Origin of the sequence: Falsirhodobacter halotolerans (genome assembly GCF_022899245.1) — a bacterium.
GTDB lineage: Bacteria > Pseudomonadota > Alphaproteobacteria > Rhodobacterales > Rhodobacteraceae > Falsirhodobacter > Falsirhodobacter halotolerans.
In genome coordinates, this window is sequence record NZ_JALJAZ010000001.1 from 1391460 (window position 1) to 1449130 (window position 57671).

The 57671-nt window shown below is 65.0% G+C and carries 52 protein-coding genes (2 of these 52 cut by a window edge); 19 read left to right on the forward strand and 33 right to left on the reverse strand.

The features are described 5' to 3' along the window. On the reverse strand, positions 1–186 hold the 5' end (the start) of the coding sequence (locus tag MU449_RS07425) for a hypothetical protein (RefSeq protein WP_244737395.1). It extends 354 nt beyond the left edge of the window; only the first 186 of its 540 coding nucleotides appear in the window; its start codon is at positions 184–186; its stop codon lies beyond the left edge, outside the window. Positions 187–287: 101 nt separating this feature from the next. On the opposite strand from MU449_RS07425, the gene hemB reads away from it, so the two are divergent. From hemB to MU449_RS07440, 3 genes are all read left to right on the forward strand, one after another. Further along, positions 288–1298: a porphobilinogen synthase gene (gene hemB / locus MU449_RS07430; RefSeq protein WP_244737396.1), complete on the forward strand. Its 1011-nt coding sequence runs from the start codon at positions 288–290 to the stop codon at positions 1296–1298. A 49-nt stretch (positions 1299–1347) separates the two neighbouring features. Next, on the forward strand, positions 1348–1902 hold the full coding sequence (locus MU449_RS07435) for a lipid-binding SYLF domain-containing protein (RefSeq protein ID WP_244737397.1): 555 nt from the start codon (positions 1348–1350) through the stop codon (positions 1900–1902). Positions 1903–1994: 92 nt separating this feature from the next. Next, positions 1995–4454 (forward strand): penicillin acylase family protein, encoded by a 2460-nt coding sequence (locus MU449_RS07440; RefSeq protein ID WP_244737398.1) that lies wholly within the window; start codon positions 1995–1997, stop codon positions 4452–4454. Here the strand turns inward: MU449_RS07440 and MU449_RS07445 are convergent. Together MU449_RS07445 and MU449_RS07450 are read right to left on the reverse strand one after the other, a co-directional pair. Beyond that, the gene (locus MU449_RS07445) at positions 4451–4924 is read right to left on the reverse strand and encodes a dihydrofolate reductase (protein WP_244737399.1); all 474 of its coding nucleotides are present in this window, start codon (positions 4922–4924) and stop codon (positions 4451–4453) included. The two genes, MU449_RS07440 and MU449_RS07445, sit on opposite strands and share 4 nt — an antisense overlap. A 30-nt stretch (positions 4925–4954) precedes the next feature. Then, positions 4955–5851, reverse strand: coding sequence for a thymidylate synthase (locus tag MU449_RS07450; RefSeq protein WP_244737400.1), 897 nt, complete (start codon positions 5849–5851; stop codon positions 4955–4957). 115 nt (positions 5852–5966) lie between these two features. On the opposite strand from MU449_RS07450, the gene MU449_RS07455 reads away from it, so the two are divergent. Then, positions 5967–6395 carry a VOC family protein gene (locus MU449_RS07455; protein ID WP_244738984.1) on the forward strand — a complete coding sequence of 143 codons (429 nt, stop codon included), beginning with the start codon at positions 5967–5969 and terminating at the stop codon, positions 6393–6395. On the opposite strand, the gene ribD is transcribed toward MU449_RS07455, so the two are convergent. The 18 genes from ribD to dusB form a co-directional block, all read right to left on the reverse strand. Then, complete coding sequence (ribD, locus tag MU449_RS07460) at positions 6396–7445, reverse strand: bifunctional diaminohydroxyphosphoribosylaminopyrimidine deaminase/5-amino-6-(5-phosphoribosylamino)uracil reductase RibD (RefSeq protein WP_244738986.1); 1050 nt, start codon at positions 7443–7445, stop codon at positions 6396–6398. Positions 7446–7459: 14 nt separating this feature from the next. Then, positions 7460–7927, reverse strand: a complete 468-nt coding sequence (gene nrdR / locus MU449_RS07465) for a transcriptional regulator NrdR (protein WP_244737401.1) — start codon at positions 7925–7927, stop codon at positions 7460–7462. A 94-nt stretch (positions 7928–8021) separates the two neighbouring features. Further along, positions 8022–8417 carry a secondary thiamine-phosphate synthase enzyme YjbQ gene (locus MU449_RS07470; RefSeq protein ID WP_244737402.1) on the reverse strand — a complete coding sequence of 132 codons (396 nt, stop codon included), beginning with the start codon at positions 8415–8417 and terminating at the stop codon, positions 8022–8024. Continuing rightward, the gene (locus MU449_RS07475; RefSeq protein ID WP_244737403.1) at positions 8414–8785 is read right to left on the reverse strand and encodes a hypothetical protein; all 372 of its coding nucleotides are present in this window, start codon (positions 8783–8785) and stop codon (positions 8414–8416) included. The genes MU449_RS07470 and MU449_RS07475 overlap by 4 nt, the downstream gene beginning before the upstream one ends. After that, entirely contained in the window at positions 8782–10761 is a 1980-nt protein-coding gene (gene rpoD, locus MU449_RS07480) for an RNA polymerase sigma factor RpoD (RefSeq protein ID WP_244737404.1), read from the reverse strand. Before rpoD ends, MU449_RS07475 begins: the two co-directional genes overlap by 4 nt. A gap of 92 nt (positions 10762–10853) precedes the next feature. Beyond that, complete coding sequence (gene dnaG / locus MU449_RS07485) at positions 10854–12764, reverse strand: DNA primase (protein WP_244737405.1); 1911 nt, start codon at positions 12762–12764, stop codon at positions 10854–10856. Between the two features lie 43 nt (positions 12765–12807). Continuing rightward, on the reverse strand, positions 12808–14241 hold the full coding sequence (locus MU449_RS07490; RefSeq protein ID WP_244737406.1) for a Glu/Leu/Phe/Val family dehydrogenase: 1434 nt from the start codon (positions 14239–14241) through the stop codon (positions 12808–12810). 67 nt (positions 14242–14308) lie between these two features. Beyond that, a complete protein-coding gene (locus tag MU449_RS07495; protein ID WP_244737407.1) occupies positions 14309–15160 on the reverse strand; it encodes a glycosyltransferase in 852 nt (283 codons plus the stop codon). A gap of 120 nt (positions 15161–15280) precedes the next feature. Beyond that, positions 15281–16387 carry an NADH:flavin oxidoreductase/NADH oxidase gene (locus MU449_RS07500; RefSeq protein ID WP_244737408.1) on the reverse strand — a complete coding sequence of 369 codons (1107 nt, stop codon included), beginning with the start codon at positions 16385–16387 and terminating at the stop codon, positions 15281–15283. A gap of 99 nt (positions 16388–16486) precedes the next feature. Beyond that, positions 16487–17791, reverse strand: coding sequence for a GTPase HflX (gene hflX, locus MU449_RS07505; protein ID WP_244738988.1), 1305 nt, complete (start codon positions 17789–17791; stop codon positions 16487–16489). Continuing rightward, positions 17788–18021 carry an RNA chaperone Hfq gene (gene hfq, locus MU449_RS07510; protein ID WP_054303569.1) on the reverse strand — a complete coding sequence of 78 codons (234 nt, stop codon included), beginning with the start codon at positions 18019–18021 and terminating at the stop codon, positions 17788–17790. Before hfq ends, hflX begins: the two co-directional genes overlap by 4 nt. Before the next feature lie 99 nt (positions 18022–18120). Then, positions 18121–19623, reverse strand: a complete 1503-nt coding sequence (locus MU449_RS07515) for a potassium transporter TrkG (protein WP_244737409.1) — start codon at positions 19621–19623, stop codon at positions 18121–18123. Next, positions 19623–20999, reverse strand: a complete 1377-nt coding sequence (gene trkA / locus MU449_RS07520) for a Trk system potassium transporter TrkA (protein ID WP_244737410.1) — start codon at positions 20997–20999, stop codon at positions 19623–19625. The genes MU449_RS07515 and trkA overlap by 1 nt, the downstream gene beginning before the upstream one ends. Continuing rightward, positions 20996–22375, reverse strand: coding sequence for a nitrogen assimilation response regulator NtrX (ntrX, locus tag MU449_RS07525; protein WP_244737411.1), 1380 nt, complete (start codon positions 22373–22375; stop codon positions 20996–20998). The genes trkA and ntrX overlap by 4 nt, the downstream gene beginning before the upstream one ends. Further along, positions 22372–24594 (reverse strand): sensor histidine kinase NtrY-like, encoded by a 2223-nt coding sequence (locus tag MU449_RS07530; protein ID WP_244737412.1) that lies wholly within the window; start codon positions 24592–24594, stop codon positions 22372–22374. The genes ntrX and MU449_RS07530 overlap by 4 nt, the downstream gene beginning before the upstream one ends. 64 nt (positions 24595–24658) lie before the next feature. Beyond that, positions 24659–26023, reverse strand: a complete 1365-nt coding sequence (locus tag MU449_RS07535) for a response regulator (RefSeq protein ID WP_244737413.1) — start codon at positions 26021–26023, stop codon at positions 24659–24661. Position 26024: 1 nt separating this feature from the next. Beyond that, entirely contained in the window at positions 26025–27122 is a 1098-nt protein-coding gene (locus MU449_RS07540) for a two-component system sensor histidine kinase NtrB (protein WP_244737414.1), read from the reverse strand. After that, on the reverse strand, positions 27119–28045 hold the full coding sequence (gene dusB, locus MU449_RS07545) for a tRNA dihydrouridine synthase DusB (RefSeq protein WP_425310590.1): 927 nt from the start codon (positions 28043–28045) through the stop codon (positions 27119–27121). The genes MU449_RS07540 and dusB overlap by 4 nt, the downstream gene beginning before the upstream one ends. A 229-nt stretch (positions 28046–28274) precedes the next feature. Between dusB and MU449_RS07550 the strand changes: the two genes are divergently transcribed. The 3 genes from MU449_RS07550 to MU449_RS07560 are packed head-to-tail and all read left to right on the forward strand — an operon-like array spanning position 28275 to position 30380. Further along, positions 28275–29390: a bifunctional 2-C-methyl-D-erythritol 4-phosphate cytidylyltransferase/2-C-methyl-D-erythritol 2,4-cyclodiphosphate synthase gene (locus tag MU449_RS07550; RefSeq protein WP_244737416.1), complete on the forward strand. Its 1116-nt coding sequence runs from the start codon at positions 28275–28277 to the stop codon at positions 29388–29390. Positions 29391–29412: 22 nt separating this feature from the next. Continuing rightward, a complete protein-coding gene (locus tag MU449_RS07555) occupies positions 29413–29904 on the forward strand; it encodes a phosphatidylglycerophosphatase A family protein (protein WP_244738990.1) in 492 nt (163 codons plus the stop codon). Beyond that, the gene (locus MU449_RS07560; RefSeq protein ID WP_244737417.1) at positions 29901–30380 is read left to right on the forward strand and encodes a CinA family protein; all 480 of its coding nucleotides are present in this window, start codon (positions 29901–29903) and stop codon (positions 30378–30380) included. The genes MU449_RS07555 and MU449_RS07560 overlap by 4 nt, the downstream gene beginning before the upstream one ends. Here the strand turns inward: MU449_RS07560 and MU449_RS07565 are convergent. After that, entirely contained in the window at positions 30362–30820 is a 459-nt protein-coding gene (locus MU449_RS07565; RefSeq protein ID WP_244737418.1) for a type II toxin-antitoxin system RatA family toxin, read from the reverse strand. The two genes, MU449_RS07560 and MU449_RS07565, sit on opposite strands and share 19 nt — an antisense overlap. A gap of 110 nt (positions 30821–30930) precedes the next feature. Here MU449_RS07565 and MU449_RS07570 point away from each other — a divergent pair, with 110 nt between their 5' ends. After that, entirely contained in the window at positions 30931–31110 is a 180-nt protein-coding gene (locus MU449_RS07570; protein ID WP_244737419.1) for a hypothetical protein, read from the forward strand. Here MU449_RS07570 and MU449_RS07575 read toward each other — a convergent pair. Further along, a complete protein-coding gene (locus MU449_RS07575) occupies positions 31107–32738 on the reverse strand; it encodes an alpha-amylase family glycosyl hydrolase (RefSeq protein ID WP_244737420.1) in 1632 nt (543 codons plus the stop codon). The genes MU449_RS07570 and MU449_RS07575 overlap by 4 nt on opposite strands. A 99-nt stretch (positions 32739–32837) precedes the next feature. On the opposite strand from MU449_RS07575, the gene MU449_RS07580 reads away from it, so the two are divergent. Beyond that, positions 32838–33761 (forward strand): glucokinase, encoded by a 924-nt coding sequence (locus MU449_RS07580; protein ID WP_244737421.1) that lies wholly within the window; start codon positions 32838–32840, stop codon positions 33759–33761. On the opposite strand, the gene MU449_RS07585 is transcribed toward MU449_RS07580, so the two are convergent. The 6 genes from MU449_RS07585 to MU449_RS07610 form a co-directional block, all read right to left on the reverse strand. Next, positions 33754–35373, reverse strand: coding sequence for an alpha-D-glucose phosphate-specific phosphoglucomutase (locus MU449_RS07585; RefSeq protein ID WP_280517643.1), 1620 nt, complete (start codon positions 35371–35373; stop codon positions 33754–33756). The two genes, MU449_RS07580 and MU449_RS07585, sit on opposite strands and share 8 nt — an antisense overlap. A 9-nt stretch (positions 35374–35382) precedes the next feature. Beyond that, complete coding sequence (gene glgX / locus MU449_RS07590) at positions 35383–37281, reverse strand: glycogen debranching protein GlgX (RefSeq protein ID WP_244737422.1); 1899 nt, start codon at positions 37279–37281, stop codon at positions 35383–35385. Then, positions 37278–38711, reverse strand: a complete 1434-nt coding sequence (glgA, locus tag MU449_RS07595) for a glycogen synthase GlgA (protein WP_244737423.1) — start codon at positions 38709–38711, stop codon at positions 37278–37280. Before glgA ends, glgX begins: the two co-directional genes overlap by 4 nt. 25 nt (positions 38712–38736) lie before the next feature. Further along, entirely contained in the window at positions 38737–40914 is a 2178-nt protein-coding gene (gene glgB / locus MU449_RS07600) for a 1,4-alpha-glucan branching protein GlgB (RefSeq protein ID WP_244737424.1), read from the reverse strand. Further along, positions 40911–43301, reverse strand: coding sequence for a glycogen/starch/alpha-glucan phosphorylase (locus MU449_RS07605; protein WP_244737425.1), 2391 nt, complete (start codon positions 43299–43301; stop codon positions 40911–40913). Before MU449_RS07605 ends, glgB begins: the two co-directional genes overlap by 4 nt. Positions 43302–43363: 62 nt before the next feature. Next, positions 43364–44428: a dipeptidase gene (locus MU449_RS07610; protein ID WP_244738999.1), complete on the reverse strand. Its 1065-nt coding sequence runs from the start codon at positions 44426–44428 to the stop codon at positions 43364–43366. A gap of 111 nt (positions 44429–44539) precedes the next feature. Here MU449_RS07610 and MU449_RS07615 point away from each other — a divergent pair, with 111 nt between their 5' ends. The 8 genes from MU449_RS07615 (at position 44540) to MU449_RS07650 (ending at position 52163) form a co-directional block, all read left to right on the forward strand. Continuing rightward, positions 44540–44737 (forward strand): heavy-metal-associated domain-containing protein, encoded by a 198-nt coding sequence (locus tag MU449_RS07615; protein ID WP_244737426.1) that lies wholly within the window; start codon positions 44540–44542, stop codon positions 44735–44737. A gap of 68 nt (positions 44738–44805) precedes the next feature. Continuing rightward, positions 44806–45456, forward strand: a complete 651-nt coding sequence (locus MU449_RS07620) for an HAD family hydrolase (RefSeq protein ID WP_244737427.1) — start codon at positions 44806–44808, stop codon at positions 45454–45456. After that, a complete protein-coding gene (locus MU449_RS07625; protein ID WP_244737428.1) occupies positions 45453–46385 on the forward strand; it encodes a sugar-binding transcriptional regulator in 933 nt (310 codons plus the stop codon). Before MU449_RS07620 ends, MU449_RS07625 begins: the two co-directional genes overlap by 4 nt. Positions 46386–46534: 149 nt before the next feature. Beyond that, entirely contained in the window at positions 46535–47851 is a 1317-nt protein-coding gene (locus MU449_RS07630) for an ABC transporter substrate-binding protein (protein WP_244737429.1), read from the forward strand. Positions 47852–47916: 65 nt separating this feature from the next. Continuing rightward, positions 47917–48789, forward strand: a complete 873-nt coding sequence (locus MU449_RS07635; RefSeq protein ID WP_244737430.1) for a carbohydrate ABC transporter permease — start codon at positions 47917–47919, stop codon at positions 48787–48789. A gap of 3 nt (positions 48790–48792) precedes the next feature. Then, positions 48793–49623 carry a carbohydrate ABC transporter permease gene (locus MU449_RS07640; RefSeq protein WP_244737431.1) on the forward strand — a complete coding sequence of 277 codons (831 nt, stop codon included), beginning with the start codon at positions 48793–48795 and terminating at the stop codon, positions 49621–49623. Positions 49624–49634: 11 nt separating this feature from the next. Beyond that, on the forward strand, positions 49635–50627 hold the full coding sequence (locus tag MU449_RS07645; protein WP_244737432.1) for an ABC transporter ATP-binding protein: 993 nt from the start codon (positions 49635–49637) through the stop codon (positions 50625–50627). 63 nt (positions 50628–50690) lie between these two features. Continuing rightward, complete coding sequence (locus tag MU449_RS07650; RefSeq protein WP_244737433.1) at positions 50691–52163, forward strand: mannitol dehydrogenase family protein; 1473 nt, start codon at positions 50691–50693, stop codon at positions 52161–52163. Here MU449_RS07650 and MU449_RS07655 read toward each other — a convergent pair. The 4 genes from MU449_RS07655 to MU449_RS07670 all read right to left on the reverse strand — a co-directional run bounded on the left by MU449_RS07655 (position 52142) and on the right by MU449_RS07670 (position 56244). Continuing rightward, on the reverse strand, positions 52142–52954 hold the full coding sequence (locus tag MU449_RS07655) for an NAD-dependent epimerase/dehydratase family protein (protein ID WP_244737434.1): 813 nt from the start codon (positions 52952–52954) through the stop codon (positions 52142–52144). The genes MU449_RS07650 and MU449_RS07655 overlap by 22 nt on opposite strands. Continuing rightward, entirely contained in the window at positions 52951–53763 is an 813-nt protein-coding gene (locus MU449_RS07660) for a glycosyltransferase (protein WP_244737435.1), read from the reverse strand. Before MU449_RS07660 ends, MU449_RS07655 begins: the two co-directional genes overlap by 4 nt. Continuing rightward, on the reverse strand, positions 53764–54981 hold the full coding sequence (locus tag MU449_RS07665) for an NAD-dependent epimerase/dehydratase family protein (protein WP_244737436.1): 1218 nt from the start codon (positions 54979–54981) through the stop codon (positions 53764–53766). 96 nt (positions 54982–55077) lie between these two features. Then, the gene (locus MU449_RS07670; protein ID WP_244737437.1) at positions 55078–56244 is read right to left on the reverse strand and encodes a M20 aminoacylase family protein; all 1167 of its coding nucleotides are present in this window, start codon (positions 56242–56244) and stop codon (positions 55078–55080) included. A 61-nt stretch (positions 56245–56305) separates the two neighbouring features. Between MU449_RS07670 and mazG the strand changes: the two genes are divergently transcribed. Both mazG and MU449_RS07680 read left to right on the forward strand, forming a co-directional pair. Continuing rightward, a complete protein-coding gene (gene mazG, locus MU449_RS07675) occupies positions 56306–57091 on the forward strand; it encodes a nucleoside triphosphate pyrophosphohydrolase (RefSeq protein WP_244737438.1) in 786 nt (261 codons plus the stop codon). A 126-nt stretch (positions 57092–57217) separates the two neighbouring features. Further along, positions 57218–57671, forward strand: partial view of a nucleoside hydrolase gene (locus tag MU449_RS07680; RefSeq protein ID WP_244737439.1) — the 5' portion only. Its footprint extends 485 nt past the window's final position; 454 of the gene's 939 nt are visible here — the first part of the coding sequence; its start codon is at positions 57218–57220; the stop codon falls past the right edge of the window.

The following is a 57671-nucleotide window of genomic DNA, read 5'->3' on the forward strand; positions in this document are numbered from 1 at the left end:
CTCGGCCGCACGCTCCCCCCCTTCGGCCAGGACCGTCGCGGGCACGCCCAGCACCTGTCGCTGCTGCATTGCCCAAAAGCCGACAAGGGCGATCCAATACCAGATCGAGGCGAAAGACCGCGCGCTGATGGGCGAGAGAAGTAGGTCATACCAGTGCACGTCGGCGTGTTCCCTGTCCGTTTGCACCCTACCTACCCTTGAGGCGCGGGCATTTCCATGTCAGGACGCAAAAAAAGATTGTTGTCCGTCCGGCGTGCCGTCGGACCATCTCGACCGCTGAGGACCCCATGCACCTGACACCGGCCTCCTACCCCGCGACCCGCTTTCGCCGCAACCGCCGGACCGACGCCCTACGCCGTCTGACGCAGGAAACCGCGTTCGGCGTGAATGACCTGATCTGGCCCGTGTTCATTCAGGACGACGCCGGCAGCAGCGACATCGCATCCATGCCCGGCGTGCAGCGCCATTCAACCGAGGCGCTGTTGCCGCGGGTGGAGGAGGCGGCACGGCTGGGCGTTCCGGCGGTGTGTCTTTTTCCCTACACCGCCCCCTCGGCCCGGACCGAAACCTGCGAGATGGCATGGCACCCCGACAATCTGGTGAACCGGACGATCCGCGCGATCAAGGACGCCGTGCCGGAGATGGCGGTGATGACGGACATCGCGCTTGATCCGTTCAACATCCATGGGCAGGACGGGCTGATGCGCGACGGGATCGTGCTGAACGACGAAACCGTGGACGCGCTGGTCAAGATGGCCCTGTCGCAGGCCGAGGCGGGGGCGGACATTCTTGGCCCGTCCGACATGATGGACGGGCGGATCGGACGGATGCGCATGGCGCTGGAGGCGGAGGGGCATCACGGCACCTCCATCATGTCCTATTCGGCAAAATACGCCTCGGTCTTTTACGGCCCGTTCCGGGATGCGGTGGGGGCCAGCGCGGTTCTGAAGGGCGACAAGAAGACCTATCAGATGAACCCCGGCAACACGGATGAGGCGCTTCGCCTTGTCGCCCGCGACCTGACCGAGGGGGCCGACAGCGTGATGGTCAAGCCGGGGATGCCCTATCTTGACGTGTGCCGCCGCGTGAAGGACGAATTCGGCGTGCCCACCTTCGCCTATCAGGTGTCGGGGGAATACGCGATGCTGAAGGGGGCGATGGCGCAGGGCTGGCTGGATCCGACGAAGGGCATGGCCGAAAGCCTTCTGGCTTTCAAGCGGGCGGGTTGCGATGGCGTCCTGACCTATTTTGCGCCGGAAATGGCCCGTCACCTGCGGGATGTGAACGGCACCGCGTGACAGGCCCGCGCGCATGGCGTATCGTTGCGGGAACAAAAACATAAGGGGCATGGGCATGATGGACCGGCGCGCACTTCTAGCTGGATTCGGGGCAACGCTTGGCGTGGCGGCCTGCGCGAACGGCGTGGGCAGCAATGGCGGGTCGATGATCGACGCGCGGGTGGACGTGGCACGGGACTACCTGTTCCAGCAGTTTCCAGGCACGCGCGATCTGGCGGCACGTTCGGCTGGCGTCCTCTACATGCCGCTGATCACCGAGGCGGGGCTTGGTATCGGCGGCGCCTATGGCCGTGGGGCGCTGCGGATCAACGACGCGACGGTGGATTACTATTCCGCGGCCAAGGCCTCGGTCGGGTTCCAGATCGGCGCGCAGCAATACGCCCATGCCCTGTTCTTCATGACGCCGATGGCGCTGGCAGATTTCCGGTCCTCGGCCGGTTGGGTGGCGGGGGCGGACCTGCGCTATGCCACACCGGACCAGGGCGGCAGCATCGGCAAGGACACGACCGAGATCGACCCCGTGGTGGCGCTGGTCTATGGCCAGTCGGGCCTGATCGCGGGGGCGACGGTGGCGGGCACGAAATACACGCGGATCATTCCCTGACCCTGACCCGAACGTGATGGGCGGGGCCGATTGTCTTGGCCCCTGTCATCCGCTACCACCCGGGCCATTCCCGCCCGAGTTCAGGACACGATATGATCCGCATCTTCCGCTGGCTGTTCCGTATCCTGACGGGGCTTGTGCTGCTTGGCCTGATCGGGCTGGGAATCGGATACTGGTTCCTGTCACGCTCCTTGCCCAATTATTCCGAGGATTTCGCGCTGGTGGGCCTTGGCGGCCCGGTGGAAATCGTGCGCAACAGCAACGACGTGCCGCACATCTTCGGACAAACGGATGCCGACGTGTTCCGCGCCTTGGGCTTTGTCCACGCGCAGGACCGTTTGTGGCAGATGACCCTGCTGCGACGCACGGCCCAAGGGCGGCTGTCTGAGATTTTTGGCGATCGGACGTTGCGCACCGATGCAATGATGCGGCGGCTGGACCTGTATGGTCTGGCCCAAAGCTCGGTCGCGGCGCAGGACGAACGGACGCGCGTCGCGCTGGAGGCTTATGCCGCCGGGGTGAACGATTGGATCGACCAGATCAACGTGGGCGCGCGGGGTCGGGGGGCGCCGCAGTTCTTCCTGTTCTCGAACGCCATTTCGCCTTGGCAACCGGCGGACAGCCTGGCCATCCTCAAGCTTCTGGCATTGCAGATGTCGTCCAAGACCGGCGATGAGGTGCTGCGCGCCCGCATGTCGCTGATCCTGCCACCGGAACGTCTGCGCGACATTCTGCCCGACGATCCGGGGGCGGCCGTCATGGCCCTGCCCCGATATTCCGAAATCGTGCCGGACGTGTCGCCGGATTACACGCCGATCAAAATGGCCGACGCGCTGTCGCCCTTCGCCATGGCCCCGTTCGGCGGTGCGTCGAACGCGTGGGCCGCGGCACCCACCCGGTCCACCGCCGATGGATCCCTGCTGGCCAATGACCCGCATCTGCCCTTTTCCGCACCCACCATCTGGTATCTGGCGCGGATGGAGCTTTCGACCGGGGGCGTGATCGGCGGAACCATTCCGGGCATGCCGTTGATCCTGTCGGGGCGGTCGGACAGCTTCGGCTGGGGGCTGACCACCGCCTATGTCGACGATCAGGACCTGTTCGTCGAGGAGGTGAACCCCGATCGGCCCGACCAATATCGGACGCCCGAGGGCTGGGAACCCTTCCGCACCGAACGTTCCATCATCCGCATCAAGGATGCCGCGCCGGCCACCGTCACCCTGCGCTGGACCGAGAATGGCCCCGTCCTGCCCGCCAGCCATTACGATGTGGGCAGCATCACCCCCGCCGGGCATGTCATGTCCCTGCGCTGGACCGGGCTGGACCCGCAGGACACCTCGATGACCGCCGCCATGGGCCTGATGTATGCCGAAGGGATCGACGCCGCGATGGCCGCAGGGCGCGACTTCGTGGCCCCGGCGCAGAACCTGATGCTGGCCGATGCGGACGGCATCGCCCTGCAGACCGTGGGCGCCATTCCCGCCCGCAACCCGGCGATGCAAGGTCAGGGGCGCATCCCCTCGCCCGGATGGATCGCCCAGAACCGCTGGCTGGGGATCGCCCCCTATGACACCAACCCGCGCGAGCGTGATCCCGCCTCGGGCATCCTTGGCAACACCAACAACAAGACGGTGGACCGCCCCTTTCCGGACCATGTCAGCTTCGATTGGGGCGACACGCAACGCATCCAGCGCTGGCTGACCCTGATGCGGGCGCGCAACGTCCACACGCGCGACAGCTTCATCGAGGCGCAGCTGGACACCGTCAGCACCACCATGCGCGAGGTGTTGCCGCTGGTCGGGGCCGATCTGTGGTATGTCGGCGCCGACGCGCCCGACGGCACGCCCGAACGCCTGCGCCAGCGGGCGCTTGCCATGCTCGCCCAGTGGAATGGCGAGATGAACGAGCATATGCCGGAACCGCTGATCGCGCAGGCCTGGCTGTCGGCCTTGCAGGATCGGTTGATCCGCGACGATATCGGCCCGATGGCGGATCAGTTCAGTCATGTGGACGCGACGTTCCTTGGCCGCGTGTATCGCAACGAAGGCGGTGCCGGGGTGTGGTGCGACCTGAAGCAGACAAGCGTAGAGGAAACCTGCGCCGATGCCGCCCGGATCGCGCTGGACGACGCACTTTTGTGGCTGTCCGAGCGCTATGGTGCCAATCTGGAAAGCTGGCGGTGGGGCGACGCGCATCAGGCCACGCATGACGATCCCGTCCTTGGGAACTTGCCGGGGCTGCGGTATCTGGTGAACATCCGGCAATCGACCTCGGGTGGGGACGATACGCTGAACCGGGGGGTGACGAAGGGCTTCGGGCGCGACCCGTTCCAGAACGTGCATGGCGCGGGGTATCGCGGCGTCTATGACTTCGCCGACCCCGACAGTTCGGTCTTCATCACGTCAACCGGGCAATCGGGCCATCCGCTGTCGCAATTCTATGACGATCTGGGCGGGTTGTGGCGGCGGGGGGAGTATGTGCCGATGTCACTGGACCCGGATCTTGCCCGGGCCGCGGCGGTGGGGATCACCCACCTGACACCTGCCCCCTAGCGCCGCAGGTATTCGGTCAGGGTGCAGGCGGGCCCCTCGGGTCGCAGGGTCATCGTCTGCACCGCGCGCCAGTCGTTGAAATTCACCGCGGGGAAAAACGTGTCGGCGTCGGGCACGTCCACGTCCACGAATGTCAGCAGAAGCCGATCGGCCACGGGCAGCAGCGCCTCGTAAATGCCGCGCCCGCCCATCCCATAGACCCGCGCATGGCCTGCCTTTGCCGCAAGCGCCAGTGCCCCCTGGACCGAGGCCGCCGCCTCGCACTCCACCGTGTGCGAGGTGACGACGATGTTCATCCGGCGGGGCAGCGGGCGTTTCGGCAGGCTGTCCCAGGTGTGCCGCCCCATGATGACCGCGCCGCCCGCCGTTTCGCGGGCGAAAAAGGCCATGTCCTCGGGCGCGTCCCACGGGATCGTGTTGCCCCGCCCGATGGCGTTGTTGCGCGCGAGCCCCGCGATCAGAGTCAGCATTGTCTGGTCATCCCTGTTGCAAACGTCCGCTCACACGGCCACATCGGCCTTGATCGCGGCATGGGGGTCATAACCCTCCACGGTGAAATCCTCGATCCGGTAATCGTCGATGCTGCGCGCGCGCGACGCAAGGCGCATCTTCGGGACGGCGCGCGGCGTGCGCCCCATCTGTTCGCGCGCCACATCCAGATGGTTCAGATAGAGATGCACATCCCCCGCGAACCATACGATTTCGCCGGGCGTCAGCCCCGCCTGCTGGGCGATCATCAGATGCAGGGCCGACGCGCCCACCCAGTTGAACGGCACCCCAAGCAACAGGTCCGCCGAACGCTGGAAACACAGCGAATTCAGCCGCCCATCGGTCGTGACGTGATACTGATAGACCATGTGACAAGGCGGCAGCGCCATCCCCGACAGCTCGGCCACGTTCCAGGCGTGAAACAGCATCCGGCGGCTGGCAGGGTTGGTCTTCAACGTGGCGATCAGATCGGCGATCTGGTCATGCTCGCGCCCATCCGCGCCGACCCATCGCCGCCATTGCTTGCCATAGACCGGACCCAACTCCCCCCAACGACGGGCGAACGCGTCGTCTGAAATGATGCGAGCCTCGAACGCCTCTTGCGCGATATCCTCGCCCGTTTCACGGCGATAGGTGGCAAGCGGCCAATCGGTCCAGATGCGGACGTTCTCTTTCAACAGCGGCTGGATATTCGTGCCCCCGCTCAGGAACCACAGCATCTCCTTCACCGCCGTTTTCCAATAGACGCGTTTGGTGGTCAGAAGCGGAACCGACCCATCCGACAGATCGAACCGCGCCATTGCGCCGAACACCGACCGCGTCCCGACGCCGGTGCGATCCACACGCTCATCCCCCGTGGACAGGACACGGTCAAGGAGGTCAAGATACTGATGCTCGGGGTGGCGCATGGGTTGCCTCATATGGCTCGGGGGCTGTCGCCTGTCGATACCGCATGTCGTGCCGAACGGAAATCCCACGGCTGGCAACTTCCTGCAATCAGACTAACTTCGCCCTCAGAAGGAGATTTACATGAAATATCTGCACACGATGGTCCGCGTCAAAGACTTGGACGCGACAATGGCGTTCTTCCGTTTGCTGGGCTTGGAAGAGGTGCGTCGGATGGACAGCGAGAAGGGCCGTTTCTCGTTGATCTTCATGGCGCCCCCCGGCCAGCCGGAATGCCCGGTGGAACTGACCTACAACTGGGATGGCGACGAAGGCCTGCCCTCGGACAGCCGTCACTTCGGCCATCTGGCCTATGAATGCGACGACATCTATGCCCTGTGCCAGCATCTGCAGGACAATGGCGTGACGATCAACCGGCCGCCGCGCGACGGGCACATGGCCTTTGTGCGCAGCCCCGACAACGTATCGATAGAACTGCTGCAAAAGGGCGACGCAAAACCCGCGCAAGAGCCGTGGGCCTCGATGGAAAACACCGGTCACTGGTGATCAGAACGACCAGCGGGTCAGCGTGTCGCCGCCGATGACACGCTGATCCATCAGCGTCGGGCGCGGGGCATCGGCCAGATGCGCCCAGCCCAGGGGGGCGATGGCGGGAACGGCGTCCCCGCCCAGAACCGCACCGGCGGTGAACATCGCAAGGTCGTCCACCAACCCCTCGCGCAACAGGGCGGCGGCCACGGTCGCGCCCCCCTCGCTGAACACCCGCGTGATCCCGCGATCGGCCAGCGCGCGCAAGGCGGCGCGCAGGCCCGAGGCCTGGATCAGATGCGCCCCCGCCGCAATCCACGCATCCCGCGCCGGTTGCGGGGCGGCATCGCCGTGCACCATCCAGACGGGCCCCTTGCGGACCGATCGCCCCAGCCGGCCGCCCGGATCAAGGCGCAGGGTGCTGTCGAGCACCACCCGGACGGGCTGATGCCGGGCACCGATGTCCCGCACACTCAGCTCCGGGTCGTCGGCCAATGCGGTGCCCGATCCGATCATGACCGCGTCATGGGACAGGCGTATCGCGTGAACGGCCCGCCGTGCCTCCGCCCCCGTGATCCAGCGGCTTTCGCCCGCTGCCGTGGCGATGCGGCCATCCAGGCTGGTGGCCAGTTTCAGCGTGACCATCGGCAGACCCTGCCCGATCCGCTTGAGAAAGCCCTTGTTCAGCGCCCGCGCCTGATCGGCCATGACATGTTCGGTGACGGTGATCCCCGCCGCGCGCAACATGGCGTGCCCGCGACCGGCCACACGCGGATCGGGGTCGATGGCCGCACTTACGACATGGGACACACCGGCCCGCACGATGGCGGCGGAACAGGGCGGCGTCTTGCCGAAATGCGCACACGGTTCCAACGAGACATAGGCCGTTGCGCCTTCGGCCAAGGGGCCCGCCTGCTCCAGCGCCCGCACCTCGGCATGGGGCCGGCCGCCGGGTTGGGTCCAGCCACGGCCGACGATCCGGCCCTCCCGGACGATCACGCAACCGACCGCCGGATTGGGCCACACATTGCCCAAACCACGCCGCGCCAATCCGATCGCATGCGCCATATGGCGTGGGTCGATCACTCGTCCTTCAGGGCGGTGGGGCGCAATTCGGCCACGAACTTGTCGAAATCGCCAGCCTCCTGGAAATTCTTGTAAACGCTGGCGAAGCGGACATACCCGACGGTGTCGATCCGCGCGAGGCTTTCCATCACGATCTCACCGATGACCTTGGAGCTGATATCCGTGTCGCCCAGACTTTCCAGCCGACGCACGATGCCCGAAATCATCTGGTCGATCCGGTCGGGGGCCACGGGCCGCTTCTGCATGGCGATGCGGATCGACCGCTCAAGCTTGGAGCGGTCGAAATCCTCGCGCTTGCCCGAGGTCTTGATGACCACCAGATCGCGCAACTGAACCCGTTCATAGGTCGTGAACCGCCCCCCGCAGGCCGGGCAGAAACGGCGGCGACGGATGGCGACATGATCTTCGGCGGGGCGGCTGTCCTTCACCTGCGTGTCGATATTTCCGCAAAACGGGCAGCGCATCCGGTATCCCTTGTCCCATGACGACCTGCGCGGACCTTAGCGCGTCTTCACAGGGATGGGCCAGAGGGAAATGCGACCCACCGCATGTTGCGTATCACGACAGATGCAGGGCCACTTCGCGTTGATGGGGCAATGTCCGGTGTTCGACAACGAAAATCCCCTGCCACCGGCCCAACATCATGCGTCCGTTCCGCACCGGAATGGAAAGGCTGGTCGGAAGAAGTGCCGCCTTGATATGCGCGGGCATGTCGTCCGCGCCCTCATACCGGTGGGTGATCCACGCCATGTCGGGGTGATCGGCGGGCGGCACGAGGCGGCCAAAAAACGCTGCCAGATCGGCCTTCACCTCGGGATCGGCATTTTCCTGTATCAAAAGCGAGGCAGAGGTATGACGTATCATCAATGTCAGCAAACCGTCCCCGCGCAGCTGACGGGCCACCAGATCGGTGATCTCATACAGGCCCGGTCCGGTTGTGCGGACGGTGATCACCGTTTCATACGCCGCGTTTCACACAAGGAATCGGCAAACCCGGCCGAGAGATAGCCGCGGTTGGGAATGACGAAAATGCCGGTGTCGTCCGTCGCCCCTTCGGGAGAGAGGGAGAACATCATCCCCGTCATGCGCGGCAGCGGCTTGGGAGAGATACGGTAGATCGGCGTCGTCGGATTGACGTTAAGCCGACGCAGCGCGAAATCGCCCGCCGCGCACCAGTAGTTGCGGGCCGCCGCACCCGGTTCATACTGAACCATGAACCGCGACGCATCGCCATCGACGCGGTAGCTGTCGAAGGCGATGAAGGCGGAGGCGGGGGATGCGGCGATCCCCAAGGCAACGGCAATGGCGGCGATCGTTTTCATTGGTCCAGGAAACTCCGCAATTTGCGCGACCGGCTGGGATGCTTCAACTTGCGCAGTGCCTTCGCCTCGATCTGGCGGATCCGTTCGCGCGTCACGCTGAATTGCTGTCCCACCTCTTCCAACGTGTGGTCGGTGTTCATGCCGATGCCAAAGCGCATCCGCAGAACCCGCTCCTCGCGCGGGGTGAGAGAGGCCAGAACACGGGTCGTCGTCTCCTTCAGGTTTTCCTGAATGGCCGAATCCAGCGGCAGGATCGCGTTCTTGTCTTCGATGAAATCGCCAAGCTGGCTGTCTTCCTCATCCCCGATCGGGGTCTCAAGGCTGATCGGCTCTTTCGCGATCTTCATGACCTTGCGAACCTTGTCGAGAGGCATCTGCAGCTTCTCGGCCAGTTCCTCGGGCGTGGGTTCGCGGCCGATTTCGTGCAGCATCTGACGACCGGTGCGGACCAGCTTGTTGATCGTCTCGATCATGTGGACCGGGATGCGGATGGTCCGCGCCTGATCCGCGATGGACCGGGTGATCGCCTGACGGATCCACCACGTCGCATAGGTGGAGAACTTATAGCCGCGGCGATACTCGAACTTGTCCACGGCCTTCATCAGGCCGATGTTGCCTTCCTGGATCAGGTCCAGGAACTGCAGACCCCGGTTCGTATATTTCTTGGCGATGGAGATGACGAGGCGAAGGTTCGCCTCCACCATTTCCTTCTTGGCCTGACGCGCTTCCTTTTCGCCCTTCTGCACCTGCTGCACGATGCGGCGGAATTCGGAAATGTCGACGCCGACATACTGGCCGACCTGCGCCATCTCGGCACGCAGTTCCTCGACCTTGGCGCGGCTTTTCTCCATCAGGGTCTGCCAGCCACGCCCGGATTTCCCGGCCATGCGGTCCATCCAGCTGGGGTCCAGCTCGTATCCCTGATATTCGTCCACGAATTCGCGGCGGTTGATCCGCGCGGCATCCGCCAGCTTCACCATGCCCGAATTGATCGACATCACGCGGCGGTTGATGCCGTAAAGCTGGTCGATCAGCGCCTCGATCCGGTTGTTGTGAAGGTGAAGGCTGTTGACCAGCACCACCATCTCGGTCCGGGTCTGCTGATAGGCCGCTTCGCCCGCAAAGCCCTCGCCGCCCATCGTCGCCTGCATCCGTTCGTCCTGCATCGCGGACAAGCGGTCGTAATTCCCGGCGATGACGTCCAGCGTTTCCAGAACGCGCGGCTTCAGCGCGGCTTCCATCGCCGCCAGCGACATGGCGGTCGCGTCCTCGTCATCCTCGTCGTCGTCGCTGCGGATCGGGTTGCCGTCGGCGTCCAGCTCCTGCTCGCCCGGTTGGCGCCGGGGTTGCTGTTGCTGGCCCTCGGGCACCTCGACGCCCTCGACACCGGCCTCCTCCATGTCGTCCTCGCCATCCAGCGACCGCCCGAAGGTGGCCTCCAGGTCGATGACGTCGCGCAGAAGAATATCCTCGGACAGAAGCTCGTCCCGCCAGATCGTGATCGCCTGGAAGGTCAGCGGGCTTTCGCACAGCCCCGCGATCATCGTGTTGCGACCGGCCTCGATCCGCTTGGCGATGGCGATCTCGCCCTCACGAGACAGAAGTTCGACCGATCCCATTTCGCGCAGATACATCCGCACCGGATCGTCGGTGCGGTCCAGCGTCTCGGACGTGGAGCCCGCCACCGCAACCTCGCGCGAGGTGGAGGAGGTCTGAACCACCGGGCTCGTCTCCTCCTCGCCCTCGCCTTCCTCGCGCACTTCAATGCCCATTTCGGACAGCATCGCCATCATGTCCTCGATCTGGTCGGAGGAGACCTGATCCTGCGGAATGACGGTGTTCAGCTGTTCATAGGTAATGTAGCCCCGCTCACGCGCGTCGGCGATCATCCGTTTGACGGCAGCCTGACTTATGTCCAGCGAGGATTCGGTTTCCTGATCCTCGGGTTTGCCGTCATCGGTGTCTTTGGCTGCCATGGTAGCTCCTAGCGGGGGTGTGCCGGACAAGGTGCGAATCGTCCGGCCTTCCTATCGAATCAATAGCGCGAATCACAGCGGGTGAAAGCGCCTCAGCTCTTTTTCTTTATCCAAACCTGATCCTCGATCATACGTCGAAGGTGATCGGACAGGGCGGACCGGTCTTCTCCCAGGTCGCCCGAATCGTCAAGGCGGCTGCGTCCGACGCGATTGCGCGCCTCGGCCGCCTGGGCCAGACGCCATGTCAGGCCCTCATCCGCAAGGCCCTCCATATCCTCCATCGCCTCGCGAATCTCGATCTCGGTTCCACGCGCGGCATCCAGTTTCGCGAACTCTTCCGCCAGACATTGCCGCGCCAGCGCGACATCGTCCGGGTGTCGGATCGGCGGCGAGATGCGAACATGGGGCAGCGACAGCAGCGTTTCAAGGTCTTGCGCCACAGCCTCCATCGCGTGATCCGCGCCATGGGCCTGTTGCAAAAGCGCATCGCGAACATGCCGCTGTTCGGGCGTCAGCGGGCCAAGCCGCTCCAACGCCGATTCGAACGGTCCGATCAGCGAGGGATGCCCGGCAAACCCCGCAAGAATGACCGAGACTCGCAGCGTTTGCGTCATGCCCTCCCCTTCGGCCATGGCCAGAAGCGATTGGCGGGCGGAGGTGCTGGGGGCGATCCGCACCGGCTCTTTCCGGCCCGGCACAAAGGGGCGGCTCGTCTTGCGGATGCCGAACAGCTCCCACCGGCGCTGCTTGATCTCCTCGCCATAGTGGTGACGGATCGACGGATCGGCGATGCGGGCAATGGCCGCGCGCAAGGTCTTGTCCAGGGCCGCGCGGCGTTCGGGACTGTCGAAGACCTTCCCTTCCGTCTCACGCTGCCACAAAAGGCCGACCATCGGCTCCGCCGCCTCCAGCACCTTGCGAAAAGCCTGCGCGCCTTGCGATTTGATCAGGTCGTCCGGGTCCATGCCCACGGGCAGAACGGCAAAGCGCAGGCTCTTGCCCGCCTCCAGCAGCGGCAGGGCCAGATCAACCACGCGCAGCGCGGCCCGAATGCCCGCCGCGTCCCCGTCCAGCGCGATGACGGGTTCGTCGGCAATGCGCCACATCAGGCGCAACTGATCCTCGGTGATCGCGGTGCCCAGAGGGGCCACGGTTGCGCGGAATCCCGCTTCGGACAGCGCGATCGTATCCATATAGCCTTCGGCCACGACCAGCGGGTCGCCCTTGCCCGCCGCCTCCCGCGCGGGGCCGTGGTTGAACAGGTTGCGCCCCTTGTCGAACAGATCCGTTTCCGGCCCATTCAGATATTTCGCCCGGGCGTTCGGGTCCATGGCCCGCCCGCCAAGGCTGATCGCGCGCCCCCGCGCATCGCGGATGGGAAAGATGATCCGCCCGCGAAACCGGTCATAGGGCGCGCCCCCGTCGTCGGGACGCGCGCACAGCCCCGAGGCCACGACCAGATCGGGCGCGAACCCCTTGCCGGTCAACACCTGAAACACGCCCTGCCGGGCATCGGGGGCGAAGCCGATCTCCCATCGGTCGCGCGCGGCCTGCGACAGGCCCCGTCCGTCCAGATACCGTCGCGCGTCCTCCCCCTGGCGGGAGCCGAGCATCAGGCGATAATGGCGGACGGCCTCCTCCATGATCTCGGCCAATTGGCTGCGGCGATCCTGTTTCGCGGCGGCCTGCGGGTCGCGGGCCGGCATGGGCATCCCGGCCTCGCGCGCAAGGATCTCCACCGCCTCCATGAAGCCGACATTCTCGGTCTCCTTCACGAAGCCGATGGCATCGCCCTTGGCGTGGCAGCCGAAGCAGTAATAAAAGCCCTTCCGGTCATCCACATGAAAAGACGCGGATTTTTCCTGATGGAACGGGCACGGGGCCCAGAAGTCGCCCTTCCCCTGATTGGACTTTCGCATGTCCCACGTGACCTTGCGCCCCACAACCTGCGAGAGCGAGATGCGGGTGCGCAATTCGTCAAGGAAACCGGGCGGGAGCGACATGATCCCTTATCGTCCCGCCCGCAGCCGGAGTAAAGCCCCTGCCTTACAGCCCCTTCGACTGATAGGTGGCGGCGACCCGGCTGATGGACACGATATAGGCCGCGACGCGCAGATCCTCGACATCGTCGCGCCCATGCCACACATCGCGCATCGCCTGATAGGCCGTGCGCATCGTGTCATCCAGACCCGACCGGACCAACTCCAACTCCCCCGCGCCGTGAAGATACCGCTTCTTGAAATCGGGCGAGAGGGTCCAGCCGAGACCCTTGTCCGCCGACAGGCGCTCCAGCTCGTTCACCAGCAATTCGTGCCGCGTCTCCTCCGCCCGTCGCTGCATGCGCCCGAAACGGATGTGGGACAGATTCTTGACCCATTCGAAATACGACACCGTCACACCGCCCGCATTGGCATACATGTCGGGGATGATCACCGCCCCCTTCTTGCGCAGAATTTCATCCGCGCCGAAGGTGATGGGGCCGTTCGCCGCCTCGATGATCAGACGTGCCTGGATGCGTTCGGCGTTGGACAGGTTGATCACGCCTTCCATCGCCGCCGGGATCAGGATGTCGCACTCGGTCTCCAGCACCTTGGCGCCGGCATCGGTGAAGGCCGCGCCGGGATAATCGCGGATGGATCCGGTCTTGACGATCCACTGGCGCACATCCTCCACATCCAGACCCGCGTCGGAGGTCAACGCCCCGTCCCGTTCCAGAATCGCGATGATCTTGGCGCCATCCTCCTCGGACAGGAACTTGGCTGCGTGATAGCCCACATTGCCCAGGCCCTGCACGACGACCCGCTTGCCATCCAGCTTGCCCGACAGGCCCGCCTTGGCAATATCCTCGGGGTGGCGGAAGAATTCGCGCAGCGCGTATTGCACACCGCGGCCCGTCGCCTCCACCCGCCCCATGATGCCGCCCGCATTCAACGGTTTGCCCGTGACGCAGGCCTTGGCGTTGATGTCGGTCGTGTTCATGCGGGCATACTGGTCGGCGATCCACGCCATCTCCCGCTCGGACGTGCCCATGTCGGGGGCGGGCACGTTCTGGGCGGGATTGATCAGGTCGCGCTTGATCAGCTCATAGGCGAAGCGGCGGGTGATCAGTTCCAGTTCCCGCTCGTCATACTGGCGGGGATCGATGCACAGCCCGCCTTTGGACCCGCCGAACGGGGTTTCCACCAGCGCGCATTTATAGGTCATCAGCGCGGCCAGCGCCTCCACCTCGTCCTGATTGACGTTGGAGGCGAAGCGGATTCCGCCCTTCACCGGCTCCATATGTTCGGAATGGACCGAACGGTATCCGGTGAACGTCTCGATCTTGCCGCGCAGGCGCACCCCGAACCGGACGGTATAGGTCGAATTGCAGACACGGATCTTCTGTTCCAGTCCGGGGCTGAGGTCCATGTGCCGCACGGCGCGGTTGAACATCAGATCGACAGATTCACGAAAACTCGGCTCACCCGCCACGACAACCATCTTGCAACCTTCCATTTCGTTTCGGCCCCTGCGGGAATCGCACGGGCCGTTTGTCCGTCAGTCTATACTAGGGCACGGCCAGCGACAGGCCCGCACCTTCTTCGAAATCCACGCCGCCCAGAAACGGAAACGCACGCGCGATCGCCTGCACGCCCGCCTCGGCGTCCAGTTCGGTCACCCGCGCGCCGGGGGGATGACCGCCCCCGAAGGGCCGGGAATCGTGCCCTTCGAACTTCAACTGCACCGATCCGATGATGCGGGGATCCTGAACATGCAGAAACCGCCGTCCCAGGGCCAGATGGCCGAAGGAAAACACCGTCCTGTCCCGGTGATGCGGACGCACCGCGCATCCCGCGCTGTGAAACGGCAGGGACATGTCGAAAAACCGCAGCGGTGCATCGGCATAGCGTGTCACGATCAGCTGCCTTGGCAGGGTGAAGGCATAAGCCCCCGCCCCCGCCATCGCCCGCGCCGCCGCGTTCAGACGTGCGACATAGTCGGGGGTGAGCGCATCGTCGTCGTCGATGCGGAACTGCACCAGCCGCCGGTTGTGGGTGCGTTCGATGTTCATCAGCACCGGGCGAAGCGCCGCGTCCACGGAGCGTTCGTCCGAGGTCACGACCCGAACCTGCGGAACACTGGCGGCCAGCCCAACCAATTCGGCCCGCGCCGCCTCCGGCAATTCGGGCGAGGTCAGGAAGATGAACACGAAGTCAGGATCGGTTTGCGCGGCAAGCGACGGCATCAGCACATGGCGAAGGCACCAGCGGCGGAACGCCAGACGCGCCGGGCCGTAAAGGGCACCGGCGATGTCGTCCAGCAACGTCGCCTCCTGCCCCGTGTCCACCCCCCGAAACACGGCCCAATCCCCGCGCCCCAGAAAGGAAAACCGGCAAATTCCCACTGCAAGATCGTGCATCACGTCCCCCGTCCCGTCACAGGTGAACCGAAGACGGCACGACCCGTCAACCCGAAACACCCGCGATCGACCACCTTGCCCCGCTTGCCAAGCGGCTGACCCGGCGGACGGGGCCGCAACCTATCCCTGCCGGAACAGATCCTTGAACCTGGACGGTTGGCTGCGCAAATATTGCGGCGGGACGGTCACGACTGCCTGCAAGGCCGCCGCCGCATGCCAGGGCCAGCGTGGATCATAGGTGATGGTTCGCGCCAAGGCGACCATGTCCGCATCGCCCGTTGCGACGATCGCCTCGGCATGTTCGGGTTCGGTGATCAGCCCCACCGCCACGACCGGAATGGACACCGCCTGCTTCACCGCCCGCGCCAACGGCACCTGATAGCCGGGCGCGACGGGGATCGCCTGCCGGGCATCCAGTCCCCCGCTCGACACATGGATCGCGGCACATCCCCGCCGCTCCAACTCTCGGGCGAAGGCGATGGTTTGATCGATGTCCCAGCCCCCTTCGACCCAATCCGTCCCGGACACGCGAACCGTCACGGGCCGATCCGCAGGAAAGGCCGCGCGCACCGCATCGAACACCTCCAACGGGAACCGCATACGATGTTCCAAGCTGCCGCCATACGCGTCCGTGCGCCGGTTCGACAGGGGTGAGAGGAAGTTGTGCAGCAGATAGCCGTGGGCCGCATGGATCTGCACCGCATCGATGCCCAGACGGGCCGCCCGCGTTGCGGCCATGGCAAAGGCGTCGCGGATGCGGTCCATGCCCGCCCGGTCCAGTTCGGCCGGGGGCACGTCCCTTGCATCGAACGGCAGGGGCGAGGGCGCGACCGTCTGCCAGCCCTGGGAATCGTCCGGCGTCATCTGCGCGCCACCCTGCCACGGCAGATCGGTCGAGGCCTTGCGCCCCGCATGGGCCAACTGAATCGCGATCGGCATCCTGGACCAGCGGCGCACCCCTTCCACCACGCGGGCCATCGCCGCCTCGGTCCGGTCATCCCACAGCCCCACATCGGCATAGGTGATGCGCCCCTCCGGCGTCACGGCGGTGGCCTCGATGGTCAGAATGCCCGCCCCGGAATGCGACAGATGCCCCAGATGCATGAGGTGCCAATCCGTCATGCAGCCATCTTGGGCCGAATACTGGCACATGGGGGCGATGACGATCCGGTTTTCAAGCGTCAGGCCACCCACGGTGATGGGCGCGAAGAGTTTCGATTTCGGCATGGCAGATCCTTTGGCATTTGGAACAAGAGGGGCGACGCGCGACCGAAACGGCATCCTGACTGGCTGAACGCCCCCCCCGCGAGGGCGAACCCACCGGGATCAGATCCGTTCCCACTGCGCCTTCTGCCGCGCCGTCCAGCGAACCGTCATGGTCAGGGCATCGTCGTCGGCCGCTTCATGCTCCACCACCCCATGCTCGTGCAGCCAGGCCCGCTTGCGCCCCGCGCCCAGGTCAAGGGTCAGGGTTTCGGTCTGGCGTTCCTCGTCCAAGGCTTGGGTAATGGCCGCGATCAGCGCATCCGTCCCCTCACCCGTCACGGCGGAAAGGGGAAACACCGCGCCCGACTGCTCCCCCCGCGCCACGACCGTTTCGCGCGCCGAACCGGACAGGAGGTCGAGCTTGTTCCACACCTCGAACATCGGCACCGAGGGATCGACGCCAAGGCTTTGCAGGATGTCGTTCACATCCGCCGCCTGCTCGGCGCTCTCGGGATGGGCGATGTCGCGGACGTGCAGGATCAGGTCCGCTTCCAGAACCTCCTCCAGCGTGGCGCGGAAGGCGGCGACCAACTGGGTCGGCAGGTCGGAGATGAAGCCCACCGTATCGGACAGGATCACGCTGAGGCCGGTCGGCAGTTCCACCGCCCGCAATGTCGGATCAAGGGTCGCGAACAGCATGTCCTTGGCCATCACCTCGGCCCCCGTCAGACGGTTGAACAGGCTGGACTTGCCCGCGTTGGTGTATCCGACCAGCGCGACGATGGGGAACGGAACCTTGCGCCGCGCCGCCCGGTGCAATTCGCGCGTGCGCACCACCTTTTCCAACTGCCGACGGATGCGGATCATCTGTTCGTCGATGGCGCGGCGGTCGGCCTCGATCTGCGTCTCACCGGGGCCGCCGACGAACCCAAGGCCGCCGCGCTGCCGTTCCAGGTGGGTCCAGGCGCGCACCAGACGCGTGCGCTGATAGGACAGCGCCGCGAGTTCGACCTGCAGCACCCCCTCGCGCGTCTGCGCGCGGTCGGCGAAAATCTCCAGGATCAGACCGGTCCGATCCAGAAGCTTGACCCCCCAGGCCTTTTCCAGATTGCGCTGCTGCACCGGGGTTACAGGACCGTCCACAAGGACCAGTTCCACCTCATCCGCCTTCAGGCGCTGGCCCAGCTCTTCGATCTTGCCCGATCCGAACAGGGCGCCCGGGGCGACCTTGGGTACGGGAACCACCTCCGCCCCCATGATGGTCAGGCCGGGCAGTGCGACGGCAAGGGCCTCCGCCTCGGCCAAGGCGTGTTCGGGAAGGCGCCGGGTGCGCTGGTTGCGAAAGTCGGGATGCAGGACAAAGGCGCGCGTCGGGCGCGCCTCCGTCGCGTGGCCGGTCGGGATGTCGGACGTGTCGGAAATCAGTCTTCGCCTTCATAAAGGTTGATGGGCGCGCCCGGCATGATGGTCGAGATCGCGTGTTTGTAGACAAGCTGCGACTGGCCGTCGCGGCGCAGAAGCACGCAGAAATTGTCGAACCAGGTGATGACGCCCTGAAGCTTCACACCGTTGATCAGGAAGATCGTGACGGGAACTTTCGCCTTGCGGACATGATTCAGGAACGCGTCCTGAAGATTTTGCTTATCAGCGGCCATTTTGATGCCTTATCGTTATATGCTTTCTTCCCTGCCCGCAGTGACGGACAGCCATAATATGAAGCGGGATCGCCGCGGTTTCCAGTGCAAATCCGGGGCTTATCGCCGCCAGCCCGACGGGGCCAGCAAGGCCAGGATCGCAAGCGTCTCCACCCGGCCCAGGATCATGGTCAGGCCCAGGATGATCTTCGCGGGGCCGGATTGCTCGGACCACAGGATCGGCACCTCGCCCGCCACGGTGGCCAGTGGCCCGGTCGTCGTCAGGGCCGACACGGCAAGGATCAGCGCCGGTTCGAAGGGCACGTTGAACAGACCCAGCGTCAACATGGCGACCGTGGCCGACAGGCCGAACAGCATCAGGAAAATCCAAGCGAGATAGGCCCCGTCCCGCCGGATCTGGCGCGCGAACGGCCCCCCGCCGCCGACCGAGGACGGGTGTACGATCCGCTCCATCTCGCGCTGCGCATGGCGCAGAACGGCATAGACACGCAGCAGCGTCACGCCGCCGGCCGCCGTCCCGACCCCCCCGCCGACCACCGCCAGCCCCAGAAGGATAAGCCCCGACGAATCAAGCCCCGACCACCCGCGCGCCACTTCCCACCCCGAGGAGACGTATCCCGTCGTCGTAAGGAAGCTGAGCGTCGTGAACAGGCTGCCCCACAGGGCGTTGATGAATTGCCCCACCCCGCCCGCGTAATCCACCTGCCCGAACCAGTGGCGCAGCACCAGCGCGGTCGGCGCGGTCAGCAGCAGAAGGGCCGCGAACCGGATCTCCGGGTTGTGCCACCAGTTTCGCCCGTGCATCGTCGGATGATAACCGGGCATCAGACGCCGCGTGATGGCCAGGGCGAAGAACACGAAGATCAGCATCTCCGCCCCGATGCGCGGGGTCTGGGACAGATCGACCCCGGGAAAGATGCCCGAGGTCGAGAGGGTTCCCATGGCAAAGGAAAAGGCGTGGAGCCCCGGCTGCCCCGCGACCAGCAAGGCCGCCCACAGCACCGCGGTCAAACCGGCATAGGCCGGAAACAGGCGGCGGAAATGATGGACCAACCGCTCGCGCGGCTCGGCCGCCTCGATCCAGGCGCCAAGGTTCGCGCGGCCCGGGGCGCGGCCCGAGATCACCTCGATCCCGCCAAGGTTCAGCGGCGCCATGATCGCCACCGCGTTCAGGATGACGAAAAAGCCGCCGAGCCACCCCACGATCCCACGCCACAGATGCAGGCTGGGCGACAGGCGATCGGGCGCGTCATAAAGCGTCGCCCCCGTGGTCGTGAAGGAGGACAGCATCTCGAACCACGCGTTCTGGAAGCTGGTGTTCCCGACGGCCCAATGAAAGGGCACCGCGCACAACACCGGCACCAGAAGATAGGCCCCGACGATCGACGCAAGATAGGCCCGCGCCGGATCGCGCGCATGGGTGCCGTGGCTGGCCAACGCGATCATCGCCGTCAGGATCAGCAGCAGCACCCCGCAATAGAAGAACGCGCGGGATGTCTCCATCTCGCCCCGCACCAGGGCGTGGGACGCGGGTGCGAACATGGCCAGGGCGGCGATGCCCATGACCCAGATCATCATCGGAAGCGCCGACAGGCGGGCCATCAGAAGAAATCGATTGTCACTTGCAGCAGGCGCTCCACCTCGGGAACGTCCGCGCTCATCGCGAAGATCGCGATGATGTTGCCTTCCTCGATGCGCAGATCGCCGGCGGGCTTCATGACGACATCGCCCTTCAGCACGCCCCCCACCAGCACACCGTCGGGAAAGTCGATGTCCCGAATCATCCGCCCGGCCAGGGGCGAGGTGGAGAGGACCTGCGCCTCGATCAATTCCGCCTCGGCATCGCCGATGGAGTAGATCTGCCGCACCCGCCCATGCCGGATATAGCGCAGGATGGACGAGACGGTGGTGGCGCGCGGGTTGATATGCGCGTCGATCTCCAGCGGGGCCATAAGGGCGATCAGCGTGGGATCGTTGACAAGGGCGATGGTCAGCGGACACCCCAACTGCTTGGCGCGGACGGCCGTCAGCAGGTTTGTCTTGTCGTCATCGGTCAGCGCCAGCACCGCATCCGCGCGCCCGATATCGGCCTCGGCCAGAAGCTCGCTGTCCATCCCGTCGCCGTTCAGCACGATCGTGTCCGACAGGGCATCGGACGCCACCTCGGCCCGGTCGCGGTTGCGTTCGATCAGTTTGGCCCGCACGCGATGCGACTGCCGTTCCAACGCCTCGGCCACGGCCAGACCCACCGCACCGCCACCGACGATCACCACCTTTTCCTGCCGTTGCAGCGCCTTGCCGAATATCTCCAGCACACGGGCCACGTCATGCGAATGGGTGAAGGCATAGATCGAATCGCCGGCGAACAACTGATCTTCAGGGTCCGGCGCGAACAGTTTGCCGTCGCGGCGGATGCCCACCACGATCGCCCGCAGGGTGGAGAACAGGTCGTTCAACTGGCGCAGCGGCGTGTTCAGGACCGGACAGTCCTCTTCCAACGCGATGCCCAGAAGTTGCGCGCGCCCATCCATGAAACTTTCGGTATCGAACGCGGACGGGGCCGCCAGACGCTGCAAGGCGGCCTCCGCCACCTCCTTCTCGGGCGAAATCACGACGTCGATCGGCATGTGCCCGGACTGGTAAAGATCGGCATAGATGGCGTCGAGATAGCTTTGCGCCCGCAGACGCGCCACCTTGCGGGGCACGCTGAAGATCGAATGCGCCACCTGACAGATGACCATGTTCACCTCGTCCGACCGGGTGGCCGCGATGATCATGTCGGCGTCCTTGGCCCCCGCCCGGTTCAGCACGTCGGGATAGCTGGCGAATCCGATGACCCCCTGAACGTCCAGCGTCTCGGTCGCGCGCCGGACCAGGTCGGCGGACATGTCCACCACGGTCACGTCGTTGCGTTCCCCCGACAGTTGTTTGGCGATCTGCCAGCCGACCTGACCGATGCCGCAGATGATGACCTTCATAGATCGTCCTCGACATCGCGACCCTTGACCACACCCAGCGATTTCAGCTTGCGGTGCAGGGCCGACCGTTCCATCCCGACAAAGCTGGCGGTGCGGCTGATATTGCCGCCGAAACGATTGATCTGCGTCAGCAGATATTCCCGCTCGAACAGCTCGCGCGCCTCGCGCAGGGCCATGGTGGCCAAGGCGCCGCCGATCACCATCCGGCTGTCATTGCCGTTGCCGGCCGTCCCGCCGGGCAATTCGGAGGCCTGGATCGGCCCGCTGCTCTCACCCAAAATCAGCACCCGTTCGATCACATTGCGCAATTGGCGGATGTTGCCCGGCCAATGCATCGTCTGCAACGCCGCTTCGGCATCCGGCGACAGGGCGCGAAGGGGCAAGCCTTGCGTGCTGTGCAACACCTCGATGAAGCTGCGCGTCAGTTCGGAAATATCCTCGCGCCGATCCTCCAGCGAGGGAACGACGATCGGGACCACGTTCAGCCGGTCGTAAAGCTCCTGCCGGAACCGCCCTGCCGAAATTTCGGCCCGCAGATCGCGCGAGGTGGAGGAGATGACCCGAAGATCGACGCGCACCTTCTCCACCCCGCCCACGCGGGTGAATTGCTGCTCCACCAGAACGCGCAGCATCTTCGACTGCGTGCCGGAGGGCATGTCGGCCACTTCGTCCAGATACACGACGCCGCCATGTGCCTGTTCCAGCAGACCCTTTTCCAGACCCCTCTCGGACGTTTCGCGCCCGAACAGGATTTCCTCCATCCGGTCCGGCTCGATCCCCGCCGAGGACACGGTGACGAATTGCGCCTCGGCGCGATTGGAGTTGGAGTGAATGTAGCGGGCCGCCATTTCCTTGCCCGATCCCGCCGGTCCGCTGAGCATCACACGGCCGTTCGACTTCACGACCTTGTCCAACTGCGCGCGCAGCACCTTGAACGCGGGCGACGCGCCAAGCATCTTGGTCGAGCTGACATCCTTGCGCCGGAGTTCGTTGTTCTCGCGCCTCAACCGCGAGGCTTCCATCGCGCGCGTCACCACGACCATCAGCTGGTCGATGTTGAACGGCTTTTCGATGAAGTCGTAAGCGCCCTGCTTGATCGCCGCGACCGCGATTTCGATATTGCCGTGGCCTGAGATGATGACCACCGGCACGTCGGGGTTGTTGCGCTTGACCGTCTTTAGAATGTCGATCCCGTCCATCCGGCTGTCCTTCAGCCAGATGTCGAGGATCACGAGCGAAGGGGCCTCCTTCTCGATCTCGGCCATGCAGTCGTCCGAGTTTCCGGCAAGCCGGATGCTGAACCCTTCGTCCTTCAGGATGTCGCCGACCAGTTCGCGGATATCGCGCTCGTCATCCACGATCAGGATGCTGCTCATTGACCTTCTCCATTCTTGGTGCCCCGACGGGGGGAGCGCGGAAGCCGAATTTCGGCCAGCGCCCCCGCATGGGTATATCCGTCGAACACCGGCGCATCCGTCAGCGACAGGGTGCCCCCATGTTCCTCGACAATCTTCTTCACGATGGCCAGCCCCAGACCTGTCCCTTTTTCTCTGTGGGTGACATAGGGCTCGAAAAGGCGCGATCTATCGGCGGGAAGGCCACTTCCGTTATCCGATATGCGGATCACCGCCGCCTCGTTCTCGGTCACGACGGAAAGACGGATCTGACCCTGATCGGAAAGATTTCCTTTTTTCTGTGCATCTTCAATGGCTTCCCCCGCGTTTTTCAGAAGATTCGTCAGCACTTGCGAGATCATGGTCGGATCCAGATCGACACGAATGGCGCCCTCTGGCGCGGTGACGGAAATGTTCAGCCCCGCCTGAAGGGTCGCCGCCTCGCGCACAAGGCGCGCAAGATCCTCCTCCACCCGCTGGGGTTCGGGCATACGGGCAAAACGCGAAAATTCGTCGATGATGCGCCGCAGGTCGTTGGTCTGACGGACGATCACGTCGGTATATTGCTCCAGATCGCCCGCCATGTCACCCACCACGGGGCGGAACTTGCGTTTGATGCGTTCGGCCGAAAGCTGGATCGGGGTCAGCGGATTCTTGATCTCATGCGCGATGCGGCGGGCCACATCGCCCCAGGCGGCCATCCGTTGCGCGCTGACAAGATCGGTCACATCGTCGAAGGCCACGACATAACCTTCCAGCCCCTCGGCGCTTTCGCGCACGGACATTCGGACCAGCAGGCTTTCCAGACGCCCCTTACGGGTCAGGCGAATTTCCTCCTGCACCGTTCCACCAACCTCTCGCAGCTTTTTGAAAAGATGCGAAAACTCGGGCACCGCCACGTCCAGCGGCACGTCCGAGACCTGCATGTCCAGCATCCGCTGCCCCGCGCGGTTGATGAAGTCGATCCGCCCCCCGGCGGTCAGGCCCATCACGCCCGCCGTCACCGACGACAGAACGGAGTTGAACAGCCGCCCACGCAGTTCGACCTGCATATGGCTGGCCTCGATATCCTCGCGCTGATGCTTAAGTTGTCGGGTCATCTGATTGAAAAGGCGCCCCAAAATTGCGATCTCGTCGTCACCGTTTTCTTCCTTGACCTGCACGTCAAGATCGCCGGACCCGACCCGCTGCGCCGCACCGGCCAGACGCCCCACCGGACCCGCCAAACGTTCGGCGAACCACAGGCCCAACCAAACCGCCGCAAGGATCAGGATCAGCGCAAAACCAAGATAGAGAAGCGCGAATTCGAACAACATCCGCCCCCGATCCGCCTCGAGCTGATGATAAAGACGCACCGTTTCCCGCGTGTCGTCCAGAAGGCTCAGGATCTGGCCATCCACTTCGCGCGTGACGTAAAGGAAGCGGTCCGGGAAGGCGTCCAGCCGCACGATCGCACGGAATTCGTTGTTGGCCCAATCCTGAATCAGGGCCACGCCATCCTGTTGCGCCTCGGCCAGCGCCTGGGGCGTCGGCGGATCGAAATCGAACAGATAGCTGCGCTCCCCCCGGGTTTGCAGCTCCCCCACGCCGTCGATCAGAAAAGCCTCACGCAGACCGCGCTGCACCAATTCCTGACCTTGGCTCAGGATCGGACGCAGTTGGTCGTCCTGCAGGAAAAACGTCGTGCGCTTGGCGGAATCGAGATAGCGCGCAAGGGCCTGCGCATCCTCGGTCAGATCCTGGCGATGCTCCGCCTCATAGGCTTGCGCGGCGCTGAGAGAGTTGCCGACAACCCTCTGCACACGATCGGAAAACCATCCCTCCAGCCCGAAGTTCAAGGTCAGGACGGCGAACACCGCCACAAGGATCGTTGGCACCAGCGCCACCAGTGCGAAGACCCCCGACAAGCGCAGGTGCAACCGCGATCCCGCCGACGCGCTGCGGCGGTCGGCAATGATCTGGGCGACACGCGCCGTCACCAGCGTGGCCACCACCAGCACATAGATCAGATCGGCCAGAAGAATCAGACGCAGGGCGGGCGTGTTGCCCGACAGGTTCATCGGCCCCAGAAACAGCAACGTCAGCGCGGTGAAGATCGGCCCCAACGCCACCAGCACGAAGGTGGACAAGGTCTGCACCCGCCTGTGACGGCGCAGGCGGGACAGGGTCGTGAACATCGTGTTGCGCGCAACGGATCGCAAGAAGCGTCAGGCCCCCGAATGCCGGATGATGGGCACCAACCGCGATGCGCCTTATGTTGCCGTTTTACATCAGCTTGCGGCGGCGTGTCACGCGGATATCCAGATCGGTGATCTTCTTGCGCAAAGTATTGCGGTTGATCCCCAGCAGGTCCGCGCATTTCGCCTGATTTCCCGCCGTGGCATCCAGGGCGATCTCGATCAGTGGCCCCTCCACCTCGCGCAGGATGCGCTGATAGACGCCGGGCGGTGGCAAGGCGCCGCCATGCAGATCGAAATACCGTTTCAAATGCCGCGCGACCGACGCCGAAAGCTTCTCGTTCTCGCCCCCGCCCTTCAGCGGCTCCATCGCCGGTTGCGCACCCAGAACGGCCTCCACCTCCGACCGGGTGATCTCCACCTCGGAGGAAGTGACCATGAGACGGCGGAGCGTGTTTTCCAACTGGCGGACGTTGCCCGGCCAGCCATAGGCGCGGACCAGATCGCGGGCCTCGGCGCTCAGCCGCCGCGCGGCGCCCATGTCGCGTTCGCCCCGCGCCAGGAAATGGTCGGCCAGAAGCGGAATGTCGTCCACCCGTTCGCGCAGGCTGGGCACGTGCAGGGTCACCCCACCCAGGCGATAGAACAGGTCCTGCCGGAAGGCCCCATGTTCCATCCGGGCCGAAAGATCGGATTGCGAGGTGGCCATGATCCGCGGGGCGTTGTTGCCCAACTGGTCCAGAAACCGCACGATCCGGGCCTGCGTCTCGTCGTCGTAATCGGCCACCTCGTCAAAGACCAAGCTGCCCCCCTTGGCCCGCGCCATCAGCGCGCCCACCGCATCGCCGCCGGCCAGATCGGCAGCCTGTGCCACGACGAACGGCTGGTTCCGCCGGTCGGAAAAATCATGGATCGCCTTGGCGATCAGGGATTTCCCCGTGCCGGATTCCCCGGTGATCAGCACCGCCAGATCCGTGTTCATCACCCGCGCCACAAGGCGATAAAGCGCCTGCATCGCCGCCGTGCGCCCCACCAGCGGCAGATCGTCCGTCGCCTCGGCCACGGGGGCCGCGCGCGCGGGCGACCGGCGTTTCTGGTCCAGCGCGCGGGCCGACCGCTTCATCAGGTCCGGCAGATCGAAGGGTTTGGGCAGATAGTCGTAGGCCTCCGCCTCGGCCGCCTGAATCGCCGTCATGATCGTGTTCTGTGCCGAAATCACGATCACCGGCAGACCGGGCCGCAGCTTGGAGATGCGGGGCAGCGCCTCCAGCCCGTTCCCATCCGGCATCACCACGTCCGAGATGACGAGGTCGCCCTTCCCCTCCTCCACCCAACGCATCAGCGTGACGAGCGAGGATGTGGCATGGACCTTGCAGCCCGCCCGCGTCAACGCCTGCGTCAGGACGGTGCGGATCGTGCGGTCGTCGTCAGCAACAAGAATGGTGCCATCCATGTCAGGTCTCCATCGCAAGGGTCGCCTCGCGCGGGGCGACGGGAAGGGATACGCGGAATACGGTGCGCCCGGGGGCGCTGTCGACCGTGATGATGCCGCCGTGATCGGCCACGATCTTGGATACGAGGGCGAGGCCGAGGCCCGTCCCGTTCTCGCGCCCCGAAACGAACGGGTCGAAGATGGCGGCGGCGATCTCGGGCTTGATGCCGGGGCCGTCGTCGATCACCTCCACCTGCAGGGGCAGCGAACTGCCCTGCCCGTCCGCGCGGCGCAGACGGAGCGAGAAGTCGTAGAAGGTGTGCAACCGGATCGTGCCGCCCTGATCGCCCGCCGCCTCCGCCGCGTTCTTGATCAGGTTCAGGAACACCTGCATCAGTTGATCGGGATCGGCGAAGGTCGCGGGCAAGGACGGGTCGTAATCCTCGACTATATGCATGGTGCGGGCAAAGCCGACCATGGCCGACCGGCGCGCGCGGTCCAGCGCGTCGTGGATGTTCACTGCACGGCGGTCGGGCGGGCGCACGTTGCCGAACTGCTCTACCTGCTCCAGCAGTTTCACGATGCGGCGCGTTTCCTCGACGATCAGGTCGGCCAGTTCGCGATCTTCGGCGTTCAGGTTCAACGAGATCAGTTGCGCCGCCCCTGAAATGCCTGCCAGCGGGTTTTTGATCTCATGCGCCAGCATCTCCGCCATGCCGATGGCCGACCGCGCGGCAGAGCGGGAATTGGCGACGCGGCCCAGCCGGTCGGCAATCTCGCGCGGCCAGATCATCACCATCAGCGCCTGCGGCATGTCATTCAGGGGCGCGATCTGAAGGTTGCACTGAATGGGCGCGCGTTCGCCCGTGGTCACGTCCACATCGTTGATGAACACCGCCGACTGATTGGTGCGCACCCGCGCGATGGCTTCTTCCATCGGCGCGTCGATGGACAAGCGGTCCAGAATCGGCTGCCCCAGAAGACTGCGTTCGGATGCGTTCAGGAACGTTTCGGCCACCGGGTTGATGGCCAGAATGCGACCGTCCGGGTCCACGATCATCGCGGGAATCGGCAGGCTGGACCAGATCGTGCCGCCAGGCATGAGGAAGGGCGCCGTCATGCCGCCGCCTGCGTGCCAAGGGCCTGGCGCAGGGCAGACACGACCTGATCGGGGTCGGTCAGATGCAGGATCTGCCCCTTTGGCGCGCCCGCCGCCTCCAGATACCACCCCAGATGCTTGCGCGCGATTCGCACCCCCAGATCCGTGCCATAGAACGCGAGGATCGCGGCGTAATGCCCCGCGATCAGGTCGGCCAGCGCGTCGCCCTGCGGGACGACCGGCGGCGGCGCGCCGAACAGGTGGGCGGCGATCTGCGCCAGCACCCACGGGCGGCCCTGCGCCCCGCGCCCCACCATCACCCCGTCCGCGCCGGACAGGTCCATCGCCTGCGCTGCGCTCTGGGGACCCGTGATATCGCCATTGGCGATGACCGGAATGCGCACCGCCTCCTTCACCGCGCGAATGGCCGCCCAATCCGCGGCGCCCTTGTAGAACTGGCACCGCGTCCGACCATGAATGGTGACCATGCGGATGCCCGCCGCCTCGGCCCGCGCGGCGATGAGGGGGGCGTTGTAGCTGTCATCGTCCCATCCCAGCCGCATCTTCAGCGTGACCGGAACCCGGACCGCCCCGACGACCGCCTCAATCAGGCGCAAGGCCAGATCGGGCTCGCGCATCAGCGCCGACCCGCAGGCCCCGTTTCCGCCGCTGGAGGTCACCCGTTTGGCCGGGCAGCCCATGTTGATGTCGATGATGGCCGCCCCCTGCCCTTCGACATACCGGGCCGCCTCGGCCAGCCAATACGGATCGCGACCCGCCAACTGGACCGAGGTCGCGGCCTGACCGAAGCCCAGCTCCGCCTTGGCGCGTGCGGCGGGTTTGGCCTGCACCACCTCCTGGCTCGCCACCATTTCGGACACGACCAGCCCGGCGCCGAACCCCGCGACCACCTGACGAAACGGCAGATCGGTGATCCCGGCCATGGGGGCCAGCAACACGGGCGGATCGATGGATATGGGGGCGATGTGGATCGACAACTGCTCAAACCTTGGGCGTTAGGGTTCGATTAGGATGAAACACGGGCCATTACAATTTCCGCAGGGCGCAACATCGCCCGTCATCGGCTCGCTTGCCCATATATTAATCATGTTGCCGTATTTTGCGCCAGTTGTTTGTCTTCCCACCCTTCGCAGGGCGTGTCATATCGCTTGAATGACAACCGTTGCCATCATCGTTGCCGCCGGACGCGGCACCCGCGCGGGCGGGGACGGCCCGAAACAGTGGCAACCACTGCTTGGTCGGCCCCTTGTCGCGCATACGATCGACGCGTTTGCCGGAATGGACCGCGTTCTGGTCATCCACCCCGACGACCGCCCCTTGGCCGAAGGTCTGGGTCTGCCGCTGGTAGAGGGCGGAGCGTCGCGCACCGCGTCCGTTCGTCGGGCGCTGGAAGGGTTGCGCGGCACCGGCGTCACCCGCGTCCTGATCCATGACGGCGCACGCCCCCTGGTGTCGCGCGCGGTGATCGACCGGGTTCTTGCGGCGCTGGACCGGACCGCCGGGGCGGCCCCCGCCCTGCCCGTCACCGACGCCCTGTGGCGGGGTCAGGGGGAAGTCACGGGCACCGAAGACCGAACCGCCCTCTGGCGCGCGCAGACGCCGCAAGGGTTTCACTACGACGCGCTGATGGCCGCCTATGACGCCCATCCGCAGGATGCGGCGGACGATGTGGAAATCGCGCGGGCCGCCGGTCTTGACGTCAGCATCGTCTTGGGCTGCGACACGAACATGAAGGTGACATGGCCCGCCGATCTGGCCCGGGCCGAACGAATGTTGAAGGACATGAAAATGGATATCCGCCTTGGCAACGGCTATGACGTGCATCGGTTCGGCACGGGCGATCACGTCTGGCTGTGCGGGGTCAAGGTGCCGCACGGGCGCGGGCTTCAGGGCCATTCGGACGCCGATGTGGGAATGCACGCCCTGACCGACGCGATCTATGGCGCGCTGGCCGAGGGGGATATCGGCCGCCATTTCCCGCCCAGCGACATGAAATGGAAGGGCGCGGCCAGCCACATCTTCCTTGACCATGCGACGAAGCTGGCCCGGGATCGCGGTTTCGATCTGGCCAATTGCGATGTCACGCTGGTGTGCGAATATCCCAAGGTGGGACCACATGCGGCGGCGATGCAAGCGGAATTGGCCCGGATCATGGGGGTGGAGGTCGGTCGTGTTTCGGTGAAGGCGACCACGTCGGAAAAACTGGGCTTTACCGGGCGCGAGGAGGGGATCGCCGCGATCGCCACCGCCGCCCTGATCGCAAGATAATCGAATGTCGCGGGGTGGGATGATGACGCGCTGGATCTGTTTGGGCTTCGGACTGGGCCTGCTGCGCCCCGGGCCCGGCACTTGGGGATCGGCGGCGGCGGTGGTTCTGGGGCTGCTGATCGACCGATTCCTGGGCTTTCCGGTTTTGGTTCTGGCGACCTTGGCCGTCACCGCCCTGGCCTGGTGGGCCCTCCGCGCCGAACTTTCCGCCGCGCATGAAGACCCGTCGGAATTCGTGATCGACGAGGTGGCGGGCCAATGGCTGGCGCTGCTGTTCCCCGCCGCTGCCTTCTGGTCGCGCGGCGTGGAGGATTGGGCGATCCACGCCTATCCCGGCTGGGTCGCGGCCTTCGTGTTCTTCCGCCTGTTCGACATCTGGAAACCCTGGCTGGTCGGGCGCGCGGATCGGGCGGGGGGGCCCGCAGGCGTTCTGGGCGACGATCTGTGGGCGGGCCTGTTCGCGGGCCTTGCGACCATGGTGGCCGCCGCCGTGGCGCATGGGGTCCTGATGTGAGCGGGCGGGCCCTTCATCAGACCGCGCTGGCCAAGGGCATCACCCTTGCCACGGCCGAAAGCTGCACCGGCGGCCTGATCGCGGCGGCGCTGACCGATATCGCGGGATCGTCGGCGGTGTTCGATCGCGGTTTCGTCACCTATTCCAACGCGGCCAAGATCGACATGCTGGGGGTGCGCGCCGCCACACTGGCAGCTGTGGGCGCGGTTTCGGAACAGGTGGCGGCAGAGATGGCCGAAGGGGCGCTGGTCCATTCACGGGCCACCCTTGCCGTCAGCGTGACCGGCATCGCGGGGCCGGGCGGGTCGGATCACAAGCCCGAGGGGCTGGTCTGTTTCGGCGTGGCCACGCGGGATGCCACCCGAACCGAGACGGTGGCCTTCGGGGCCCTCGGCCGCGACGCGGTGCGCCGTGCCGCGCGGGATCATGCGCTGGCCCTGCTGCTGCGGGCGGTCGATCAGGCCGACGCGCCGTAAAGCGCATCCGCCCGCCGCTCGAACGCGCGCACGATACGCTGCATCGCCTCGTTGAAGACGACGCCGATGATGCCTTGCAGGATCGCGTTCTTGAATTCGAAATCGACGAAGAAATCCACCTCGCACCCGCCTTCGGGGCGGTCGCGAAAGGCCCAGGTCGATTTCATGTACTTGAACGGGCCGTCCAGATATTCGGTGTCGATCTTCTTCGCCTCGGGCCACAGGGTGACGCGGCTGCCGAACCTTTCGCGGAACACCTTGAACGAGATGACCAGATCCGCCTCCATCACCTCGCCGCCGCCCTCGATCGGACGGCGCGACCGGATCCGCGCCGCGGAGTTCCACGGCAGGAACTGCGGATAGGAGCCGACATCCGCCACCAGATCATACATCTGCTGCGCCGTGTAGGGCAGGTGGCGGGTTTCCTGATGGGTCGGCATGAAACGCCCTCCGTGAATGCGGGTCGGTTGTCGCGATTTGGGGCGGAAAGCACAAGACCCCCTGCCCCGGCTTCTGAATTCAGGTTAGACTGCCGGGAAATGGAGGCATCATGAATCCGATCTGGCTTGTTCGAATGTCGCAATGGGTGCGCCACCCACCACCCATGTGGAAGGTGCTGCTGGCCCTGGCGGTGATTGCCGCCTGCATCGCCCTGTTCCTGGTGGAGCGATTCGTGGGCTGGCCGGACTGGCTGACCACGAACGGCAAGACCCACCTGCGGGTGCATTAGGCGCGGATCGCAAGGCAGAACTCGAACGCGTCCAGCCGGACCTTGGCGGCGGGCGGCTTTGAGCCCATGTCCGCGCCGATCATCGTCCAGTTGCCTTCGGGCAGACGCGCCTCCACGGTGGAGGTGCCGAGGTTGAAGGCGCAGAAGATCGTCTCCGTCCCCAACCGCAGGAATTGCACCAGATCGCCATTCGTCCACAGCGCGTCCATCGCGCCATGGCGCAACGTCGGATGGTCCTTCCGCAAGGCGATGGCCAGTCGGTAATGCTCCAGCATGGAGCCGACGACCCCTTCCTGACGCTCCACCGCAAGCGGCAGATGCGCGTCCGAAACCGGCAGCCACGGCTTTTGCGCCGTGGAGAAACCGCCCCCGGACCGGTCTTCCCACACCATCGGTGTGCGGGCGCCGTCGCGGCCCTTGAATTCGGGCCAGAACTGCTTGCCGTAAGGGTCCTGAAGGTCATCATAGGCGACCTCCGCCTCCGGCAGGCCCAACTCCTCCCCCTGATAGATGCAGGCCGATCCGCGCAGGCACATCAGCAGCACGGCATAGGCCTTGAGTGCACCCTCGCTCGCCTGCCAGCGGGTCGGCAGGCGCACGGTGTCGTGGTTGGAATAGGCCCAGCACGGCCACGCATCCGGGGCCGCGCGGCTCATCCGGTGAAAGGTGTCTTCAAGGATGGGGGCGGTCAGGCGGGTGGGCTGCAACAGCTCGAACGGATAGCACATATGCACCTTGTCATTGCCCGAGGTGTATTCGGCCATCAGCTCCAGCCCCTTCTGGGCATCGCCGATTTCCCCCACCGCCGCCGCGCCATAAGGTTCCATCACCGCGCGCAGACGGCGCAGGAAATCCAGGTTCTCCGGCTGGTTCTTGTCGAACAGGTGAAGCTGGTGGTTGTAGGGGTTGACCGACGGCGCAATGGAATCGTTGCGCAGCTCGCGCGGCAGCGGCGGGTTGTCGCGCAGATACCGGTCGCAGAAATAGAAATTGATCACGTCGAAGCGGAAACCGCCCACGCCCTTCTTCAGCCAGTATTCCAGCACATCCAGCAACGCCTGCTGCACCTCGTGATTGTGCAGGTTCAGATCGGGCTGCGAGGAGAGGAAATTGTGCAGATAATATTGTTCCCGTCGCGAATCCCATGTCCAGGACGATCCGCCGAACATCGACAGCCAGTTGTTCGGCACCGTCCCGTCCGGCGCGGGATCGGCCCAGACATACCAGTCGGACTTGGCATTATCGCGGCTTTTGCGGCTTTCCTTGAACCAGGCGTGGGTGTCGGCGGTGTGCGAGAACACCAGATCGATCATGATCCGCAGGCCAAGGTCGTTTGCATGGGCGATGACCGCGTCGAAATCCTCGTTCGTGCCGAACATCGGATCGACCGCGCGATAATCCTCCACGTCATAGCCGAAATCCTTCATCGGCGACTTGAAGAACGGGCTGATCCACACCGCATCCGCGCCCAACCGTGCCACATGCTCCAACCGCTGCCGGATCCCCGTCAGGTCGCCGACGCCGTCGCCGCTCGTATCCTGAAAGCTGCGCGGATAGATCTGATAGATCGTCGCCCCGCGCCACCAGTTCCGGTCACCCCAATCCACGGGATTCGCTGCAATTGCCATGCGTTCTCCTTGGCTTGCCTTTGGGTCAACATAAGGCGTCAGTTGGAAGTTGCGAGGGCAGTCGGTGCAAACTAGCTTCTCCGTGAACGGAGGATACATATGCCAGGTCTCAGCCTTGTCGCCGATGTGGGCGGCACCAATTCGCGGATCGCGCTGGCGGAGGATTCGGTCCTGCGGCCCGACACCATCCGCCGCTTTCCCAACGCGGAATTCGCGGGGATCGAGACGGTCATCGCCCGATACCTGGACGAACTGGGTGTGCGGATCGACGCGGCCTGTCTGGCCGTGGCGGGGCCGGTGTCGAACGGGGTCGCGCACCTGACGAATCGCGACTGGACGATCGACGGCGCGCGGATCGCCGCAGCCACCGGGGCCGCGCGCGTCATGGTGCTGAACGATCTGCAGGCGCAGGGGTTCGCCCTGCCGCATGTCGCCGCCGAGGCGCTGCGCACCGTGGTGCCGGGCCGGCCCGCGCCTGTCGGCGCGCCGCGGATGGTGGTCGGGGTCGGAACGGGGCTGAATGTCGCGGCGGTGCATTACGCCTCGGGCGGGGTGGTCGTGCCGCCGGCCGAGGCGGGGCACATCACCCTGCCGGTGCAGACGGCCGAGGATCTGCGCTTGGCCGACTATCTCACCACCCATCACGGCGTTGCCAAGGCCGAGGAAGCGTTGTCGGGGCGCGGCATCTCGGCCCTGCACGGGTTTCTGACCGGAACGCCAAAGCCGTCCGACCAGATCATTCCCGCCATCGGCACCGACCCCGAGGCGACGGAGACCGCACGCCTGTTCCTCCGCCTTCTTGCGACATTCGTGGGGGATATGGCGCTCGTTCACCTGCCCACCGGCGGCATCGCCCTGTGCGGGGGGATGGCGCGCGCCTTCACCCCGCATTTCGAGCCCCTGGGATTCCGCAAGGCCTTTCTGGACAAGGGCGACTTTGCCGCCCTTCTGGAATCGATGCCGGTGCAGGTGCTTGAGGACGACTATGCCGCCCTCATCGGATGCGCCGCCGCGATCAGGTGATCACGTCCGGTTCGGTCCGTCCCGTGAAATGGGTGATCTGCGCCAGTTCGTGCGCGGCGCGGATCACCGAAGCCAGCGCCTCCTGCGGATCGCGGTCGAACCCGGCTTCCGCATATTGCTCCAGATAGACGCGCAGGGTGGCGCCTTGGGTGCCCGTGCCTGACAGGCGCATCACGATGCGGCTGCCATCCTCGAACAGGATGCGCACACCCTGTTTCGACGACACGGACCCGTCCACCGGATCGGTATAGGCGAAATCGTCGGCGGCCGAAATCGTCAGCCCCTCGATCTGCGTGCCCGGCAAACCGGCAAGCGACTTGCGCAGCGAGCCCATCATCAGATCGGCCTTGTCCTTGTCCACCCCTTCGAAATCATGGCGCGAGTAATAGTTGCGCCCGTATTTCGCCCAATGCGCGGCCAGAATGTCCGCCACGGACTGCTTGCGCACGGCAAGGATGTTCAACCACATCAGAACCGCCCAAAGGCCGTCCTTCTCGCGCACATGGTCCGATCCGGTGCCGAAGCTTTCCTCGCCGCACAGGGTCGCGCGGCCCGCGTCCAGAAGATTGCCGAAGAACTTCCAGCCGGTCGGCGTCTCATACGCGGCGATCCCCAGATCGACGGCCACACGGTCCACCGCAGCCGAGGTCGGCATTGATCGCGCCACGCCCGCAAGCCCCTTGGCATACCCCTTGGCAAGATGCGCATTGGCCGCCAGAACCGCCAGACTATCCGAGGGGGAGACATAGATCCCCCGCCCGACAACCATGTTCCGATCCCCGTCCCCGTCCGAAGCGGCGCCGAAATCGGGGGCGTTCGGCCCCATCATCTCGTCCATCAACTCATGCGCCCAGGTGGGGTTCGGGTCGGGGTGCATCCCCCCGAAATCCGGCAGCGGCGTGCCGTGGGTGACCGTTCCCGCCGCAGCCCCCAGACGTCCCTCAAGGATTTCGGTCGCATAGGGGCCGGTCACCGCGCACATCGCGTCAAAGCGCATGGTGAAGCCGCCCGCGAACATGGCACGGATCGCATCGAAATCGAACAGCGTTTCCATCAGCGCGGCATAATCGGCGACGCAGTCCACCACCTCCACCGCCATGCCGCCGATCTCGGTCTCGCCCAAGGCCCCCAGATCGATATCCGCCGTTTCGGTGATGTTGTAGCTGACAAGGACCGACGCCTCGCGGAACATGGCCTCGGTCACGCTTTCGGGCGCGGGGCCGCCGTTGGCCATGTTGAACTTGATGCCGAAATCCTCATCCTCGCCACCCGGATTGTGGCTGGCGGACAGGATGATGCCCCCGTCGGTCTTGCGCTGACGGATCAGGTTCGAAGCGGCCGGCGTGGACAGAACGCCCCCCTGCCCGACGATGACCTTGGCCGCGCCGCTGGCCGCCGCCATGCGCAGGATGATCTGCACGGCCCTGTCGTTGTAAAACCGCCCGTCACCGCCAAGAACCAATGTCTTGCCGCGCACGCCGCCGATCGCGTTGAAGATCGCCTGAACGAAATTCTCAAGGTAATGCGGCTGCATGAAGACGTTGGTCTTCTTGCGCAGGCCCGAGGTGCCGGGCTTCTGATCGTCGAATGCGACAGTCTGAATCGTGGTCATGCAAATGTCCTAGTCGGTGTGCCGGAAAACCAGCACGGAATGAGCGGGGGCTTCAACCCCCCAAATAGGCGCGTCGTCGTGGGGCTGCGTGGAATCGAGGATCAGGCGCCACGGGCGGTCATCGGGCAAGGTGAACGGACAGGCGGGCCCGTTGTTGAAGATCGCGAACAGCGCATCGTCCGTCCCGTTCAGCTCCATCCCCAACGCCCTTCCGTTGACCCAATCGGGCGGATGGCCGTCCGGCCCGCGCCAAAGGATGTCGGGATACCCTGAAGGCGTGAGGTCGCCATGAAGGAACCGCGTCTGGCGCAACAGGGCGCAATCCTCGCGCAGGGCGGCCAACCGCGCGACGAAGCCGCGATGGGCCGCGCCGCCCCAGGCGATCCATCCGATCTCGTTATCCTGGGAATAGGCGTTGGAGTTTCCGTTCTGGCTGTTGCCCATTTCGTCCCCCGCGCGCAGCATGGGAGTTCCCTGGGAGAGGAACAGCGTGGCCAGCATGTTGCGGACACGCAAGTCCCGCGCGGGCGTCAGATCGGCATTCGGCCCCTCGGCCCCCATATTGTCCGACAGCTGGTCGGTGTACTCATGCGCCGCCTCGCGGTTGGCCTCGTTATGCGCGTGACGATAGGTGACAAGGTCCGCCAGGGTGAACCCGTCATGCGCGGTCAGATAGTTGACCGAGGATGTCGCCGGACGCCGGTCGTGATCGAAGAGGCCGGCCGACCCGGACAGGCGGCTGGCCAGCGCCCCGGTCAGCGGTTCCCCCCGCCAGAAGCGCCGCACGTCGTCGCGGAACGTGTCGTTCCATTCGGCGAAGGGCGGCGGAAACTGCCCCAGACGATAGCCGCCGGGGCCGATGTCCCACGGTTCGGCAATCAGTTTCAGATCGCGCAGGATCGGATCCTGCCGGATCGCATCGAAGAACGAGGCGCGGGGCGAAAACCCGTCCGCCCCCCGCCCCAGAACCGTTGCAAGATCGAAGCGGAACCCGTCCACCCCCATCTCCCCCGCCCAGAACCGCAGCGCGTCCATCGCCATCCGCAGCACCGCTGGATGGGACAGATCAAGCGTGTTGCCCGTGCCCGCCTCGTTCAGAAGTCGGCCATCGGCGTGACGGTAATAGCTGGGGGCATCGAGTCCCCGGAAACAGACGGACGGCCCCTCGGCATCGCCCTCGCCCGAATGGTTGAGGACGATGTCCAGAATGACCTCGATCCCCGCGGCGTGCATCCGGCGCACCATCGACCTGAACTGCTCGGGCGTGCCGTAACGCGGATCGGGGGCGAAAAAGCCAAGGGTCTGATAGCCCCAGTAATTGCTCAGCCCCCGTTCGACCACGAACCGATCGTCGATGAAGGCCTGCACCGGCATCAGTTGCACCGCCGTAACCCCCAACCGCTTCAGGTGGCGAACCACATGGGGCGATCCCATGCCCGCAAAGGTCCCGCGCGCATGTTCCGGCACCTTGGCGTTCAGCATGGTCATCCCGCGCACATGCGCTTCATAGATGACGGTGTTTTTCCAAGGAATGTCGGGCCGGTCCTGCATGACCGGAAACCGGTCGCGCACCACGCAGACCGGCATGTCCGCCGCGCCCGCCGGGGCATCCGGCTGAAGGTCGGGCGACCACCGCAGCGGGCCCGTCCACTCCCGCGCATAGGGGTCCAGAAGCTGCCGATCCCGGTTGAACCAAAGACCGCGATCCGGCGCCCATTCGCCCGCGGCGCGAAAGGCATAGGTGGCCCCCACCCCCACCTTCGGTACGAAAACATGCCATATATCGCCGTCCCGCTGCATGGGAAGGACCCGGTCAGGATTGAACAGGCATAGATCGACCGCCTCGGCATGGGCGGAAAAGACGGCGAACCGCGTGCCGCCCCGTTCCGGTGTGGCGCCGAGTTTCATGCCAGAAGATCGGCATAAAGGCGGGAGTAGGCGTCGGCCGATGCCTCCCATCCGACGGGATGACGCATCGCGTTGCGCTGAACCTGCGCCCAGGCCTCCGGATCATGCCACAGGCGGACAAGGCGGCGCAGCGCCCCAGCCAGTGCATCAGCGGTCGTTGGGGAAAAGACGAACCCTGTGGCCACGCCCGCGATCATCGACGCGGGGTTCACGTTGATCACACTGTCGGCCAAACCGCCCACCCCCGCCACGACCGGCAGGGTGCCATAGCGCAGGCCATACATCTGCGTCAGGCCACACGGCTCGAACCGGCTGGGCACCAGAACGGCATCCCCGCCCGAGAACATCAGATGGCTCAACCCCTCGTCATAGCCGACCCGCACGCCCACGCGGTCGGGATAGCGAAGTTCAAGCGCCCGCATCGCCCCCTCCAGCACCGGATCGCCGGCCCCGAGGATGGCGACACCGCCCCCCGCCTCAATGAATTCGGGCAGCACCTCGGGCAGAAGGTCGATGCCCTTCTGGTCCGTCATCCGGCTGACGACGATGGCCAGCGGTCCGGGCACCTCCAGGTCGAAGGCCGCGCACAGCGTCTGGCGGTTCTCGATCTTGCCGCGCAGATTGTCGAAGGCATAGGGTTTGTCCTCGGCCTCGGGCGACCAGACTTGCGTGTCCACGCCGTTCAGAATGCCGCTCACCACCTCGGCCCGTTCGGCCAGCACGCCTTGCAGCCCCATGCCGTATTCGGCGCGCATCAGCTCGATCGCGTAATTCGGCGATACGGTGGTGATCCGGTCCGCCGTCACCAGCCCGGCCTTCAGACTGGACAGCCCATCGTAATATTCCAGCGAATGCACGTGGAATTCATGCGCAGGCAGGCGCAGCGCGTGGATCAGCTCGGCCTTGGCCCAGCCTTGAAACGCGATGTTATGGATGGTCAGGATGCTTTTGCACGTATGCGGCCCGCCCCATGCCAGATAGGCGGGGGCGAACCCGGCCTGCCAGTCGTGGCAATGCATGATCTGCGGCAGCCAACCGTCATTCAACCCTTCCCGCGCGATCCGCGCCCCGATCCACGACAGGGCCGCGAACCGCTGCGGATTGTCCTCCCAATCGCCCTGCGGGCCGGAATAGGGCCCCCCCTCCCGATCATACAGATGCGGCGCATCCAGCAACAGAAAGTCGATGCCGCCCACCTGCCCCGCAAACACCGTGGCGGGGCCGCCCATCAGATCATCCTCGGCAAAGACCGGTTTCATCCCCTCCAGCCGCCACCGCTGATTGCGATAGGCGGGCATGAGAACCCGCATATGCACGTTTTTCGTCATCAGCGCGCCGGGCAATGCCCCCGCCACATCGGCCAAACCGCCGGTTTTCAGAAGCGGCACGCATTCCGACACCACCGAAAGAACCTGTATCGACTTGCTCATCCGCCCGACCCTCCACTCATCCCCATCATGTCATCTGTTCGTGCCGGAACATCACCGCCGACAAGGGCGGCACGCGCACGGTGGCGGAATGGGTCTGTCCATGCCACCCTTCGTCCTTCGCGTCGATGCCGCCGAAATTCCCCCGGTCCTGCCCGCCATAGATCGCGGCGTCGGTGTTCAGCACCTCGGCCCATCGGCCGGCGCACGGCAACCCGATACGATAGCTGCGATCCACCGGCGTGAAGTTCACGACGACCACGACCGGCGGATCGCCCGCATCCCCCAACCGCACCCACGCAAAGACCGATGCATCGGCGTCCCCCGCCTCCAGCCAGCGAAAACCGTCTGGGCGCGTGTCGTGGCGGTAAAGCGCGGGCGTGTCGCGATACAGACGGTTCAGATCGCGCACCATCACCTGCACGCCGCGATGCGGCGGCAGATCCGCCTGATGCCAATCCAGACTGTGATCGTGGTTCCACTCCCGTCCTTGGGCGAATTCGCAGCCCATGAACAGCAGCTTCTTGCCCGGATGCCCCCACATGAACGCGTAATAGGCGCGCAGGTTGGCAAAGGCATCATCCCCCGCCGCGGGCATCTTGGCGATCATGCTGCCCTTGCCGTGCACCACCTCGTCATGGCTGATGGGCAGGATGAAGTTTTCCGACCAGGCGTAATGCAGGCCGAAGGTCATCTGGTGATGGTGATATTTGCGGTGGATCGGATCTTTCTGGATGTAGGACAGCGTGTCGTTCATCCAGCCCATATTCCACTTGAACCCGAAGCCCAGGCCCCCCTGATCCACCGCGCGCGAGACACCGGGATAGGAGGTCGATTCCTCGGCCACCGTCATGATGCCGGTGTCATGGCCATAGGCCGCGCTGTTCATGTCGCGCAGCATGGCGATGGCCTCGTAATTCTCGCGCCCGCCGTGATGGTTGGGAACCCACTCCCCCTCTCGGCGGGAATAGTCGCGATAGAGCATGGAGGCGACCGCATCCACGCGCAGCCCGTCCAGATGATATTCCTTCAGCCAATAAAGCGCGTTGGAGGTGAGGTAGTTCATCACCTCGCGCCGGCCGTAATTGAAGATCAGCGTGTTCCAGTCCTGATGGAACCCCTCGCGCGGGTCGGCATGTTCATACAGCGCCGTGCCGTCGAACCGGGCCAGACCGTGCGGGTCCGACGGAAAGTGCCCCGGAACCCAATCCAGCAACACCCCGATCCCGCGCCGATGGGCCGCGTCGATCAGGGCGCGAAACTCTTGCGCCGTGCCGTGGCGGATCGTGGGCGCGAACAGCCCCACCGGCTGATAGCCCCAGCTTCCATCAAACGGATGCTCGGAAATCGGCATCAATTCGATATGGGTGAAGCCCATCCATTCGACATAGTCGATCAACTGATCGGCCAGTTCGACATAGGACAACATGCGCCCGCCCTCGGCCCGCCGCCAACTGCCCAGATGCACCTCATAGATCGAGATGGGGGCGTTGACCGAATTGCGGTCCCCGCGTCCCGCCATCCAATCCCCGTCCTGCCAGTGCGGGTGTGTCAGATCGCGAACGACGGACGCGGTCTGCGGCGCATGTTCCGATCCGAACCCCACCGGATCGGCCTTTTGCGGCAACGTCTCACCCCAAGGGGTGCGGATGTCGTATTTGTAAACGGCCCCCGCCGCGACGCCGGGCAGGAAAATCTCCCATACCCCGGTCGCGCCGCGCGCGCGCATCGGATGGGCGCGGGGATCCCAGTGGTTGAAATCCCCCACCACGGAGACCCGCTGGGCATTTGGGGCCCAGACGGCGAATTGCGTTCCGGCCACCCCCTCATGCACCATGGGATGCGCGCCCAGCGCGTCCCACAGCGCCCGATGCGTCCCTTCACCGAGCAGATATTCGTCGATCTCGCCCAGCACCGGCCCGAAGCGATAAGGGTCGTGGCAGGTCCACGCCCCCCCGTCATTCGCAGCCTGCAACGCATAATCCGCCCGGGGCGCGTGGCCGGTGAACAGACCGGGAAAGCCTTCGACCGGCGCGGCCCGCCCGCCGGGGTCCAGCGTCACCTCGGCCGCGCCCGGCAGCCAGACCGTCACGTCATACCCCGCCCCCGATGGCCGTGGCCCCAGAACCGAAAACGGGTTGCCATGCCGCCCTTCGATCAGGGCCCAGGCGTCCTCATGGTTCGGTCCGGCGGGGGCAGATGTCATGCAGTTCCTCGGGTGGTGGGCGCGATGTCCCAGATATCGGTCATATACCCCCGGATCGTGCGGTCAGAGCTGAAGAAGCCCGAACGGGCGGTGTTCAGCGCCGCCATCCTCAGCCAGCGGTCAGGATCGGCAAAGGCGCGATCCGCCTCTCCCTGTGCCTCAAGGTAGGACGCGAAATCGGACGCGACCAGAAAATAATCATGATACCAGACGCGATTGACCAGCCCATGATACCGGTCGGGCTGATCGGGGGAAAACCGCCCCTCGACCACCATCTGCAACACGTCCTGCAATGGCTGGCTTGCCTCGATCGCCTCCTTGGCGTGATCGGGATTTTCACGGCGCGCCGCCACCTCCTCGGTCGTCAGGCCGAACAGGAAGAAGTTCTCGCGCCCCACCTCTTGCAGGATTTCCACATTGGCCCCGTCCAGCGTGCCGATGGTGGGCGCGCCGTTCATCATGAACTTCATGTTGCCGGTGCCCGACGCCTCCTTTCCGGCGGTGGAGATCTGTTCGGACAGATCCGCCGCCGGGATCAGGCGTTCGGCCATCGACACGTTGTAATCGGGCGGAAACACCACCTTCAGCAGGTCGCGCGTCACCGGATCGGCGTTGATCACCACGGCCACATCGTTGATGAAGCGGATGACCTCTTTCGCCACGGTATAGCCCGGCGCCGACTTGCCGCCGAAGATCGTCACGCGCGGCACCCAGCCGGCATTCGGATTGTCCCGGATCGCCTTCCAGCGGGCCACCGTTTCAAGGATATTCAGAAGCTGACGCTTGTATTCGTGGATGCGCTTGATCTGCACGTCGAACATCGCGTCGGGGTCGATCTTCACCCCCATCTCCGCACCCAGCCAGTTCGACAGATGCACCTTGTTCGTCCGCTTGGCCGCGCCGAAGGCATGGCGGAAGCTGCGATGCTCCACATGCGGCTCCAACTCGCGCAGGCGGTCCAGATCGGCCTCCCATCCCGCGCCGATCGTGTCGGTGATCAGCCCCGAAAGCGCCGGATTGCACATCCGCAGCCAGCGGCGCGGGGTGACGCCGTTCGTCTGATTGACGATCCGTCCGGGATGCAGCGCCTCCAGTTCGGGAAAAAGGTTCTTCTTCACCAGATCGGTGTGCAGCGCCGACACGCCGTTCACCTTGTGCGAGGTGACGAAGGCCAGTTCCCCCATCCGCACTTCGTGATGCTTCACGACGCCCACGTAATGCGGGCGGGTCGGGTGGGTCTGCAGATGCCACTGGTTGATCTGCTCCACGATCTGCATGTGGCGCGGCAGAACGCTGCCGAACAGATAGGTGGCCCAGCGCTCCAGCGCCTCGGGCAGCAGGGTGTGGTTGGTATAGCCGAGGCACTTCTGCGCGATGGCGATGGCGTCGGCGAACTCCATCCCGTGATCATCCATCAGAAGACGCATCAATTCCGGCCCCGCGATCGCGGGATGCGTGTCGTTCATCTGGATCGCGACATGATCGGGCAGATCGTTCAGGGTGTGCCCTTCGGCCAGATGACGGGCCAGGATGTCCTGAATGGCGGCGGAGGTCAGGAAGAACTCCTGCTTCAGGCGCAATTCCTTTCCCTGATAGGAGGTGTCGTCGGGATAGAGCACGCGGGAAAGGCTGCGGGCCTGCATCTCGGCCTCGGCCCCGCCGACATGGTCGCCGCGATTGAAGCGTGTCAGATCGAACGGCGTCGTCGGCTCGGCCCGCCACAGGCGCAGGGTGTTGGCCCAGGTGCCGCCCCATCCGATGACCGGGACATCCCGCGCCTCGGCCCGAACGGTTTCGGAGGGGCGCCAGACGGGGCGGTCGTTCTCGGTCACCACCTCCCCCTTGAAGGGAATGATGTAATGCGCCGCCGGATGGACCAGTCCCCACGGGTTGGGGCGCGACAGCCAGTCATCGGGCGCCTCGGTCTGCTGACCGTCCTTGAACCCCTGCTTGAACAGGCCGTATTCATACATGATGCCATACCCGAAGGCCGGGCATTCCAGCGTCGCCATCGATTCCATGAAACAGGCCGCCAGTCGCCCCAGGCCCCCGTTGCCCAACGCGGCGTCCGGCTCCGCCTCCACCAGATCGGCGTAATCCTGACCCAGCGCCGCCATGGCGCGGCGCGCGTCGTCCTGAAGGCCAAGGTTGATGGCGGCATCATCCAGAAGCCGCCCGATCAGAAATTCCATCGACAGGTAATAGACCCGCTTGCCGCCCGCCGCGCGCACCTTGGCGTCGGCTTCGAACCACGGGACAAGGATGCGGTCGCGCAGGGCCAGCGACAGCGCCACGCGCCAATCCTGTCGGGACGCCCCTTCGGGCGTCTGGGCCAGCGTGAACGTCAGATGCCGAAGGATGTCATCGGTCAGGGATGCGTGCGACAATGGGGTGTATCCGTTCCTGGGTGTCGCCCGATGATGTGACGGCGCGGGAAACCGCGTCAAGCTCAGCCGCCCCAGGTTCGCCGTAAAACCGCGACCCAGTTGCGCCAGCACAGCTTTTCGATCAAAGCGTCATCATATCCATGACGGCGCAGCGCGTCCTGCAACGCCGGAAGGCCCGTCACGTCCCCGATCCCTTCGGGCACGACGGCCCCGTCGAAGTCCGATCCGAAGCCCACCCGATCCTCGCCCAGCCGCCCGATCAGGTGGTCCAGATGGCGCAGCACCGGCTCCCACCCCACTTCCGGGGCGCGGCGCCCATCCTCGCGCAGAAAGACCGTGGCGAAGTTCAGACCCACCATCCCGTCGCTGTCGCGGATGACGTCCAGTTGCCGATCCGTCAGGTTGCGGGCCGACGGGGTGACGGCGTGGGCGTTGGAATGCGTGGCCACCAGCGGCGCATCGGTGATGCGGGCCACATCGTCGAACCCCTTTTCGTTCATATGGGACAGATCGACCATGATCTTCAGCGCGTTGCATTCCCGGATCAATCGCCGTCCGCTGTCGGTCAGCCCCGGCCCGGTATCGGGCGAGGACGGGAACCGGAACGGAACCCCGTGGCCGAACGCGGTCGGTCGGCTCCAGACCGGACCGAGAGAGCGCAGGCCAAGCGCGTGAAACACATGGAGCATGTCGAGATCGGGCGCGATCGCCTCCGCCCCTTCCATATGCATGATGCCCGACACGACGCCGTCGCGCATCGCCGTCTCGATGCCCGCGGCGTCGCGCACCAGCCGGAACGCCCCGTCCGAGGACCGCTCCATCCAGGCCAGATGCCCCGCCATCGCCATGGCCACGTTCAGCGCGGCGCTGGCCGGGACCGGCGGCGGAAGCGGAAGGTCATAGGAGGGCTGGTCCATCCGGTCATCGACCGACCCGCGTTCCTTCTGCGGCGAGGGGACATAGATCGCGAACATCCCCCCTGCAAAACCGCCGCGCTTCATCCGTGGCAAATCCAGATGGCCGCGCCCCTCCCCCTTCAGCCAGATCAGGTCCCGCCGGTCGGGCGCGTAATACAGGCGCAGCAGAAAGTCGTTATGGCCGTCAAAGACCGGAATCATGTTTGCCAGGGTCATGTCGCATCCAAAGCGTTTGCGAAACCGTGGCACGCCCCGTCGGGATTGACCAGAGAGCGTGACGCATTAACCTCCTTCCCGTATTTCCCCCCTGCGAGGCATGGCATGATCCTTCTCAGCATTCCCACGATGGCCACCTCCCACGACCGGACCGATGTCGAGGTCGCGGTGGCGGCACTGCCGGGGGCGGAGCTTGCCTCGGTCGATCTGGACCTGCGGCAGGCGGAGGTCGGGGGAACGGCAACCCCGGCGGACATCCTTGCGGCCCTTGATGCGGCAGGGCATCCGGCGGACCTGCGCTGACGCGGGGCGGCTTGCCTTCGGCCCCCACCCTACGCGATAAGCGGGGGGATTTGGGTGGAGGACTGGTCTTGGACGACGTCGATCTGGTGATCTTCGATTGCGATGGCGTTCTGATCGACAGCGAGGTGATCAGCGCGCGCACATTGATCCTGACGCTGGCGCAACACGGCGTGGCCATCGACGCATCCTATGTCGCGGCGCATTTTCTGGGCCGGGCCTTTCCCGCCGTCCCGGCGGCGGTGCTGCGGGATTTCGGCGTCACCCTGCCCGACACGTTTGAGCGCATATTCCGTGCGGAACTCACGACCGCCTTCCAACGCGACCTGCGTGCGATTCCCCATGCCGAAACCGTCCTGCGCGGCCTGACCCTTCCCTGGTGCGTCGCGACTTCCTCCAACCGGGCGCGCGCGACGACCTCGCTCGCCGTGGTGGGGTTCACCGATCTTGTGGGGGACCGGCTGTTCACCGGCGACATGGTGGCCCGTGGCAAGCCCGCGCCGGACCTGTTCCTGCTGGCCGCCCGCCAGATGGGCGCATCGCCCGGGCGGTGCCTGGTGATCGAGGACAGTCCGACCGGCATCGCTGCCGCCCGCGCCGCCGGGATGCGTGTGTGGCATTTCCACGGCGGCAGCCATCTGGCGGGCCTCGACATCGGGGCATTGGACGCCGATCGCAAACTGTCCTGCATGGGCCGGTTCCACGACGGGGCGGCCGCATGAACGAGGATCCCATCCTGGATGCCGCCGCCCGTGCGGGCTGGCTTTACTACGCCGCGGGCCGGACGCAGGACCAGATCGCCGCCGACATGGGCATCTCGCGCCAAAGGGCGCAGCGGTTGGTCAGCCGGGCGATGGCGGAAGGGCTGATCCGTGTGCGTCTGGAACACCCGATCGCCGCCTGCATGGAGTTGGAGGCGCGGCTGCGCGCCCGCTTCGATCTGCGCGAGGTTCGGGTGGCCCCCAGCACCGGGCGCGACCCCACCCTTTCCGTCGCCCCCGCGGCCGCCGCGCTGTTCGAAACCATCCTGACGCGCGAGGAGCCGCAGATCATCGGCCTCGGCACCGGGCGGGCGCTGACGGCGATGGCCGCCGAGGTGCAAGCCCTGCCCTGTGCCCGTCACACGCTGGTATCCCTGATCGGCAATATCGGCGAGGACGGCGCGGCCAGCCGATTCGAGGTTCTGCTGCGCATGGCGACCAAGCTGGGCGCCCCGCATTACCCGATGTCCGCGCCCGTCCTGACCGAAACGCCGGAGGAGCGAGACCTTTTCCTTTCCCTCCCCCCTGTCCGCCGTGTGCGCGATCTGGCCACGCGTGCGACGGTGCTGTTCATCGGCGTCGGGCAGATGGGCGAGGATGCGCCTCTGAAACAGGACGGTTTTCTGATGCCCGATGAATTGGCCCGGCTGCAGGCCGAGGGGGCGATGGGCGAGGTGACGGGCCACGTTTTCGATGCCGAGGGGGCCTACCTTCCGACGCCGCTGGCGGACCGGATGACCGCCGTCCGGGTCGAACCGGGCAAGGATCATCTGGCGATCGGCGTGGCGGCGGGTCCGGCCAAGATCGGTGCCCTGCGCGCGGCGCTGAACGGGCGGATCCTGAATGGGCTGGTCACGGACGAAGATACGGCGATCACCCTGCTGGGCTGATACGCCATCGCCCCGGGCGTGATACGAATTTTTTAAATTCCTTGCACCCGTGGCATGTTTGCGCCCTACAATCCCCTTGACGGCGTGGCGTCACTTATGAACATTTGGTTCCACTTTGGGCAGATGCTCAAGACCAAGGGGAGGATATCATGAAGAATACAGCGCGCGGGCTTCTCGGAGCCTGCTGTCTTGCGGCGCTTTCGGTGCCGGCAGCCGCCGAAACGATCACCGTCGCCACCGTGAACAACGGCGACATGATCCGGATGCAGCGGCTCATGTCCGATTTCAACGAAAAACATCCCGACATTCAGGTCGAATGGGTCACGCTGGAAGAAAACGTCCTTCGTCAGCGCGTGACGACCGACATCGCCACCCGTGGCGGCCAGTATGACGTGTTGACCATCGGCAACTATGAAGTTCCGATCTGGGCCGCGCAGGACTGGCTTCTGCCGCTGGAGAATATGGGCGACGATTACGACGCCGCCGACTTCCTGCCGCCGGTGGCCGCGGCCCTGACGGTTGATGACAAACTGTATGCGGCCCCCTTCTATGCCGAAGGCGCGATGCTGATGTATCGCACCGATCTGCTGGAAAAGGCCGGTCTGACCATGCCGGAAAATCCCGATTGGGATTTCATCACCGAAGCGGCGGAAAAGATGACCGACCCGTCGGCGGGCATCTATGGCATCTGTCTGCGCGGCAAGGCCGGCTGGGGTGAGAACATGGCCTTCCTGACGGCCATGGCGAACTCCGAAGGGGCGCGCTGGTTCGACATGGACTGGAAGCCGCAGTTCGACAGCCCGGAGTGGAAGACCACGCTGGAAACCTATCTGAACCTGCTGAAGAACTACGGCCCGCCCGGCGCGTCGTCGAACGGGTTCAACGAAAACCTTGCGCTGTTCCAGACGGGCAAGTGCGGCATGTGGATGGACGCGACCGTCGCGGCCTCCTTCGTGACCAACCCCGAGGAATCGACCGTGGCCGACAGCGTAGGCTATGCCCCGTTCCCGGTGCGCGCGGGCGGCGACAATCACGGCAACTGGCTGTGGTCGTGGAACCTGGCGATCCCCGCCACCTCCACCAAGCAGGACGCGGCCAAGGCGTTCGTCGCATGGGCCACGTCCAAGGAGTATTCGGCTCTGGTCGCGGAAGAGGACGGGATCGCCAACGCCCCTCCCGGCACGCGCACCTCGCTTTATGAGAACCCCGAATACACCGAAGCGGCCCCCTTCGCCGAGCAGACGCTGAACGCCATCGAGACGGCGGACACGCAAAGCCCGTCGGATCAGGAAGTTCCCTATACCGGCGGTCAGTTCGTCTCGATCCCGGAATTCCAGGCCATCGGCACCGCCGTGGGTCAGGTCTTCTCGGCCGCCGTCGCGGGCACCTCGGATGCGGATCAGGCGCTGGCGGCAGCCCAGGCCCTGACCACGCGTGAAATGTCGCGCGCGGGCTATCCCAAGTAAGAAACCGACCTCCGGTGCGGCGATCCCTCGCCGCACCCCTTCGAACCCCAAAAGGACCCGCCCGCATGGCCACGCAAGCCTCACGCGCTGCCGGACGTCTGATGCTCTCTCCCGCCGTCGTCCTGCTTCTGCTCTGGATGATCGTGCCTCTGGGGATGACCATCTATTTCTCGTTCCTGCGCTACAACCTGCTGATCCCGGGGGGCGAGACCTTCGCCGGGTTCGAGAACTACAGCTATTTCTTCACCGATCCGAACTTCTGGCCCGCGCTGACCAACACGCTGCTGCTGGTGGGGGGCGTCCTGCTGATCACCACGGTGGGCGGCATCCTTCTTGCCTTGCTGCTGGATCAGCCGATGTGGGGTCAGGGGATCGTGCGCATTCTGGTGATCGCGCCCTTCTTCGTCATGCCGACCGTGTCGGCGCTGGTGTGGAAGAACATGTTCATGAACCCCGTGAACGGGCTGTTCGGCTGGCTTGCGAACGTGTTCGGCGTGCCGCCCTTTGACTTCCTGAGCCAGGCGCCCCTGTTCTCGATCATCCTGATCGTGGCATGGCAATGGCTGCCCTTCGCCACGCTGATCCTGCTGACCGCGCTGCAATCGCTGGACAGCGAGCAGATCGAGGCGGCGGAGATGGACGGGGCCGGCCCCTTCTCGCGGTTCTTCTACATCATGCTGCCGCATCTGGCGCGCGCCGCCACCGTGGTCATCCTGATCCAGACGATCTTCCTGCTGTCGGTCTTTGCCGAAATTCTGGTGACGACGAATGGCGGTCCGGGCAACGCCTCGACCAACCTGACCTATCTCGTCTATTCCCAGTCGCTCTTGCAATATGACGTGGGTCTGGGATCCGCCGGCGGCATCGTGGCTGTCATCCTTGCCAACATCGTCGCGATCTTCCTGATGCGGATGATCGGCAAGAACCTGGAGACGTGACGCATGGCACGCGCAACAACCCCGCAACGCAAGGCGGTCGTCACCGTCATCGCCTGGCTGATCGCGCTGATCATCTTCTTCCCGATCCTGTGGACGATCCTGACCAGCTTCAAATCCGAAGCCGACGCCATCGCCATCCCGCCGAAGTTCTTCAACTTCGACTGGACGCTGGTGAACTATGAAACGGTTCAAAGCCGCTCGAACTATTTCCGCCACTTCTGGAACTCGGTGGTCATCTCGCTCGGCTCCACGCTTCTGGCGCTGATCATCGCGATCCCGGCGGCGTGGTCGATGGCCTTCGTGCCGGGCCGGTGGACGAAGGACATCCTGATGTGGATGCTTTCGACCAAGATGCTTCCGGCGGTCGGCGTTCTGATCCCCATCTATCTTCTGTTCCGCGATTGGGGCCTTCTGGACACCCGTATGGGCCTGATCATCGTCCTGACGATGATCAACCTTCCGATCGTGATCTGGATGCTGTTCACCTATTTCAAGGAAATCCCCGGTGAGATCCTTGAAGCGTCCCGCATGGATGGCGCGTCGCTGGGCAAGGAGATCATCTATGTCCTGACGCCGATGGCGGTGCCGGGCATCGCCTCCACGCTTCTTCTGAACATCATCCTCGCCTGGAACGAGGCGTTCTGGACGCTGAACCTGACGGCGGCCAATTCCGCGCCGCTGTCGGCCTTCATCGCCAGCTACTCCTCGCCCGAAGGGCTGTTCTACGCGAAACTTTCCGCCGCCTCGACCATGGCCATCGCACCGATCCTGATCCTTGGCTGGTTCAGCCAGAAACAGCTTGTGCGCGGCCTGACCTTCGGCGCAGTGAAATAAGGAATACATTCATGGGCCAGATCGAACTGTCGGGCGTTACGAAAAAATTCGGCGAGACGGAGGTGATCCCTCCCCTCGACCTGAAAATCGAAGACGGCGAATTCGTGGTGTTCGTCGGGCCTTCGGGCTGCGGCAAATCCACCCTTCTGCGTCTGATCGCGGGGCTGGAGGATGTGTCGGGTGGCAAGATCGTCATCGACGGGCGCGATGCCACGGCGGAACGTCCGTCGCAGCGCGGGCTGGCGATGGTGTTCCAAAGCTATGCGCTCTATCCCCATATGTCGGTGAAAAAGAACATCGCCTTCCCACTGAAGATGGCGAAGATGCCGCAGAAGGAGATCGACGCGAAGGTCGACAGCGCGGCGAAGGTTCTGAACCTGACCAACTATCTCGACCGACGTCCGGGTCAGCTTTCGGGCGGTCAACGGCAGCGGGTCGCGATCGGCCGCGCCATCGTGCGCAGCCCCAAGGCGTTCCTGTTCGACGAACCGCTCTCGAACCTCGATGCCGCCCTGCGCGTGAACATGCGGTTGGAAATCTCCGAGCTGCACAACGAACTGAAGACGACCATGATCTACGTCACCCACGACCAGGTGGAAGCGATGACCATGGCCGACAAGATCGTGGTGCTTCAGGCCGGGGTGATCGAACAGGTGGGCACTCCGCTCGATCTCTACAACAACCCCCGCAACCGGTTCGTCGCCGGGTTCATCGGCAGCCCCAAGATGAACTTCCTGAAAGGGCGCGAGGCCGAGGCCGTGGGCGCCGCCGAGGTGGGCATCCGCCCCGAGCATATCGCCGTCGGCCCCACCGGTGACTGGCCGGGCCGCGTCACGGTCAGCGAGCATCTGGGATCGGACACCTATCTTCATGTCGAAACCGATGACGGCCTGATCAACGTCCGCGCGACCGGCGATGTCGACGCGCATCACGGCGACACCGTCTGGCTGACGCCCGACCGCAGCCGCATGCACCGCTTTGCCGCCGACGGTCGCACCCTGTGATCCCCGTTCCGGCACCTGTGGGTGCCGGACTAACGTGCCCATCTGCGGCGATTGGATGACCTCATGAAATTGAACAACGCGACCCTCGCCTCCCTCCCCGTGGGCGTGACCGCTCCGGCCTATGACCGTGCGACGCTGACGCCGGGCATCGTGCATATCGGCTGCGGAAACTTTCACCGCGCGCATATGGCGGTCTATCTCGACGATCTGTTCGCCATGGGCGGCGACCGGGATTGGTCCATTCTGGGCGCCGGCGTCCGTGCCGCGGATGACAAGATGCGCACTTTGCTGGAGGGGCAGGATTATCTGTCGACGGTGACGGAACTCGACCCGACCCGCACGTCCACCCGCGTGATCGGGGCCATGACGGGCTTTGTGCCGGTGGATCCGACGAACGCGCCCCTGATCGCCGCGATGAGCGATCCGGCCATCCGCATCGTGTCCCTGACCGTGACCGAGGGCGGGTATTTCATCGACCCGAAAACGGGCACGTTCAGCCCCGATCATCCGTCGATCCAGCACGACGCCGCCCACCCCGACACGCCGGAAACCGCGTTCGGCGCGATCATCGCGGCGTTGAAGGCGCGGCGCGCGGCCGGCGTTCCGGCCTTTACCGTGATGTGCTGCGACAACGTCCCGCATAACGGCCATGTCACGCGCGATGCGGTCACCGGCCTGTGCCGCCTGTTCGACGCCGATCTGGCGGACTGGATCGCGGCGAACGTCGCGTTCCCGAACGCGATGGTCGATCGGATCACCCCCGCCACCGGCCCGCGCGAATTGCAGATGGTGCGCGACAAGGGCGTGGAGGATGACGCCCCGGTCACCTGCGAGTCTTTCCGTCAATGGGTGGTGGAGGACAATTTCCCCACCGGCCGCCCCGCGCTGGAAAAGGTGGGCGTGACCTTCACCGACGCGGTAGACGCGTATGAGACGATGAAGATTCGCATCCTGAACGGCGGCCACGCGATCATCGCCTATCCCGGCGGCCTGAAGGGCATTCATTTCGTGCATGAGGCGATGGAAGACGCACAAATCCGCGCCTTCCTCGACAAGGTCGAAACGGATGAGATCCTGCACATCGTGCCACCTGTGCCGGACACCGACCTTGTGGCTTACAAAAGCCTGATCCTTGATCGCTGTTCGAACCCCGCCGTGGCCGACACGGTGCGGCGCCTGTGTCTTGACGGGTCCAACCGGCAGCCGAAGTTCATCGTCCCCTCGATCCGGGACCTGCGGGCCAAGGGCAGCGACGCGACGGGGTTGATCCTGCTCTCCGCGCTCTGGTGCCGTTACTGTTTTGGCGAGGATGAGCGGGGCGACGTCATCGAGCCGAACGACCCCAACTGGGCGCATCTGACCTGGGTGTCGGGCAAAGCGCGCGAGAACCCCGCCGAATGGCTGGCCATGCGGGAGGTTTACGGCGATCTGGGCGACGATCCGGTCGTGGCGGCGCGGTTCGACGAACTGCTGCGCGCGGTCTGGGCCGAGGGCAGCGCGGCGGTCATCGCCCGCTATCTGGACGGCACGCTCTGAACCATGGCGGGGAGGCTGGAGATCAGCCTTCCCCACCCGCCCGGGGCCCAGCCAAGAGCCTTCAGCTTTGCGCAATCCATGACGTTGACGCGGCCCGCATCCGCCCGTGCGGGCGGTTCGTGAACGCATCCGGTGATGACCGACACCTCGGCCAGAAGATCGCGCCGGTCCAGCAGCAGGTCGGACACGTTGAACGCCCCCTGCCCACGGATCAGCAGCGCCAGAACGGCGGATGCCAGATCCGCACCATGCACCTCGGTCGCTGCACGTGGAACGACGGGGCGGCCCGCCAGATGGTCGGCGAACAGCCCCTCCCACTTGTGGCCCGCCCCGGGACCGTAGACCCCTGTCGCGCGCAGGCTGACGGTGGCCTCGGCCTCCACCTCGGCCTTCACCTGGCCGTAAAGCGTATCGGGGCGCAGCGGCAGGTCTTCGCTCATGACCGTTCCGGCGGGATAGTCGCCATAGACCGCGCGGCTGGACAAAAAGATCGTCCGACCGCCGAAATGCCGAAACAGGCGCAACGAGCCATCGACATTGGCGCGACGAAAGCCATCGGGATCCGTCCCCTCCCCCCCGCGATACCGGCCCGGCTCATGGTGGAACGCCGCATGGACCAGCACATCCGCCGCAATGTCGGGCGTGTCGCCCAAGGCATAATGACGATGTCGGACGCCTGGAAGATCGGGCGGGGTTCGCGACAGGATGGTCACATCGTGGCCGCCCTTGTGCAGCCCCTGCGCCAGAAAGCGACCGACCAGACCCGTTCCCCCCGTCAGCGCGACCTTCACGGATTGGGCAGGGCCGACAGGTCCGGCACCTCTCCACGGGCATAGGACGTCCATAGATCGATCAGAGGGCGCAGACGATCGGCCTTGTCATGGTCCTGCCACGGCTTCTCATATTGGAAATGCAGAACGCGGATGTCATCCCATTTCCAAAGCTGTGGCTGGGCGAACCAGACATATTGCAGCATGTTGTAGACCACCGGCAGGCCATGCCAGTCGGAAAAATAATGCTCCAGAAATGTCTGGTCGGTGCGTCGCCAGAAGGCATCGGGCACGTCCAGACGCGCCAGCATATCGGCAAAGGTCGTGGCCGACGGGCGGGCGGTGAAGACGCCGGAATTCATCCGGTGGAAATCGCCCCACCCCTCATACACGTTCGGCGCGGCGCAGAACTCGGGATAGTCGAACAGCTTGTCGATGTTGCGCAGCACCAGCGTGTCGGCGTCCAGAAACACGACGCGGTCGTATTCCAGCTGCCACAGCCGCAGCTTGGCAAAGTTATCAAGCGGGGTGTGGAAGGGTGGCTTGCCGCCCTTGGTGAAGGCCGCGCGGGCATGAAGCGCGTCGCGCGCATGGGTCTGGTTGAACGCGTCCGAGGTGGGCAGAAGATCGCACCGCACCAGCCGGACATCCAGCGTCCGCAGCGGCGCCACATCGGCATCGGTGTGCAGGACCACGATATCCGCCGTGGTCCCCGTCGCCTTCAGCGAATGGATCAACGCGGTCGCCCCCAGCACATAATCGGCATTGGTGACCAGCGTGACGAAGGCCCGCGCATCCCGCGCGGGCCGGTCGGGGCGGAGCCCCTCCATTCAGGAAACCGAGCGCAGGCGCGTGCCTTCGGGATCGTGATCCACCCGCTGCGCGATGTCCTTGGTCCAGGCCGACACCGCGGGAACGCGGCTGCGGTCGATGCGGTGGGCGTATTTCTTCGCCACCTCAACCACCTCGGACAACAGCCCTTCGGCCAGCGTGATCGGCTTCAGACCAAGCGCCATGAACTGTTCGTTGTTGACGATCAGGTCGTTTTCCGCGGCCTCTTTCCGCGGGTTGGGCAGGTTGGCGACCGTCGCCCCCGTGACCTTGGCCACCAGATCGGCCAGATCGCGCACACGGTGCGTTTCGGTCATCTGGTTGAAGATCTTCACCCGATCCCCCGCCTGCGGCGCATCGCCCAGCGCCAGTTCGATGCAGCGCACCGAGTCCTGCACATGGATGAAGGCCCGCGTCTGACCGCCCGTGCCATGAACCGTCAGCGGATAGCCGATGGCCGCCTGGATGAGGAAACGGTTCAGCACCGTGCCGTAATCGCCGTCATAGTCGAACCGGTTGATCAGTTGCTCGTGCCGGCGGGTCTGGTCCGTGTGGGTGCCCCAGACGATGCCCTGATGCAGATCGGTGATCCGCAGCCCGTCGTTCTGGGCATAGAACTGGAATAGAATCTGATCCAGGCTTTTGGTCATGTGATAGACCGATCCGGGCTTCGTCGGATAGAGGATCTGCTGACCCTTCTTGCCCGTCGGGGTGTCGATCTCCACGTCCAGATACCCCTCGGGGATCGGCGCCCCGACCGAGGAATAGCCGTAGACGCCCATGGTCCCCAGATGGATGAGGTGCGCGTCGATCCCCGTCTCAACCATCGCGGCCAGCAGGTTGTGCGTCGCGCTGACGTTGTTGTTGACGGTATAGACCTTGTGACGGTCCGTCTTCATCGAATAGGGCGCGGCGCGCTGTTCGGCGAAATGGATGATCGCGTCGGGACGCACCTCCAGCAGCCAGGTTTTCAGCCGGTCGTATTCGGTCGCAAGGTTCAACAGGTGGAACTGGATGCGGTGTCCGGTTTCCTGATGCCAGATGCGGCACCGTTCCTGGATCGAATCCATCGGGGTCAGCGACTGGACGCCCAGTTCGGTGTCGATCCACCGGCGCGACAGGTTGTCGACGATATGCACCTCATGCCCCAGATCGGACAGATGCAGCGAGGTGGGCCAACCCACGAAACCGTCACCACCAAGAACTGCAATACGCACGGGCCGTCTCCTCAGATCATTGTGACAGTGTGCCACATACTGCGCGTCACATAGGTGAAAGCGGGTCCGAAGTCGAATGAAGAAATCACAACGGCGTCATTTCGCCGCCGCGGCCAAAGGCTGCGCCCGTTCGACCAGCCGCGCGAAGAACGCCGCCCCCAGCGGCGCCACATCATCGTTGAAGTCGAACTGCGCCGTGTGCAGCCCCGCCCCCGGCCCCGTGCCAAGAAACAGATACGCCCCCGGTCGCGCCTGAAGCATGTAGGAGAAATCCTCGGCCCCCATTTCGCGCGCGACGTCGGCGTCCACCTCCGTCAACTCGCCCGCCACGCCCGCGGCGAACGCCGCTTCGTCCGGGGTGTTGACGGTGGGGGGATAGCCCAGATCGTAGTCCAGGTCGAACTCCACCCCAAACGATGCGGCTTGGCCTGCGACGATGGCGCGGAACCGGTCCTCGGCCAGCTTGCGCACCTCGGGCGTGAAGGCGCGGATGGTCGCGGTCATCCAGGCGCTTTCGGGGATCACGTTCGATGCGGTGCCGGTGTGGATCTGCGTGACCGACACCACAAGCTGATCCAGCGCCGAGGCGTTGCGGCTGACGATCGTCTGCAGCGCCTGCACCAGGCTGACCATCGCCGCCACCGGATCAATCGTGGTGTGCGGCATCGCCCCGTGACCACCACGCCCGCGCAGGGTGACCGTGGCCGTATCCACCGAAGCCATGATCGGGCCGGGATTGGTCATGATCCGGTTCAACGGCGCGTTCGGCCAGTTATGGATGCCGTATACCTGAGAGATCGCGAAACGGTCCATGATCCCTTCGTCGATCATCGCCTTCGCGCCGCCGTCACCTTCTTCGGCCGGCTGGAAGATCAGCGCGACGCGTCCGGCGAAGTTGCGCGTCTCCGCCAGATAGCGCGCCGCCCCCAGAAGCATCGTGACATGCCCGTCATGACCGCAGGCGTGCATCTTGCCCGGCACGGTGGAGGCGTGGGCAACCCCGGTGGCCTCGGTGATCGGCAGGGCGTCCATGTCGGCACGAAGGCCGATGGTCGGCCCCTCCCCCCGGCCGTTCACGATGGCCACGATCCCGCTTTGGGCGATGCCCTCATGCACTTCGTCAACGCCGAAGTCCTTCAGGCGCGCGGCAACGAAGGCGGCCGTCTGATGGCAGTCATAGGACAGTTCGGGATGCGCATGAAGATGATGGCGCCACGCCTTCATGTCCGGGGCATAGGCGGCAATGCTGTTCGGGATGGGCATGGTGGACTCCTGTGACGCGAACGCTTTATCCCTGTTTCATCGCAAAACGAGGGGTTGTGCAATGCGTGCCGAAACCGAAATCCGCCGTCTCCTGGACATCATGGCCCGCCTGCGCGACCCCGTGGGCGGCTGCCCCTGGGATGTGGAACAGACCTTCGACACCATCGCCCCCTATACGATCGAGGAGGCGTATGAGGTGGCGGACGCCATCGCGCGGCACGATTGGGGCGGTTTGCCGGGCGAATTGGGGGATCTTCTGCTTCAGACGGTGTTCCACGCCCGCATCGCGGAGGAACAGGGGCGTTTCGATTTCGCGGATGTGGCGGCGGCCATCGGCGACAAGATGATTGCCCGCCATCCCCATGTCTTTGCCGACGCCGCCCCCCGCGACGCCGAGGCCCAGCGCGCCGATTGGGACAGGCTGAAGGAACACGAGCGCGCCGCGCGCGATCAGACCGGCATCCTGGACGACGTGGCCTTGGCCCTTCCCGCGCTGACCCGCGCGGTGAAACTGCAGGCCCGCGCGGCACGGGTCGGCTTCGACTGGCCCTCCACCGATCAGGTCCTGGAAAAGATGCGCGAAGAGATGGATGAATTGGACGAGGCGCGCGCCCGCGATAATCACGACGACATGACCGAGGAATTCGGCGATCTGATGTTCGTCATGGCCAATCTCGCCCGCCACCTTCGAATTGATCCCGAAGCCGCTCTGCGCGCCGCGAACGAAAAATTCATCAGACGATTTTCATACATCGAACACACGCTGAAGGCGAACGGGCGCAGGCCGCAGGACAGTGATCTGGCCGAAATGGACGCGCTTTGGAACGAGGCGAAATTGCAGGAATAGTTGGCAGTCGGGAAATTAATGCTAAAACAACCCTCCTTTAAATATACCGCATAGACATTCCGCGGCTTTGGCGATCAAATCGCTTTCTGCAGCGGGGGTATGGCCGGTAAGCCGAACTGAGGACGAATGCCGCGAAAAATCATCATAGATGCCAATCCCAGCCAGACGGATGCGATCGCTTTGATGATGGCCCTTTCCAGCCCGGATGACGTCGCCATCCTTGGCATCACGATTGTCGGCGGGCTGATTCCGCTGCCGGTGGCGTCCCACAACGCCCGCCGAATCGTGGAACTGTCGGGCGTTCGCGATGTCCCGATCTTTGCCGGCGCCGCGGGCCCCCTTCGGCCCATTCCGCAAGGGGTGGAGGTTGCGGTGCCGGACCAGACCCTGGACGGTTTCGACTCCTGCAATCCCAGCGTCCAGCTTGAGGAGGAGGGAGCGGTCGACTTCATCATCTCCACCTTGCGCCATTGCGCCGACCGCACCGTCGCATTGTGCTGCTTCGGGCCGCTGACCAACATCGCCACCGCCATCGCCCAGGCCCCCGACATCGTGCCCCGCATCCGCGAGATCGTGCTGA

What these genes read in the sequence shown, in the direction of transcription:
- MU449_RS07445 (WP_244737399.1), bottom strand. Translation starts at nt 4,924, where the DNA reads ATGCTGACTCTGATCGCGGGGCTCGCGCGCAACAACGCCATCGGGCGG.
- nrdR (WP_244737401.1), bottom strand. Translation starts at nt 7,927, where the DNA reads ATGCGCTGCCCGTTTTGCGGAAATATCGACACGCAGGTGAAGGACAGC.
- MU449_RS07630 (WP_244737429.1), top strand. Translation starts at nt 46,535, where the DNA reads ATGAAGAATACAGCGCGCGGGCTTCTCGGAGCCTGCTGTCTTGCGGCG.
- glgX (WP_244737422.1), bottom strand. Translation starts at nt 37,281, where the DNA reads ATGAAACTCGGCGCCACACCGGAACGGGGCGGCACGCGGTTCGCCGTC.
- MU449_RS07495 (WP_244737407.1), bottom strand. Translation starts at nt 15,160, where the DNA reads ATGCACGATCTTGCAGTGGGAATTTGCCGGTTTTCCTTTCTGGGGCGC.
- MU449_RS07650 (WP_244737433.1), top strand. Translation starts at nt 50,691, where the DNA reads ATGAAATTGAACAACGCGACCCTCGCCTCCCTCCCCGTGGGCGTGACC.
- MU449_RS07540 (WP_244737414.1), bottom strand. Translation starts at nt 27,122, where the DNA reads ATGACGGCGCCCTTCCTCATGCCTGGCGGCACGATCTGGTCCAGCCTG.
- MU449_RS07585 (WP_280517643.1), bottom strand. Translation starts at nt 35,373, where the DNA reads ATGACCACGATTCAGACTGTCGCATTCGACGATCAGAAGCCCGGCACC.
- MU449_RS07635 (WP_244737430.1), top strand. Translation starts at nt 47,917, where the DNA reads ATGGCCACGCAAGCCTCACGCGCTGCCGGACGTCTGATGCTCTCTCCC.
- MU449_RS07535 (WP_244737413.1), bottom strand. Translation starts at nt 26,023, where the DNA reads ATGGATGGCACCATTCTTGTTGCTGACGACGACCGCACGATCCGCACC.
- MU449_RS07515 (WP_244737409.1), bottom strand. Translation starts at nt 19,623, where the DNA reads ATGGCCCGCCTGTCGGCGCTTCCGATGATGATCTGGGTCATGGGCATC.
- rpoD (WP_244737404.1), bottom strand. Translation starts at nt 10,761, where the DNA reads ATGGCAGCCAAAGACACCGATGACGGCAAACCCGAGGATCAGGAAACC.
- MU449_RS07660 (WP_244737435.1), bottom strand. Translation starts at nt 53,763, where the DNA reads ATGGAGGGGCTCCGCCCCGACCGGCCCGCGCGGGATGCGCGGGCCTTC.
- MU449_RS07565 (WP_244737418.1), bottom strand. Translation starts at nt 30,820, where the DNA reads ATGCCGACCCATCAGGAAACCCGCCACCTGCCCTACACGGCGCAGCAG.
- MU449_RS07450 (WP_244737400.1), bottom strand. Translation starts at nt 5,851, where the DNA reads ATGCGCCACCCCGAGCATCAGTATCTTGACCTCCTTGACCGTGTCCTG.
- glgA (WP_244737423.1), bottom strand. Translation starts at nt 38,711, where the DNA reads ATGAGCAAGTCGATACAGGTTCTTTCGGTGGTGTCGGAATGCGTGCCG.
- MU449_RS07640 (WP_244737431.1), top strand. Translation starts at nt 48,793, where the DNA reads ATGGCACGCGCAACAACCCCGCAACGCAAGGCGGTCGTCACCGTCATC.
- MU449_RS07440 (WP_244737398.1), top strand. Translation starts at nt 1,995, where the DNA reads ATGATCCGCATCTTCCGCTGGCTGTTCCGTATCCTGACGGGGCTTGTG.
- MU449_RS07645 (WP_244737432.1), top strand. Translation starts at nt 49,635, where the DNA reads ATGGGCCAGATCGAACTGTCGGGCGTTACGAAAAAATTCGGCGAGACG.
- glgB (WP_244737424.1), bottom strand. Translation starts at nt 40,914, where the DNA reads ATGACATCTGCCCCCGCCGGACCGAACCATGAGGACGCCTGGGCCCTG.
- dnaG (WP_244737405.1), bottom strand. Translation starts at nt 12,764, where the DNA reads ATGTCGCTCCCGCCCGGTTTCCTTGACGAATTGCGCACCCGCATCTCG.
- mazG (WP_244737438.1), top strand. Translation starts at nt 56,306, where the DNA reads ATGCGTGCCGAAACCGAAATCCGCCGTCTCCTGGACATCATGGCCCGC.
- MU449_RS07570 (WP_244737419.1), top strand. Translation starts at nt 30,931, where the DNA reads ATGAATCCGATCTGGCTTGTTCGAATGTCGCAATGGGTGCGCCACCCA.
- hemB (WP_244737396.1), top strand. Translation starts at nt 288, where the DNA reads ATGCACCTGACACCGGCCTCCTACCCCGCGACCCGCTTTCGCCGCAAC.
- ribD (WP_244738986.1), bottom strand. Translation starts at nt 7,445, where the DNA reads ATGGCGCATGCGATCGGATTGGCGCGGCGTGGTTTGGGCAATGTGTGG.
- MU449_RS07490 (WP_244737406.1), bottom strand. Translation starts at nt 14,241, where the DNA reads ATGGTTGTCGTGGCGGGTGAGCCGAGTTTTCGTGAATCTGTCGATCTG.
- MU449_RS07615 (WP_244737426.1), top strand. Translation starts at nt 44,540, where the DNA reads ATGATCCTTCTCAGCATTCCCACGATGGCCACCTCCCACGACCGGACC.
- MU449_RS07435 (WP_244737397.1), top strand. Translation starts at nt 1,348, where the DNA reads ATGGGCATGATGGACCGGCGCGCACTTCTAGCTGGATTCGGGGCAACG.
- ntrX (WP_244737411.1), bottom strand. Translation starts at nt 22,375, where the DNA reads ATGAGCAGCATCCTGATCGTGGATGACGAGCGCGATATCCGCGAACTG.
- dusB (WP_425310590.1), bottom strand. Translation starts at nt 28,045, where the DNA reads ATGGCCGGGATCACCGATCTGCCGTTTCGTCAGGTGGTCGCGGGGTTC.
- MU449_RS07670 (WP_244737437.1), bottom strand. Translation starts at nt 56,244, where the DNA reads ATGCCCATCCCGAACAGCATTGCCGCCTATGCCCCGGACATGAAGGCG.
- hfq (WP_054303569.1), bottom strand. Translation starts at nt 18,021, where the DNA reads ATGGCCGCTGATAAGCAAAATCTTCAGGACGCGTTCCTGAATCATGTC.
- MU449_RS07575 (WP_244737420.1), bottom strand. Translation starts at nt 32,738, where the DNA reads ATGGCAATTGCAGCGAATCCCGTGGATTGGGGTGACCGGAACTGGTGG.
- MU449_RS07500 (WP_244737408.1), bottom strand. Translation starts at nt 16,387, where the DNA reads ATGCCGAAATCGAAACTCTTCGCGCCCATCACCGTGGGTGGCCTGACG.
- trkA (WP_244737410.1), bottom strand. Translation starts at nt 20,999, where the DNA reads ATGAAGGTCATCATCTGCGGCATCGGTCAGGTCGGCTGGCAGATCGCC.
- MU449_RS07555 (WP_244738990.1), top strand. Translation starts at nt 29,413, where the DNA reads ATGACGCGCTGGATCTGTTTGGGCTTCGGACTGGGCCTGCTGCGCCCC.
- MU449_RS07475 (WP_244737403.1), bottom strand. Translation starts at nt 8,785, where the DNA reads ATGAAAACGATCGCCGCCATTGCCGTTGCCTTGGGGATCGCCGCATCC.
- MU449_RS07625 (WP_244737428.1), top strand. Translation starts at nt 45,453, where the DNA reads ATGAACGAGGATCCCATCCTGGATGCCGCCGCCCGTGCGGGCTGGCTT.
- MU449_RS07550 (WP_244737416.1), top strand. Translation starts at nt 28,275, where the DNA reads ATGACAACCGTTGCCATCATCGTTGCCGCCGGACGCGGCACCCGCGCG.
- MU449_RS07580 (WP_244737421.1), top strand. Translation starts at nt 32,838, where the DNA reads ATGCCAGGTCTCAGCCTTGTCGCCGATGTGGGCGGCACCAATTCGCGG.